Origin of the sequence: Microbacterium luteolum (assembly GCF_039533965.1) — a bacterium.
GTDB classification, from domain to species: domain Bacteria; phylum Actinomycetota; class Actinomycetes; order Actinomycetales; family Microbacteriaceae; genus Microbacterium; species Microbacterium luteolum.
This window is the reverse complement of sequence record NZ_BAAAUN010000001.1, coordinates 2,487,511-2,543,248: the sequence shown is the minus strand read 5'-3', so window position 1 is coordinate 2,543,248 and position 55,738 is coordinate 2,487,511. Positions and strand designations below refer to the sequence as shown.

51 protein-coding genes (2 of these 51 running past the window's edge) are annotated in these 55,738 nt (G+C 69.7%); 28 read left to right on the top strand and 23 right to left on the bottom strand.

Annotated features, from left to right (window positions below):
* Positions 1–1,096 carry the 5' portion of a hypothetical protein gene (locus ABD648_RS12260; protein ID WP_282215241.1) on the bottom strand. It extends 404 nt beyond the left edge of the window, so the window shows 1,096 of its 1,500 coding nt (coding positions 1–1,096); its start codon is at positions 1,094–1,096; the stop codon falls past the left edge of the window.
* A 128-nt stretch (positions 1,097–1,224) separates the two neighbouring features.
* On the opposite strand from ABD648_RS12260, the gene ABD648_RS12255 reads away from it, so the two are divergent.
* The 8 genes from ABD648_RS12255 to ABD648_RS12220 all read left to right on the top strand — a co-directional run bounded on the left by ABD648_RS12255 (position 1,225) and on the right by ABD648_RS12220 (position 8,992).
* Positions 1,225–4,182 carry a Na+/H+ antiporter subunit A gene (locus ABD648_RS12255; protein WP_282215240.1) on the top strand — a complete coding sequence of 986 codons (2,958 nt, stop codon included), beginning with the start codon at positions 1,225–1,227 and terminating at the stop codon, positions 4,180–4,182.
* A complete protein-coding gene (locus ABD648_RS12250) occupies positions 4,182–4,757 on the top strand; it encodes a Na(+)/H(+) antiporter subunit C (protein ID WP_282215239.1) in 576 nt (191 codons plus the stop codon). The genes ABD648_RS12255 and ABD648_RS12250 overlap by 1 nt, the downstream gene beginning before the upstream one ends.
* Entirely contained in the window at positions 4,754–6,304 is a 1,551-nt protein-coding gene (locus ABD648_RS12245) for a Na+/H+ antiporter subunit D (RefSeq protein ID WP_282215238.1), read from the top strand. Before ABD648_RS12250 ends, ABD648_RS12245 begins: the two co-directional genes overlap by 4 nt.
* Positions 6,304–6,900, top strand: coding sequence for a Na+/H+ antiporter subunit E (locus ABD648_RS12240; protein ID WP_282215237.1), 597 nt, complete (start codon positions 6,304–6,306; stop codon positions 6,898–6,900). Before ABD648_RS12245 ends, ABD648_RS12240 begins: the two co-directional genes overlap by 1 nt.
* A complete protein-coding gene (locus ABD648_RS12235; RefSeq protein WP_282215236.1) occupies positions 6,897–7,166 on the top strand; it encodes an MrpF/PhaF family protein in 270 nt (89 codons plus the stop codon). The genes ABD648_RS12240 and ABD648_RS12235 overlap by 4 nt, the downstream gene beginning before the upstream one ends.
* Positions 7,163–7,552 carry a monovalent cation/H(+) antiporter subunit G gene (gene mnhG / locus ABD648_RS12230; protein WP_282215235.1) on the top strand — a complete coding sequence of 130 codons (390 nt, stop codon included), beginning with the start codon at positions 7,163–7,165 and terminating at the stop codon, positions 7,550–7,552. The genes ABD648_RS12235 and mnhG overlap by 4 nt, the downstream gene beginning before the upstream one ends.
* A 240-nt stretch (positions 7,553–7,792) precedes the next feature.
* The gene (locus tag ABD648_RS12225; protein WP_282215234.1) at positions 7,793–8,698 is read left to right on the top strand and encodes a hypothetical protein; all 906 of its coding nucleotides are present in this window, start codon (positions 7,793–7,795) and stop codon (positions 8,696–8,698) included.
* Between the two features lie 117 nt (positions 8,699–8,815).
* On the top strand, positions 8,816–8,992 hold the full coding sequence (locus ABD648_RS12220; protein WP_282215233.1) for a hypothetical protein: 177 nt from the start codon (positions 8,816–8,818) through the stop codon (positions 8,990–8,992).
* Between the two features lies 1 nt (position 8,993).
* On the opposite strand, the gene ABD648_RS12215 is transcribed toward ABD648_RS12220, so the two are convergent.
* The 7 genes from ABD648_RS12215 to ABD648_RS12185 all read right to left on the bottom strand — a co-directional run bounded on the left by ABD648_RS12215 (position 8,994) and on the right by ABD648_RS12185 (position 17,991).
* Positions 8,994–9,755: an alpha/beta fold hydrolase gene (locus ABD648_RS12215; RefSeq protein WP_282215232.1), complete on the bottom strand. Its 762-nt coding sequence runs from the start codon at positions 9,753–9,755 to the stop codon at positions 8,994–8,996.
* Positions 9,756–9,790: 35 nt separating this feature from the next.
* Positions 9,791–12,484 carry a penicillin acylase family protein gene (locus tag ABD648_RS12210; RefSeq protein ID WP_282215231.1) on the bottom strand — a complete coding sequence of 898 codons (2,694 nt, stop codon included), beginning with the start codon at positions 12,482–12,484 and terminating at the stop codon, positions 9,791–9,793.
* 129 nt (positions 12,485–12,613) lie between these two features.
* A complete protein-coding gene (locus ABD648_RS12205; RefSeq protein WP_282215230.1) occupies positions 12,614–14,440 on the bottom strand; it encodes a YhgE/Pip family protein in 1,827 nt (608 codons plus the stop codon).
* The gene (locus ABD648_RS12200) at positions 14,437–15,315 is read right to left on the bottom strand and encodes a hypothetical protein (protein ID WP_282215229.1); all 879 of its coding nucleotides are present in this window, start codon (positions 15,313–15,315) and stop codon (positions 14,437–14,439) included. Before ABD648_RS12200 ends, ABD648_RS12205 begins: the two co-directional genes overlap by 4 nt.
* Positions 15,312–15,944 carry a TetR/AcrR family transcriptional regulator gene (locus tag ABD648_RS12195; protein ID WP_282215228.1) on the bottom strand — a complete coding sequence of 211 codons (633 nt, stop codon included), beginning with the start codon at positions 15,942–15,944 and terminating at the stop codon, positions 15,312–15,314. Before ABD648_RS12195 ends, ABD648_RS12200 begins: the two co-directional genes overlap by 4 nt.
* A gap of 130 nt (positions 15,945–16,074) precedes the next feature.
* On the bottom strand, positions 16,075–17,508 hold the full coding sequence (argG, locus tag ABD648_RS12190) for an argininosuccinate synthase (protein WP_282215227.1): 1,434 nt from the start codon (positions 17,506–17,508) through the stop codon (positions 16,075–16,077).
* A 72-nt stretch (positions 17,509–17,580) separates the two neighbouring features.
* A complete protein-coding gene (locus tag ABD648_RS12185; protein ID WP_282215226.1) occupies positions 17,581–17,991 on the bottom strand; it encodes a winged helix-turn-helix transcriptional regulator in 411 nt (136 codons plus the stop codon).
* A gap of 97 nt (positions 17,992–18,088) precedes the next feature.
* Between ABD648_RS12185 and ABD648_RS12180 the strand changes: the two genes are divergently transcribed.
* Together ABD648_RS12180 and ABD648_RS12175 are read left to right on the top strand one after the other, a co-directional pair.
* Positions 18,089–19,444 carry an MFS transporter gene (locus ABD648_RS12180; RefSeq protein ID WP_282215225.1) on the top strand — a complete coding sequence of 452 codons (1,356 nt, stop codon included), beginning with the start codon at positions 18,089–18,091 and terminating at the stop codon, positions 19,442–19,444.
* Positions 19,441–20,241, top strand: a complete 801-nt coding sequence (locus tag ABD648_RS12175) for an NAD(P)H-dependent oxidoreductase (protein ID WP_282215224.1) — start codon at positions 19,441–19,443, stop codon at positions 20,239–20,241. Before ABD648_RS12180 ends, ABD648_RS12175 begins: the two co-directional genes overlap by 4 nt.
* A gap of 13 nt (positions 20,242–20,254) precedes the next feature.
* Here ABD648_RS12175 and ABD648_RS12170 read toward each other — a convergent pair whose 3' ends face one another.
* Both ABD648_RS12170 and ABD648_RS12165 read right to left on the bottom strand, forming a co-directional pair.
* Entirely contained in the window at positions 20,255–21,502 is a 1,248-nt protein-coding gene (locus tag ABD648_RS12170; RefSeq protein ID WP_282215223.1) for an MFS transporter, read from the bottom strand.
* Between the two features lie 40 nt (positions 21,503–21,542).
* Positions 21,543–21,800, bottom strand: coding sequence for a hypothetical protein (locus ABD648_RS12165; protein WP_282215222.1), 258 nt, complete (start codon positions 21,798–21,800; stop codon positions 21,543–21,545).
* Between the two features lie 337 nt (positions 21,801–22,137).
* Here ABD648_RS12165 and ABD648_RS12160 point away from each other — a divergent pair, with 337 nt between their 5' ends.
* The 3 genes from ABD648_RS12160 to ABD648_RS12150 all read left to right on the top strand — a co-directional run bounded on the left by ABD648_RS12160 (position 22,138) and on the right by ABD648_RS12150 (position 25,060).
* A complete protein-coding gene (locus ABD648_RS12160) occupies positions 22,138–22,845 on the top strand; it encodes a ZIP family metal transporter (protein ID WP_282215221.1) in 708 nt (235 codons plus the stop codon).
* A gap of 185 nt (positions 22,846–23,030) precedes the next feature.
* Positions 23,031–23,999 carry an alpha/beta hydrolase gene (locus ABD648_RS12155; RefSeq protein ID WP_282215220.1) on the top strand — a complete coding sequence of 323 codons (969 nt, stop codon included), beginning with the start codon at positions 23,031–23,033 and terminating at the stop codon, positions 23,997–23,999.
* 65 nt (positions 24,000–24,064) lie between these two features.
* Positions 24,065–25,060, top strand: a complete 996-nt coding sequence (locus ABD648_RS12150; RefSeq protein ID WP_282215219.1) for a helix-turn-helix domain-containing protein — start codon at positions 24,065–24,067, stop codon at positions 25,058–25,060.
* Between the two features lie 133 nt (positions 25,061–25,193).
* Here ABD648_RS12150 and ABD648_RS12145 read toward each other — a convergent pair whose 3' ends face one another.
* From ABD648_RS12145 to ABD648_RS12110, 8 genes are all read right to left on the bottom strand, one after another.
* Complete coding sequence (locus tag ABD648_RS12145; protein WP_282215218.1) at positions 25,194–26,309, bottom strand: hypothetical protein; 1,116 nt, start codon at positions 26,307–26,309, stop codon at positions 25,194–25,196.
* On the bottom strand, positions 26,303–27,052 hold the full coding sequence (locus ABD648_RS12140) for a hypothetical protein (protein ID WP_282215217.1): 750 nt from the start codon (positions 27,050–27,052) through the stop codon (positions 26,303–26,305). The genes ABD648_RS12145 and ABD648_RS12140 overlap by 7 nt, the downstream gene beginning before the upstream one ends.
* Complete coding sequence (locus ABD648_RS12135; RefSeq protein WP_282215216.1) at positions 27,049–28,200, bottom strand: VWA domain-containing protein; 1,152 nt, start codon at positions 28,198–28,200, stop codon at positions 27,049–27,051. The genes ABD648_RS12140 and ABD648_RS12135 overlap by 4 nt, the downstream gene beginning before the upstream one ends.
* Positions 28,197–29,183 (bottom strand): VWA domain-containing protein, encoded by a 987-nt coding sequence (locus ABD648_RS12130; protein WP_282215215.1) that lies wholly within the window; start codon positions 29,181–29,183, stop codon positions 28,197–28,199. The genes ABD648_RS12135 and ABD648_RS12130 overlap by 4 nt, the downstream gene beginning before the upstream one ends.
* The gene (locus ABD648_RS12125) at positions 29,174–29,665 is read right to left on the bottom strand and encodes a hypothetical protein (protein ID WP_282215214.1); all 492 of its coding nucleotides are present in this window, start codon (positions 29,663–29,665) and stop codon (positions 29,174–29,176) included. Before ABD648_RS12125 ends, ABD648_RS12130 begins: the two co-directional genes overlap by 10 nt.
* On the bottom strand, positions 29,652–30,539 hold the full coding sequence (locus ABD648_RS12120) for a DUF58 domain-containing protein (RefSeq protein ID WP_282215213.1): 888 nt from the start codon (positions 30,537–30,539) through the stop codon (positions 29,652–29,654). Before ABD648_RS12120 ends, ABD648_RS12125 begins: the two co-directional genes overlap by 14 nt.
* Positions 30,540–30,545: 6 nt before the next feature.
* Positions 30,546–31,511, bottom strand: coding sequence for an AAA family ATPase (locus tag ABD648_RS12115; protein ID WP_282217544.1), 966 nt, complete (start codon positions 31,509–31,511; stop codon positions 30,546–30,548).
* Positions 31,512–31,770: 259 nt separating this feature from the next.
* Positions 31,771–32,472, bottom strand: a complete 702-nt coding sequence (locus ABD648_RS12110) for a Pr6Pr family membrane protein (RefSeq protein WP_282215212.1) — start codon at positions 32,470–32,472, stop codon at positions 31,771–31,773.
* Between the two features lie 105 nt (positions 32,473–32,577).
* Here ABD648_RS12110 and ABD648_RS12105 point away from each other — a divergent pair, with 105 nt between their 5' ends.
* Together ABD648_RS12105 and ABD648_RS12100 are read left to right on the top strand one after the other, a co-directional pair.
* Positions 32,578–34,740, top strand: a complete 2,163-nt coding sequence (locus ABD648_RS12105) for an adenylate/guanylate cyclase domain-containing protein (protein ID WP_282215211.1) — start codon at positions 32,578–32,580, stop codon at positions 34,738–34,740.
* Positions 34,741–34,742: 2 nt separating this feature from the next.
* The gene (locus ABD648_RS12100) at positions 34,743–36,167 is read left to right on the top strand and encodes a mechanosensitive ion channel domain-containing protein (RefSeq protein WP_282215210.1); all 1,425 of its coding nucleotides are present in this window, start codon (positions 34,743–34,745) and stop codon (positions 36,165–36,167) included.
* Positions 36,168–36,193: 26 nt separating this feature from the next.
* On the opposite strand, the gene ABD648_RS12095 is transcribed toward ABD648_RS12100, so the two are convergent.
* The gene (locus ABD648_RS12095; RefSeq protein WP_282215209.1) at positions 36,194–37,129 is read right to left on the bottom strand and encodes a DMT family transporter; all 936 of its coding nucleotides are present in this window, start codon (positions 37,127–37,129) and stop codon (positions 36,194–36,196) included.
* Between the two features lie 292 nt (positions 37,130–37,421).
* Here ABD648_RS12095 and ABD648_RS12090 point away from each other — a divergent pair, with 292 nt between their 5' ends.
* The 4 genes from ABD648_RS12090 (at position 37,422) to ABD648_RS12075 (ending at position 42,333) form a co-directional block, all read left to right on the top strand.
* Positions 37,422–38,708: an adenylosuccinate synthase gene (locus ABD648_RS12090; protein WP_282215208.1), complete on the top strand. Its 1,287-nt coding sequence runs from the start codon at positions 37,422–37,424 to the stop codon at positions 38,706–38,708.
* Between the two features lie 16 nt (positions 38,709–38,724).
* A complete protein-coding gene (locus ABD648_RS12085; protein WP_282215207.1) occupies positions 38,725–39,837 on the top strand; it encodes a lactonase family protein in 1,113 nt (370 codons plus the stop codon).
* 118 nt (positions 39,838–39,955) lie between these two features.
* The gene (locus tag ABD648_RS12080; RefSeq protein WP_282217543.1) at positions 39,956–41,305 is read left to right on the top strand and encodes an MFS transporter; all 1,350 of its coding nucleotides are present in this window, start codon (positions 39,956–39,958) and stop codon (positions 41,303–41,305) included.
* Positions 41,302–42,333, top strand: a complete 1,032-nt coding sequence (locus tag ABD648_RS12075; RefSeq protein WP_282215206.1) for an alcohol dehydrogenase catalytic domain-containing protein — start codon at positions 41,302–41,304, stop codon at positions 42,331–42,333. Before ABD648_RS12080 ends, ABD648_RS12075 begins: the two co-directional genes overlap by 4 nt.
* A gap of 32 nt (positions 42,334–42,365) precedes the next feature.
* Here the strand turns inward: ABD648_RS12075 and ABD648_RS12070 are convergent, their stop codons facing one another.
* Both ABD648_RS12070 and ABD648_RS12065 read right to left on the bottom strand, forming a co-directional pair.
* Positions 42,366–43,607 (bottom strand): beta-ketoacyl-[acyl-carrier-protein] synthase family protein, encoded by a 1,242-nt coding sequence (locus tag ABD648_RS12070; RefSeq protein WP_282215205.1) that lies wholly within the window; start codon positions 43,605–43,607, stop codon positions 42,366–42,368.
* The gene (locus ABD648_RS12065; protein WP_282217542.1) at positions 43,604–45,022 is read right to left on the bottom strand and encodes an ANL family adenylate-forming protein; all 1,419 of its coding nucleotides are present in this window, start codon (positions 45,020–45,022) and stop codon (positions 43,604–43,606) included. The genes ABD648_RS12070 and ABD648_RS12065 overlap by 4 nt, the downstream gene beginning before the upstream one ends.
* Before the next feature lie 145 nt (positions 45,023–45,167).
* Between ABD648_RS12065 and ABD648_RS12060 the strand changes: the two genes are divergently transcribed.
* The 7 genes from ABD648_RS12060 to ABD648_RS12030 all read left to right on the top strand — a co-directional run bounded on the left by ABD648_RS12060 (position 45,168) and on the right by ABD648_RS12030 (position 51,190).
* Entirely contained in the window at positions 45,168–45,752 is a 585-nt protein-coding gene (locus ABD648_RS12060) for a biotin transporter BioY (protein WP_282215204.1), read from the top strand.
* Between the two features lie 227 nt (positions 45,753–45,979).
* Positions 45,980–47,416: a dihydrolipoyl dehydrogenase family protein gene (locus ABD648_RS12055; RefSeq protein WP_282215203.1), complete on the top strand. Its 1,437-nt coding sequence runs from the start codon at positions 45,980–45,982 to the stop codon at positions 47,414–47,416.
* A gap of 153 nt (positions 47,417–47,569) precedes the next feature.
* A complete protein-coding gene (locus tag ABD648_RS12050; protein WP_282215202.1) occupies positions 47,570–47,872 on the top strand; it encodes a DUF427 domain-containing protein in 303 nt (100 codons plus the stop codon).
* Between the two features lie 65 nt (positions 47,873–47,937).
* Positions 47,938–48,801 (top strand): ABC transporter ATP-binding protein, encoded by an 864-nt coding sequence (locus tag ABD648_RS12045; RefSeq protein ID WP_282215201.1) that lies wholly within the window; start codon positions 47,938–47,940, stop codon positions 48,799–48,801.
* Positions 48,798–49,478: an ABC transporter permease gene (locus tag ABD648_RS12040; protein WP_282215200.1), complete on the top strand. Its 681-nt coding sequence runs from the start codon at positions 48,798–48,800 to the stop codon at positions 49,476–49,478. Before ABD648_RS12045 ends, ABD648_RS12040 begins: the two co-directional genes overlap by 4 nt.
* A complete protein-coding gene (locus ABD648_RS12035) occupies positions 49,475–50,209 on the top strand; it encodes an ABC transporter permease (RefSeq protein WP_282215199.1) in 735 nt (244 codons plus the stop codon). Before ABD648_RS12040 ends, ABD648_RS12035 begins: the two co-directional genes overlap by 4 nt.
* A gap of 57 nt (positions 50,210–50,266) precedes the next feature.
* On the top strand, positions 50,267–51,190 hold the full coding sequence (locus ABD648_RS12030; protein ID WP_282215198.1) for an ABC transporter substrate-binding protein: 924 nt from the start codon (positions 50,267–50,269) through the stop codon (positions 51,188–51,190).
* 74 nt (positions 51,191–51,264) lie between these two features.
* On the opposite strand, the gene ABD648_RS12025 is transcribed toward ABD648_RS12030, so the two are convergent.
* A complete protein-coding gene (locus tag ABD648_RS12025; RefSeq protein WP_282215197.1) occupies positions 51,265–52,449 on the bottom strand; it encodes an AI-2E family transporter in 1,185 nt (394 codons plus the stop codon).
* 62 nt (positions 52,450–52,511) lie between these two features.
* Here ABD648_RS12025 and ABD648_RS12020 point away from each other — a divergent pair, with 62 nt between their 5' ends.
* Positions 52,512–52,811, top strand: a complete 300-nt coding sequence (locus tag ABD648_RS12020) for a chorismate mutase (protein WP_116636254.1) — start codon at positions 52,512–52,514, stop codon at positions 52,809–52,811.
* A 159-nt stretch (positions 52,812–52,970) separates the two neighbouring features.
* Positions 52,971–54,137, top strand: coding sequence for an ROK family protein (locus ABD648_RS12015; protein ID WP_282215196.1), 1,167 nt, complete (start codon positions 52,971–52,973; stop codon positions 54,135–54,137).
* Between the two features lie 119 nt (positions 54,138–54,256).
* Here the strand turns inward: ABD648_RS12015 and ABD648_RS12010 are convergent, their stop codons facing one another.
* Positions 54,257–55,738, bottom strand: partial view of a glycoside hydrolase domain-containing protein gene (locus ABD648_RS12010; protein ID WP_282215195.1) — the end only. The gene runs 1,497 nt beyond the window's last position; the window shows 1,482 of its 2,979 coding nt (coding positions 1,498–2,979); its start codon lies off the right edge, out of view — the gene reads right to left on this strand; the stop codon is at positions 54,257–54,259.

Genomic DNA, 55,738 nt, shown 5'->3' with positions numbered 1-55,738 from the left:
CCGCCGGGCGCGCCGCTCTGCGCGACATCCGCACGGCGCGCGGTACCGCGACGAGCGCGAGCACCGGTGCGAACGCGACCGGCTGGAGGTATCGCGCCGCGTGCGTGCCGAGCGCGATGGCGCCCACCACGACGAGGACGGGCATGAGCCACGCGAGCGTGGCGACGAGACGGGAACCCGGGTCCTCCGCACGTGTCATTCGGAGCACCGCCCACACGAGCAGCGCGAGTGCGAGCAGGCATCCGATGATGCCGAGCGGGGTCGACAAACGGTCGAGCAGCAGGCCGCCGTAGTACGCCGCCGACTGCGGCCACAGGGCGGGTTGCGCGTAGCCGGCCCCGGTATTGGCGACCCATGCCCCGAACGGAATGCGACCGATCAGGCCCAGGACGGTGCCGCCGACGAGCACCGCCAGCAGGATCGGCATCCGCGTCCTCCTCGTCGACATCCGCATCGCGAACAGCAGGTAGACCGTGAGCGGGACGGTCGCCCAGACCGCGTACAGCGGATTCGTCAGCGACGACACCGCCGCGACCGCGCCGAGCGCGACGAGCAGCCCTGAGCCGCCGCGATCGCGGTCGAGCACTCGACGCACCAGACCGATCGACAGCACGACGCCGATCACCGTCGCGGCGTAGTAGGTCGTCGTCAGCTGCAGCGAGGCGAGTTCGAGAGCATCGCGCGACGCCGAGATCTCGGTCGCGGCGAGGAGACCGAAGGCGAGGAGCGCGATCAGCGACCACGCGACCGGCGCCTGCCCCTCGCGCTGACGGCCGGCTACCAGGCGCAGGGATCCGTACAGCGCGAGGAGATTGAGCACCGCGTTGACGGCGAGAAGCGAAGTCGGGTCGAGGGGAAGCAGCGCGTCGAGCCCGGCGAACGCCGAAGCCTCCGGCAGGAACAGCACGCTCGACATCGCCCAGTCCTGTGGACCTCCGGCGAGCACCGACCGCGCGAACATCGCGACGATCAGCGAGTCGCCGTCGCGGAAGAGCAGCTCGGAGCGGGCGGATGCCGCGACCTGACCGGCGATGATCACGCTGACTCCGAGGGCGCCCAGCCACCCCGTCAGCTCCCGCACCCACACCCGCCGCATGCGACCACTCTCGCACGCTCGCAGAAAGCCGCGGTCCTCACGGAGTCCTAACGCCGGTAAACTGGACGGACACCCGCCCGCCTGAGCCGATTCACCCCCGGCCGACGAGCCCCGAGGGAGCCGCGTATATGCTGACGCTCCTCGCCGTGTTCCTCCTCGGGTCTCTGCTCATGCCCGTGCTGGTGCGCTGGCTGGGATCGCAGGCATTCATCATCGCGGCCCTCATTCCCGCCGCGGCATTCATCCACGCGCTGGTGCGGACCCCGGAGGTCCTCGACGGCTCCGCCCCCTTCGTGTCGATCCCCTGGATCCCGCAGCTCGGGCTGAACCTGTCGATGCACATGGACGTCCTGGGGTGGGTCCTGACCCTCATCGTCACCGGCGTCGGGGCCTTGGTGCTGCTCTACTGCCGCTGGTACTTCCTCGACGACTCCGCCGGGATCGGCTCCTTCGCGGGCGTGCTGCTCGGATTCGCCGGCGCCATGTACGGCCTCGTCCTCACCGACGACCTGGTGATGCTCGTGATGTTCTGGGAGGTGACGAGCATCCTCTCGTACCTCCTGATCGGGCACTACCGCCGTCGCGCGGTCAGCCGACGTGCTGCTCTGCAGGCCCTGCTGGTCACCACTCTCGGCGGTCTCGTGATGTTCGTCGGCGTCGTCCTCCTCGTGGTGAGCGCCGGCACGAGCAGCATCCGGGAGATCCTCGAGATCGCGCCGACGGGCCCGATGATCGATGCCGCGATCGTCATGTTGCTGATCGGCGCCATCAGCAAGTCCGCGCTGTTCCCCTTCCACTTCTGGCTTCCCGGCGCGATGGCTGCTCCGACGCCGGTGAGCGCGTATCTGCACGCCGCCGCCATGGTGAAGGCGGGCATCTACCTCATCGCCCGTTTCGCGCCGATCTTCGCGTTCAGCGGCCCATGGCGGCCGATCGTCATCACCCTGGGCATCGTGACCATGCTGCTCGGCGGCATCCAGGCGCTGCGCGAGACCGACCTCAAGCGCATCCTCGCCTTCGGCACGGTCAGCCAGCTCGGGTTCTTCGCCCTCGTCGTGGGATACGGCACGCAGGCGACGGCACTCGCCGGTCTCGCCCTGGTGATCGGTCATGCGCTGTTCAAGTCGGCCCTGTTCCTGATCGTGGGCGTGATCGACCGCCAGCTCTCCACGCGTGACATCACCGAGCTGTCCGGCGTCGGCAGGCAGGCGCCCGTGATGGCGACAGCCGCGTTCATCTCGGTCGCCTCCATGGCAGGCATCGCCCCGACCATCGGCTTCGTCGCCAAGGAGTCCACGCTGACGGCTCTGCTCGATGACGGTCTGCACGGATCCCCGTGGGGTCTCGTCGCGATCATCGGCGTCAGCCTCGGATCCATGCTCACCGCGGCATATGGCATCCGCTTCCTCTGGGGCGCGTTCTGGACGAAGCGCGACGAGCAGGGACAGCGGATGCCCGACACCGCCTGGCCCGACCCGCCGGTCGGCTTCCTCTCGGCGCCGATCATCCTCGCGGGCGTCACGCTCGCCGCGGGCATCGGAGCCCCGGCGCTCGATGTGGCGCTGCAGGGCTACGCGCTCACCGCGACCCCCGGACTCGACGCCGCAGGCGAGGCGGTGGAGGGACCGGGACACCTCGCGCTCTGGCACGGTCTCGAACCGGCGCTCGGCATCTCGATCCTGACGATCCTCCTGGGCTTCGGGATCTTCTGGCTGACGCGTCGCACCGGCTGGGACGCCAAGGCGCGGATGCTGCCCTTCACGGCTGCGGACGCGTACTACCTCGTCATGCGCGGCATCGACCGTCTCTCGGTGCTCAGCACCACGCTCACGCAGCGCGGTTCGCTGCCGGTCTACGTCGGCACGATCTTCGTCGTCTTCGTCGCCGCCGAGGTCACCGCACTGATCGCCAGCGACGTCGATCGCTACAACCTCTCGGCCTGGCACACGCCGGCGCAGATCGCGGTCGCGCCGATCATGGCCGTGGCTGGTGTCTTCGCCGTCCGCGCGCAGAAGCGCTACACCGGCGTGGTCCTGGTGTCGGTGACCGGGCTCGGCATGGTCGCGCTGTTCGCGACCAGCGGCGCACCCGACCTCGCGCTCACCCAGATCCTCGTCGAGACCGTCACGATGGTGACGTTCGCGCTCGTCCTGCGTCGGCTCCCGGCGCGCATGGGCGAGCACAACGCCTCGGTGAGCCGTATCCCCCGGGCGCTGCTGGCGATCGGCGTCGGCGTGACCATGGCGTTCGTCGCCGTGGTCGCCACGCAGTCGCGCGTCGCCGCCCCGATCTCCGAAGCCTTCCCCAAGCTCGCCTACGAGATCGGCCACGGCAAGAACGTCGTCAACGTCGCGCTCGTCGATCTGCGCGGCTGGGACACCATGGGCGAGCTGTCCGTGCTCGTGCTCGCTGCGACCGGCGTGGCATCCCTCGTGTTCGTCACGCACCGAGCCGATCTGCTCGCCGCGACGAAGGGCCTTCCGCGCGCGACGCGCAAGGCGGCGCGCAGCCGTCCTCTCGTCGAGACGACCGAGGGCATCCGCTTCCAGACCGCCGAGAACGAGAACAGCCCGCGCGCCTGGCTCGTCGGCGGTCAGAAGATGAAGCCGGAGAACCGGTCGATCCTGCTCGAGGTGATCGTCCGCATCCTCTTCCACACCATCATCGTGGTGTCGATCTTCCTGCTCTTCGCCGGCCACAACCTCCCCGGCGGCGGTTTCGCCGGCGGCCTGGTGGCGGGGATGGCGCTGGTCATGCGCTACATCGCCGGCGGTCGGTGGGAGCTGGGTGCCGCGGCGCCGACGGATGCCGGACGGCTCCTCGGTGCAGGCCTCATCCTCGCGGTGGGGACCGCCGTCGTCCCGCTGTTCTTCGGCCTCGCACCGCTCACGAGCTCCTTCTGGGAGTGGGAGATTCCGGGCATCGGACACATGGAGTTCGTCACGTCGACGATCTTCGATGTCGGCGTCTACCTCGTCGTGATCGGGCTGGTGCTCGACGTGCTGCGCAGCCTCGGTGCCGAGGTCGACCGCCAGTCAGCCCTCCGCCCGCAGGAGAGCCCCACGCAGAGCGGGGTGCGCAGCTGATGGACGTCTCGCTCACCCTGATCGTCGTGATGGCGGTGCTCTTCGCCTGCGGCGTCTACGCGATGCTCGAGCGCAGCCTCACCCGCGTGCTGATCGGATTCCTGCTGCTCGGCAACGCGACGAACCTGCTCCTGCTGATCGTGATGGGCGTGCCGGGCAATGCGCCGTTCTTCGGCACCGAGGGCGGGATGAGCGACCCGCTCCCGCAGGCCCTCACCCTCACCGCGATCGTGATCACCTTCGCCGTGTCGGCGTTCCTCCTCGCGCTCATCTACCGCTCCTGGCAGCTCGGACAGGCCGACACCGTCGAGGACGACGCGGCCGACATCGCCCTGCGCGAGCGCACCGACGCCGACGAGGACGTCCTGGAGGACGACGCCGATCTCGAGGAGGAGGCGACCACCGACTTCGTCGGCGTGCAGACCGCCCCGATCACGGTGCTGCACATGCGCGACCACCCCTCGATCCACGACGACGCCCCGTTCGATGCCGCCGACGCTCGCCCCGCTGAGCGTCCTGAGGACGGGGAGCGCCGTCCTGAGCGAGCGCAGCGAGACGAAGGGGATCGGACATGACCGCGCTCGTCCCGCTCCTCGTCGCCCTGCCGCTGCTCGGCGCGGCCGTCACGCTCGTGTTCGGGCGGAACGCCCGCCTGCAGGTGTTCGTCACGGTCGCCACCCTCGCGATCGTCTCGGTCATCGCCGCCGTCCTGCTGGTGGTGGTGGATGCCGGAGCGCCGCTCGCCGTCTCCGTCGGCGGCTGGCCCGTGCCGTTCGGCATCGTGCTCTACGTCGACCGGCTCTCGGCGCTGCTCGTGCTCGTGTCGAGCATCGTGCTGCTCGCCGTCCTCCTCTTCTCGATCGGCCAGGGCGTCGCCGACGGCGCGGACGAGACGCCGATCTCGATCTTCAACCCCTCGTACCTGATCCTCGCCGCGGGCATCTTCAACGCGTTCATCGCGGGCGACCTGTTCAACCTCTACGTCGGCTTCGAGATCCTGCTCGTGGCCTCGTACGTGCTGATCACCCTCGGCAGCACCGAGTCCCGCATCCGCACCGGTGCCGTGTACATCGTGGTGTCGCTGGTGTCGTCGATCCTGTTCCTCGCTTCGATCGCGATGATCTACGGCGCGCTCGGCACCGTGAACATGGCCCAGATCGCCGAGCGGATGTCAGAGCTCCCGCAGGAGACGCAGCTGGTGCTGCACCTCATGCTGGTGATCGCGTTCGGCATCAAGGCCGCGATCTTCCCGGTGTCGTTCTGGCTGCCGGACTCCTACCCGACCGCGCCGGCCCCGGTGACCGCGGTCTTCGCCGGATTGCTGACCAAGGTCGGCGTCTACGCGCTGATCCGCACCGAGACCCAGCTCTTCGCGTCGAACAGCATCGACACGCTGCTGCTGATCATCGCCCTGGCGACCATGATCATCGGCGTGCTCGGCGCCGTCGCGCAGGCGGAGCTGAAACGAATCCTGTCGTTCACTCTCGTGAGCCACGTCGGGTACATGATCTTCGGCCTGGCGATCGCGACCCCGGCCGCGATCGGCGCCACGGTGTACTACATCGTCCACCACATCGTCGTGCAGACGACCCTGTTCCTCGCCGTCGGCCTCGTGGAGCGCCGAGCCGGCAGCACCTCGATCCTGCGGGTGAAGGGGCTGCTCAAGGTCGCGCCGGTGATCGCCGTGCTCTACTTCGTGCCGGCCATCAACCTCGGCGGACTGCCACCCTTCTCGGGGTTCATCGGCAAATTCGCGCTGTTCGAGGCCGCGGCATCCGTCGGCACCCCGCTCATGATCGTGCTCATCATCGGCGGCATCGTCACCTCGCTGCTGACCTTGTACGCGCTGATGCGCGCCTGGAACCTGGCGTTCTGGCGCGAGGAGGAGGACTCCACCGAGACCGAGGGCCGCATCTCGTACCTCGGCAACGCGCCCGCCGCCGACGATCAGCAGGAGCGCCGCCGCATCCCGAAGATCATGACGCTCGCGACGGGCGGGATGGTCGCGGTGACCATCGCGCTGACGATCTTCGCCGGGCCCCTCTACGCCCTCTGCGACCGCATCGGCGCCGCACTCCTGCAGCCCGTGAGCCTCGTGCAGCTGGAAGACGAGGTGGGCTGATGGCGCGCGAGACCCGACGTCACCTCTGGCGCGACATCCGCGTGCAGCTGCCGTTCCTGGCCTGGCTCGTCGTGCTCTGGATGCTGCTGTGGGCGCAGTTCACCGTGCTGTCGTTCCTGACCGGTCTCGTCGTCGCGGTCTTCGTCACCCGCGTGTTCCGCCTGCCGACGGTCGCCCTGTCGGGGCGGATCAACGTCTGGTACGCGGCGCTGTTCGTGGTGCAGTTCCTCTTCGCCGTGCTGCGCGGGGCGCTGTCGGTGACGCGGCAGGTCTTCGACTTCCGCCGCCAGCCGGGAGCCGCGATCATCGCGGTACCGCTGCGCTACGCCGACGACCTCGTGATGACCCACGTCGCGGTCACGTCGTCGCTGATCCCCGGCTCGCTCATCGTCGAAGCCGACCGCGACCGGCGCATCCTCTACCTGCATGTGATCGGCGTGCGGGACACGGCCGACGTCGAGAAGCAGCGGGCGGGCGTGCTCCTCTGGGAGCGGCGGATCGTGCGTGCGCTGGGCGACCCGGAGCAGTACCGTGCTCTCAAGGCCGACGAGCGCGCCGGTGCCGTGGGCGGCCCGGCGAAGGGCGGTGCGCGATGAACATCCTCCTGCTGGTGATCATGGTGGTGTTCGGCCTCGCCGCGATCCTCGCCGTGATCCGGATCGTGCGCGGGCCGTCGATCCTCGACCGCGCCGTCGCCTCCGACGTGCTGCTCACCGAGGTGATGTGCGTGCTCGGTGCCGAGATGGCGATCAACGGGCACACCCGCAGCATTCCGGTGCTGCTGATCATCGCCGCGATCGGGGTGTTCGGCTCGATCGCCGTCGCCCGCTTCGTCGCGAGAAGGGACAACACGACGCAATGAACGTGCTCGGTCTCCTGATCCCCGACGCCGTGATCGATGTGGCGGTGCTCGTGCTGATCCTGCTCGGTGCCCTGCTCTGCCTCTCGGCCGCGGTCGGCCTGCTGCACTTCCGCGACGTGCCGTCCCGCCTGCATGCGGCCACGAAGCCGCAGGTGCTCGGCCTCGTGCTCATCTGCGGTGCGGTCGCACTGTCGCAGCGCTCCGTCGGCGGCATCCTGATCGGGCTCGTCCTGGTGGCTCCGATCGTGCTGATGCAGTTCGCCACGGCACCGCTGTCGGCGCACATGGTCGGCCGTCAGGCGTATCGCAACGGCACGACGGATCAGCGGGGGCTCGTGGTCGACGAGCTCGCCGAGTCGAAGCAGACCCCTCCCGGGGCGGGGTAGCGCTCTTCTCAGTCCGTGTTTGAACCTCGAGGTCGACGGACTCCGCCGAGCATAATTCAGCAAGAACTCGGTCCCTCGGCCGACTTTGGCCACAGGTAGCCGATTTCGCGAGAGTCTTTCTGAATTGTGACCGTCGACTGGCCGCGACACTGATTCTGCACCGACCAAGCACGACCGGAACCCATCCACAATCTCCCGATCCGTGGCCCATGCTGACGCGGTTGTTCGCACACTTCTCTGATGACCGAAGCGAACCAGACCGTCCCGCAGCGTGCAGCCGCCGCCTATTCGCGTCTCGCCTTCACTCGCGCAGATCTGCTCGACCAGGGACTGTCGCGCCGCGGGATCACACTCGCCGTCCAGCATGGGCATCTTCAGCACGTCCGACGCGATCGCTACCTCCTGGCCGCAGTTGATCCGGACGTCGTGGAAGCCGTCCGGATCGGAGGGCGGTTGACGTGTCTGTCACTGTTCGCGGTGATGGGCGTCTTCGTCCACCGGCGCCGGGGCCTGCACGTGTTCGTCACGCGCGGCAGCTCTCGGCTGCGTCCGCCGAAGGTTCCGCAGGTCACGTATCACTGGAACCGTTCGTCGGCCCTGCCCGAGCTCCTGCACGTCGCGCCCTTGATCGACGCAGCTCGGCATGCGGTGCGGTGTCAGGAGCCGCGCGCTGCGGTAGCAACCCTGGACAGCCTCGTGCACCACGGCCTGCTGACGAGCTCTCAGCTGGACGAGGTCTTCGCGGGGCTGCCGTCCCGGCTGCGACCGACGCGTACGCTCGTCGACGGCTCCGCCGAGTCGGGCCCGGAGACGTTCGTGCGCCTGATGCTGCGGACGATCGGGGTCCGTTTCGAGACCCAGGTGTTCATCCCCGGTGTCGGCCGGGTGGACTTCGTCGTGGAGGGGTGGTTGATCATCGAATGCGACAGCAAGGAATTCCACGAGGGGTGGCAGAAGCAGCAGGAGGACCGGCGACGCGACCTCGCGGCCGCCCGTCGCGGATATGTGACCATCCGCCCTCTGGCCACCGACGCCCTCGGCGCGTGGCAGGCCGTGCAAGCGGCGCTGCGGGAGGTCATCGAGACGCTCGGCCCGTCGTTCATCGGCAGTCGGCGCGCACAATTCAGCAAGAACTCCGGGCGGTGACTCGAAACGGCCGGATGGCGGGCGTTTAAGCCAGTTCTGGCTGAATTATGCACGTGAGCGGGGCGCACCATCCGGCGAATCCTGGACGTCATGGCCCCGCCGCGCTAGCGTGCTGCCATGGAGACCCTGCTGATCGTCCTCGGCGTGCTCGCTGCGGCATGGTTCGCGATGCTGATGCGAAAGCCGCGGTCGTCGCGCCGTGCCGACCCGGACGGGTTCGCGGTGGACCCGGCGCTGTCGAAAGCGCTCGACGACTCGGCATCCGACAGCGTCAGGTTCCGGGGCTACCCCTGATTCACCGCTTATCGGCGAAGCGCTGGATCAGCCGGGCGGCCGGCTCCGAGTCGGTGATCAGGGTGCCGTGACCGTGGTCGGGGATGACCGCGAGATCGGCGCCGGGGATCGAGTCGATGATCGCCTGGCACCAGCTCATCGGCGCGAGCGGATCGTCCTCGCCCCGCAGCACCAGCACGGGGCAGTCGATGCGGGCGAAGGCGTCCTCGGGCTCGTGCACGATCGTGGCGCGGATCTTGCGGATCAGGTGCGGCCCGCCGCGGAGGTACTCGCGTGCGCCGCGCCAGATCACGAGCGGACGCTCGCCCAGCAGGTCGATCAGCAGGTACCGCGCCTGGGAGGCGACGTTGCGCGCCGCCTTGTCGACGGTCGGTCCTGCGAGGATCACCTTCGCGACGAGCGACGGATGCCGTGCGGCGAGCTCGGCCGCGATCTGACTCCCCATCGAGTGGCCGATGACGATCACCGGATCCTCGCCGGTGTGACGGAGGTAGGCCGCGACCAGGTCGGCATGCCGTTCCATCGTGAGGTTCCGGGTGGGCTCGGGCGCCTCGCCGAAGCCGGGCAGGTCGAGCGCGATGACACGCCCCTCGAGACGGCGCACCACGTCGAGATAGACGCTGCGGCCCATCCCGATGCCGTGCAGCAGCAGGAACGTGTGCTCACCCTCGCCGAAGGTCTCGGCGATGAGGGTCGCCCCGCCGTACTCGTATTCGAGCAGGGTGACGGGTGTTCCCTTCGGGGCGAGGTAGCTGGTCGGCACCCGTCAAAGGTAGTCGACGTGGCTGGACGCGTCCCTCAGCCGGCGGGCGTCAGGACCAGGGTATGCACGGCCGCCGCCTCCACGGCCTTCGCGGAGAACGCCCATGGCCGCTGGATGCCGGTGGCCCAGTCTGCGGTCTGATCGGTGTAGTGCTCGTCGAACGCGTGGCCGGAGGCGCCGGTGAGGTGGATCCACGTCGAGGCGTCGAAGTCGGACAGGTCGACCACCATGCGCATCGACGGCACGGTGGTGGTCTCGTAGGAGGTGCCGAGCTCCCACCCGGTCGCGTTCACGACCGATGCTCCACCGCCGACCCGGAAGGGCCCGCGGTTGAAGAGGGCCTCGATGGGCGCGATCCCCGAGGCGCCGAGGGTGTCGCTCCGGAGGGTGATCGCGTGCAGGTCGCCCCAGTTCCAGAGGGTGACAGCGGTGCCCTGGAGCCCGGAGAGCTCGTCGTAGGCGTCTTCCGCCGACAGCGCGAGCATCTCGTCCATCCCGTCCACATCGAGCTCGGCGTTGGTCCAGAGCGGATCGGACGGGTCCTCCAGCATGCTCGCGACGACCGTGAACAACCGGGCCTGGCCGTCGATCGGAAGCGGCTGCTCGCGTCGGCCGAAGATGTTCTGCACGAGGTTCGACCACAGGACGTTCGCGTACGCCGCGGCCGCGGAGGATGCCGTGTTCTGCGCATCCCAGGCGTGGAGCAGTGCGACCGCCTCGCGCGGGCCCGTCCCGGAGACCTCGACGTCGGAGAGAGCGGCGGCGAGCTGCTTGCCGATCCACATCTCGCTGTCCATCTGGATCTCGCGCATGTCCTGCGCCGTGAGAGGACCGGCCGCAGCGCGGCGCTCGATCAGGTGAGCGATGCGGGCGGCGCGGTACCCGTAGTCCCAGTCGCGGGAGAGGAAGTACTCGTAGTCGTCGGTGACGATCGCGTTGTTCGCGGTGACGATGTAGCCCGAGGTGGGGTTGTACGACACCGGCAACTCCTCGAAGGGGATGAACCCGGTCCAGTCGTAGCTGCTGTCCCACCCGGGCTGCGGCATCCATCCGTCGCCGGCGCCGCGGATCGGCAGGCGTCCTGGTGTCTGGTAGCCGATGTTGCCGTCGGTGTCGGCGTAGATGAGGTTCTGCGCGGGGACGTCGAAGAGCGAGGCGGCGTAGCGGAAGTCGTCGAAGTCCTGCGCGGTCGAGAGCGCGAAGATCGCGGTCGCGGCGGTGCCGGGGTCGAGCGCTGTCCAGCGCAGGCTGACCGCGTACTCGGGTTCTTCCTTCGGTTCGGGCAGGGTTCCGCCGGAGAACAGGTCGGGGCCTCCGGGGATGCCGGCCTCGACCGCGGGCAGAGGATCGTCGGCGATCGCCGTGAAGTCGTCAGTGAGCCCGGAGATGATCGGGCCGTGGACCGTGGAGCGGATCGTCAGCTCGATGTCGTCGCCACCGGCGACCTTGATCGTCTCGGTGCTCTCCTCGAGGGGGACGAGGACGCCGTCGCGCCAGTACTCGTCGCCCTGCACGCGCTCGATGTACAGGTCGGTGACGTCGGTGGTCAGGTTCGTGAAGCCCCACGCGACCTTCTGGTTGTGGCCGATCACGATCCCGGGCAGGCCGGAGAAGGAGAAGCCGCCGACGTCGAACGGGCACGCCTTGTTCACGGTCGAGCACTTCAGCTGCACCTGGTACCAGACCGAGGGAAGGGATGCTCCGAGGTGCGGGTCGTTGGCGAGCAGCGGCATCCCGGTATCGGTGAGGTCGCCGGAAACGACCCAGGAGTTCGAGCCGATGCCCTCGCCGGCGTCGCCCACGAGCAGGCTCGCCGCCGCGACGACGTTCGCGGTCTCCTCCCACTCCACCGTCGTGACGGCCTGCTGCACGTCGGCGTCCGTGTCGCGCGAGGAGAACGCAGCGGGCTCGGCGTCGGTCTCGAGTGCGGGAACCGTCGAGATCTTCGGGACGATCACCGGGTTCTCGTCGAAGGGATAGTCGGGATAGAGCCGCTCGAGCATCGCGCTCGTGTCGTCTGCGGCATCCGTGGCGTCAGCATCCTCCGTGGCGCCGGCATCGAGCTCCGCGGCCAGCAGCGCGCGCTCGGTCTCGTCCTCGACGTTGCCGCGCAGATCCCAGGCCATGGCCTTGAGCCAGGCGACCGAGTCGGCGGGCTCCCAGGGCTCGGGCGCGTAGTCCGGGTTCTGCATGCCGAGCACGGCATATTCCAGCGACAGCTCGGCGCCGGAGCGCGAGGCGAGGTAGGCGTTGACCCCGGCGGCATAGGCCTCGTAGTAGCCCAGGGTCACGTCGTCCATCGCAGCGACCTCCGCCTCGGCGACCTTGCGCCAGCCGAGCGTGCGGAGGAAGGCGTCGGTTCCGGCCTGCGAGGCGCCGAACATCTCGGCGACGCGACCCGCTGTCACGTGGCGGCGGAAGTCCATCTCGAAGAACCGGTCCTGCGCGTGCACGAATCCCTGCGCATAGAAGAGGTCGTCCGTCGAGTCGGCGGTGATCGTCGGGACGCCGCTGGCATCGCGCTCCACCGTGACCTCGGACGCGAGCCCAGTCACCTCGATCGCGCCCCCGGTCTGCGGAAACGACCGCTGGATCGTCCACGTGACGAAGAAGGCCGCCGCGACGGCGATCACGACGATCACGGCGACGACGAGGAACGCGATGCGCCCGATCCGGACGCCCAGCGAACGGCGGGAGGGGACGGCAGTCGCCGGCGAATCAGTCGTCATCGTTGAGCGCTCTTCTCGGGATAGCAGGTGGGACTCAGTCCCACCGAGCCCCAGTGCGCGTGTCAGGGTCGCGCCTTCGCATCATATCCGCCGGAGCGCCCGGGCGCAGGGGCGATCCGGCGGACCCGCTCAGCCGATCAGGCTCGGCTGCAGATCGCGCAGCGTGCGGCGATGCGTCATGCGCGTGACCCCGATCATCGCGAGCGCCAGGGCGCCGACGAGCCAGAGCGCCAGGACGGCCAGATCCCAGCCTGCACGGGCGAGGTTCCCGCCGTACATGAGCTGTCGCATCGCGTCCACGACATATCCCAGCGGCAGCACATGATGCAGGGCTGCAAGTGGCGCCGGCAGGGTCTGCCAGGGGAAGGTGCCTCCGGCGGTGACGAGCTGCAGCACCATCAGCACCAGGCCGAGGAACTGGCCGACCGATCCCAGCCAGACGTTGAGCGTGAGGATGATCGCCGCGAACGTCGCCGAGGCGAGCACCATCACCCCGAGCGTGCCGATCGGATTGTCGAACGTGAACCCGAGCGTGATCGCGAGGATGCCCATCAGTCCGACCATCTGCACCGCGCCCAGCATGGCGGGGGTCAGCCATCCGGCGAGCGTGATGCGGATCGGAGAATGCAGGGCCGTGACCGCGCGCCGCGAGATCGGCTTGACGATGAGGAACAGCGCGTAGATGCCGATCCATGCGGAGAGCGCCGCGAAGAACGGCGCGAGCCCTGCGCCGTAGTCCTCGGCGGAGGCGACCTTGTCACTCGAGACCTTCACCGGGTCGGCGATCGTGTCGGCCTGCAGCGTGCGCAGTTCGGGCGTCGACGCCGGGATCTGGCCGACCCCGTCGGACAGCCCGTCGCGCAGTTCCGCGGTGCCCGCCGCGAGCGTGCTCAGCCCGTCGCGCAGCTGGGCGGCTCCGGCGTTTGCGGAGGAGGCGCCGGTGGCGACGGTGCCCGCACCGGTCGCGAGCTCGGACGCCCCGGAGGCGAGGGATGCTGCGCCGGCGGCGAGCTGGTCGACCTGACCGACCGCGGATTGGACCTTGCCGTTGCCGTCCTGCAGCCGCGTCGCAAGGGGGTCGAGGGCCGCGAGGACCTGATCGATCTCTTCCTGGGTCAGGCCCTGGTCGACCAGGGCGTTCGCGATGTCGGTCCGCACCTGCGGCAGCGCGTCGGCGGCCTGCTGCACGGCGGCGCCCGCACGATCCGCGACATCGGCGAGCTGGCGGTTCCCGGCGCTCACCTGCTGCGCACCGCTCGCGAGCGTCTGCGCGCCAGCGGCGAGCTGCGCGGTTCCATCGGCGAGCTGCGCCGTGCCGTCGGCGAGGGTGGAGCTTCCGGATGCCGCGGTGTTCGCGCCATCCGTCAGCTGGGACGCTCCGTCTGCGGCAGTGATCAGGCTGTCGCGCACGTCGCTCAGGCCTGTCAGCAGGCGCTCGGCGGCCTCGCTGCCGACCATCTCGGCCACGGAGCTGCGGATCTTCTCGACCGCCTGCGTGCCCATCGAGGACGCGAGGTAGTTGTTGGCGTCGTTCGTCTCCAGGTCGATGCGCGCCTGGTGCGGGGAATCGCCCGCCGCCGAGGTGAGCGCCGAGGAGAAGTCGGCGGGGATCGTGACGGTGAAGTCGACGGTGCCTTCGCGCAGCGCGTCGGCGGCCTCCTCCGCTGTCATCCGCTGCCAGTCGAACGCATTGCCCTCGATGAGGTTGTCCGCGACGTCCGCGCCGTAGTTCACGGTGTCGGCGCCGGCCTCTTGGTCGGTCGCCGGGGCGCCCTCGTCGTCGACGACCAGCGCCACCGGGACCTCGGGGAACTTCGCGTAGGGGTCCTGATTGGCCCACAGGTAGAGGCCGCCGTAGAGGATCGGCACGCAGATCAGCGCGATGAGGGCGATGATGCCCATCTTGCTGGCGGTGAGGCGTCGCAGCTCGGCGGCGATCATGGAAGGAACCTTCATCGCACGCCTCCGTTCTCGGTCGGGGTTTCGTTATCGGTGTCGGACGCTTCGACAGGCTCAGCGACCCAGGCGGGCGCGTCGTCCGAGAGGGGTCCCTGAGCTCGTCGAAGGGCCGGTTCGTCGGCATCCGGTTCGTCGGCATCCGGTTCGTCGGACGACACGCCAGATGTCGGACGTCCTGGGTCTACCGGTCCGACATCTGGCGTGTCGGCCCCCGAAGTGGTGCCGGATTCCTCGAGCACGAGGGGCTCGATCGGCCCGGAGGCGTTGATCGCGTCGAACTCCTGCATCCGCTCGAGGGCGACGGCAGCCGATCCGCCGATGATCACGAGCATCGCGTAACCGCGGTCGGCGAACTCGCCGGCGATGCGCCACCAGCCGTCGGGGCTGCCGCCGTGCCGGTCGGGGGCGACGAGCACGATGCCCTCGACTCCGTCGCGCAGCACCGCGAGCTCGCACATGATCCGCACGCGGGCGGCGGGGTCGACGGTGCCGATCGGGACGGATGCCAGTTCGGCGAACCCGAGCTGAGCCAGCCACCGGCGCGCGTGCACGGGTGTCGCGCCGACGCCGGCGAACATGAGCTCCTCGCCCACGACTCCGGCGAGCGTGATGTCGGCGTGCGGGTCACTGGCGTCGGGTGCATCGACCAGGGCCACGCGGCGCCGCAGCTCCTTCGCGTTCTCGGCGCCGTCGAGGGTGACTCGGCCGGAGTCCGGCCGCATCCGGCCGCTCGCGATCAGACCGAGCACGGTCGGCCGCTGCTCGGTCTCAGCGAGGGCGAAGCGCACGGCCCCGGTGTGGAACTCGAGGTTCGTCAGCGGCAGCGCCTGTCCGCCGCGGCCCTTGCTCACGTCGTGCAGGGTGATCCTCATGCGTCCGCCTCCTGGTCGATCTCCGTGGCGATGATGTCGGGGTGTGCGGTGAGGAGCTCATCGGCTTCGCGCCAAGACAGGCCCGCGATGCTCAGCACGGTGCGCACCGCGACGTTCGCGGCGCCCGTGCTGGCGGCATCCGTCCGCGACACGACCGTGCGCGCCATCTCCTCGATCAACCGGGCGAGGGTGGGTGCGGCGAGGTCGGTGCGGAAGCTTCCGTCCTCCTGCCCGCGACGGGCGAGCGCGGCGACGGTGCGGCGCAGTGGTGCGAGGGCCGCGGCCGTGTGCTCGACGTGCGACTCGTCGAGGGCGAGGGCGGCGGCGACCTGCACGTGCGCGGCCTCCTGCCAAAGGCGAGCGGCCAGGCGGGCGAGGGCGATGCGGCTGTCGGGGTCGTCGACCGAGGTGGCGATGGCGTTGAAGCGCTGCGCTCCGCTCGAGATGAGTTCGCGGATCAGCGCGTCGCGGTCGTCGAAGTGCCCGTACAGGGTGCGGCGCGAGAGCCCGGCCGAGCGCGCGATGACGTCGACGGAGGCGTGCGGATCGTTCGCGAGGGTCGCACGGGCGGCGTCGAGGATGCCGGCGCGGTTCTCCACGGAATCTCGACGGGGTGCACGGGTGGTCATGTCCCCATGGTACTTATAGTGCACACTACTGTGCAAGATAACTCGGAGGACTCACAGCATCCCGAATGAGAGAAGGGGGCGGATGCCGCAGCATCCGCCCCCTTCCGAGAGGTCCTATCCCGACGAAGGGTCAGTCGGTGCCTGAGTCGAAGGCTGCACCCTCGGAGGCGACGTCCACGGCATCCGCCAGGTTCTCGTCGACCTCTTCGACCGAGCCGGTGATCTCACCCGACTCACCCGCGGTCACGCGACCGACGAGCTCGCCGGTCGCGCCGCCGATGAGTCCCAGACCCGCGTACTGCTCGAGGCGCGAACGCGAATCGGCGATGTCGAGGTTGCGCATCGTGAGCTGGCCGATGCGGTCGACCGGGCCGAAGGCGGCATCGCCGACGCGCTCCATCGACAGCTTCTCCGGACCGTACGACAGGTTCGGCGAGACGGTGTCGAGGATGGTCCAGTCATCGCCGCGACGCAGACGGATCGTGACCGAGCCCGAGATCGTGAGACCGACCCAGCGCTGGATCGACTCACGCAGCATGAGCGACTGCGGCTCGAGCCAGCGTCCCTCGTACATGAGGCGGCCGAGGCGGCGGCCCTGCTCGTGGTACGTCGCGAGGGTGTCCTCGTTCAGGATGCCGTTGACGAGGCGCTCGTAGGCGATGAATAGCAGCGACATGGCCGGGGCCTCGTAGATGCCGCGCGACTTCGCCTCGATGATGCGGTTCTCGATCTGGTCGCTCATGCCGAGGCCGTGGCGTCCGCCGATCGTGTTGGCCTCCATGACCAGGGCGACCGGGTCGCTGTACTCGACGCCGTTGATGGCGACCGGGCGGCCGGCCTCGAACGTGACGGTGACGTCTTCGGTCTCGATCGCGACCGACGGGTCCCAGAACTTCACGCCCATGATCGGGTCGACGGTCTCGAGGGACACGTCGAGGTGCTCGAGCGTCTTCGCTTCGTGGGTGGCGCCCCAGATGTTCGCGTCCGTCGAGTACGCCTTCTCGGCGGAGTCGCGGTACGGGAACTCGTGGGCGACGAGCCAGTCGCTCATCTCCTTGCGGCCGCCGAGCTCGGTGACGAAGTCGGCGTCGAGCCACGGCTTGTAGATGCGCAGGCGCGGGTTGGCGAGCAGGCCGTAGCGGTAGAACCGCTCGATGTCGTTGCCCTTGTAGGTGGAGCCGTCGCCCCAGATGTCGACGCCGTCCTCCTTCATCGCGCGCACCAGCAGCGTGCCGGTGACCGCACGACCGAGGGGAGTCGTGTTGAAGTAGGTCTTGCCGCCGGAGCGGATGTGGAAGGCGCCGCAGGAGAGAGCAACGAGGCCCTCTTCGACCAGAGCCGTCTTGCAGTCGATCAGGCGCGATGCCTCGGCGCCGTACTCGAGCGCGCGGCCCGGGATCGACGCGATGTCGTCTTCGTCGTACTGTCCGAGGTCGCCGGTGTACGTGAAGGGAATCGCGCCCTTGTCGCGCATCCATGCGACGGCGACGGAGGTGTCGAGTCCTCCGGAGAAGGCGATGCCGACGCGCTCGCCGACGGGCAGGGACTGGAGGACCTTGGACATGCTTTCCAGTCTATCCGCGGGCGGCGTGTCGCCCTGTGCCGCATGACGACCCCGCGTGCAGGAGATGCCGGCCTACTGCGGGACCGACTCCTTCTGACGCTCGTCATCGCCGACGGATGCCGGTGCGGCCAGCATCCGTCTCTGATGCGCGGCGTACTCGCCGCCCCACCGGGTGAGGGTGTCGACCAGGGGCTGGGCGCCTCTCCCGAGGTCGCTCAGTCGGTACTCGACCTTGGGCGGCACCTGCCGGTACACCTCGCGGGTGATCAGGCCGTCGTCCTCGAGCTCCCGCAGCTGTCGCGTGAGCACGCGGGCCGTGGGTTCGAGCAGAAGGCGGCTCAGCTCGCCGAAGCGGAGCACGTCGTGCTCGCCGAGGAGGGAGAGGATGCTGGGCTTCCAGGCGCCGCCGAGCACGGCGATCGACACCTCTGCGTCGCAGGCATCCGTCCATTCCCGGACGATGCGCTCCGTCTTCTCTCTCATGGGCTCGCCTCTCGCGCTTCCATAGTATCCAATTGGTCACTATCTGACCGGAATGACAGTACTTGCCGGTTCAGTACCATCACACCAGACTGAGACGGTGACGTCCAGTACCCCCACGACCATCTCCCCGACTCGTCCCCTCCGCCACCCCTGGCTGGCGATGATCCCGCTGCAGCTCGGCATCCTGATCGGGGCGCTCGCGATCAGCAGCGTCTCGACCGCTCTGCCGGCCATCCGCGGTGACCTCGCGCTCACCGACAGCGGAGCCCTGTGGCTGGTCGACATCTACTCGCTCGCGCTCGCGGCCACCCTCATCCTCGCTGCGCGCATCGGCGATGCCTTCGGTCGCAAACGCATCGTGCTGATCGGCCTCGCGGGATTCGCCGTCCTCAACGCCGTGGGCGGGTTCGCCGACAACGGGCTCGTGCTGATCGCCATCCGGGCGCTGCTCGGTGTCGCGGAGGCGTTCGTGGTCGCGGGTGTGGTCGCCACGATCGGCGCCCACTACCAGGCACGCGAGCGCGTGCTCGCCTACGGGCTCTGGACGGCCACGTTCGGCGCCGGGAGCGCGCTCGGCCCGGTGCTCGGCGGGATCGTCACGGAAGGGCCGGGATGGCGATGGCTGCTGCTGGGCAGCGTGCCCCTGGCCGTCCTCGCCGGTGCTCTCGCCATCTGGCTCGTCCCCGACTCCCGCAGCTCCCGCCCGGCGTCGTGGGACGTGCTCAGCATCCTCTCCTCGATCGTCGCACTCGGGGCCCTGGTCTTCGCCCTGCACGAGGTGCTCGCGGCGCCGGTTCCCGCGGCCGTGGCCGGTGTCGTCGCCGTCGCGGTCCTGATCTTCTTCATCCGCCGACAGCGCGTGCTCCGCGATCCGCTCATCGACATGCGGTTGTTCGGAGTGCCGGGCTTCAGCCCCGCGATCGTGCGCATCCTCGCGAGCAGCGGGGTGGCATCGGCATCCGTCGTCCTCGTGAGTCTTCATCTGCAGGATGCGCGCGGCCACAGCGCGGCCGAAGCGGGGATCGCGATCCTCCCGCAGGCGGTGGCCATCGCGCTGGGCGGTGTGCTGGCACCCGTCTTCCTGCGGATGCTGAGCGCGAACGCGCTGACGGTGCTGGCGCTCACGGTGCAGGGCGTCGGACTGGCCTGGCTCGCCCTCGATCCGGACCTGGTCGCGCTCCCCCTGCTGCTCGTCGGCCTGGGGTTCGGAATCGGGGCGACCCTCGCCGCGACCGCGCTGTTCGACGTCACTACGGAGGACGACGCCGGCCAGGTGGGTGCCATCCAGGAGGTCGGCTTCTCGCTCGGCGGCGGACTCGGGATCGCGGTGCTCGGCACGATCGGCTCGATCCTCGCGGCGCGCGGATTCACCGTCGCCCTGGTCATCGCCGCGGTGGTCGTCGTCGCCGCTGCCGTGCTGCCGCTCGCCCGCACCAGGAAGGCGACATCGTGACCGCCACGCGCCCGACAGCGCACTGGATCCTCGCGCACCCGCAGTCGAGCTCGTTCAACGCGCGACTCTTCCATGAGGGATCCCGGAAGCTCGCGGCCGACTACGACGTGGTCACCTCCGACCTCTACGCGCAGAGCTTCGATCCGGTGCTGTCGGCGAAGGATCTCGGCGAGCCCTTCGGCCGTGCGGGCAACGTGGTCGACCTCATGGGCGAGGCCCAGGCTGCAGGGCAGCTGGCCGACGACGTGGTCGAGGAGCAGCGCAAGGTCGCTGCAGCCGAACTCCTCGTGTTCCAGTTCCCCCTGTGGTGGTACGGGGTGCCCGCCATCCTGAAGGGCTGGTTCGATCGCGTGCTCACGAACGGGTTCGCTTACGGCACTCTCGACCCCGAGACCGGGGTGCCGCTTCGCTACGGTGCCGGACCGCTCGCGGGCCGGCGGGCTCTGGTGATCGTCACCGCCGGTGAGGACGAGCGGTCGATCGGCCCGCGTGGCATCAGCGGAGACATCGACTCCCTGCTCTTCCCGGTGACGCACGGCACACTCTGGTACACCGGCATCGAACCGCTCGACCTGCACGTCGTGCACGACGCCGACGGACTCGACGCGACGGGTATCGATGCGGAACTCGACCGCCTCGGTCAGCGCCTCGCAGGCATCCGCACGGAGACGCAGCTCCGGCCCTACCGACGCCTGCAGGATGGCGACTATCGCGGCACGAGAGCTCTCCGCGCCGACATCCTGGCAGATCGCACCGATCTCGGCATCCATCGCACGGGCGTCGACTCGGCTCGGTGAGCCCGGCCCGGCTTCAGAGGTCTTCGTGCCGCGCGGTGCGCAGTGGTGAGAAGAGAACGATGAGCGCCGCGACCACGAAGATCACCACGCTCACACCGATCGTGACGCGGAACCCGAAGGCGGTGGCGAGTCCGCCGGCGATCAGCGCGCCGATGAGGAACATGACCCGGTTGACCGTGCGGATCGAGGCGTTCAACCGGCCCTGCATCTCGTCGGGCGCGACAGCTTGGCGATAGCCCATCTCGTTCGGGTCCTCGAGGCCCATGCCCAGCCCGAACAGGAACTGGCCGATGCCGAGAGGGATCGCCACGATCGCGATGTTCTCGGATGCCGGGAGGATCAGCACGGCGAGCCAGGCCAACGCCGAGAGCACGCGTCCGGCCAGGACGGCACCGCCGACCCCGAAGCGTCGGCCCGCCATCGGCGCGAGCACCGCACCGAGGAATCCACCGACGCCACCGAGCGCGAGCACGAGGCCGAACACCAGAGCGCCGAGGTCGAGCTCGCGCAGGGCGTACGGAGCGAACGCGGTCAGCGCGATGCTGTTGCCGAGGAACCAGACGTTCACCGACGCGGCCATCGGGGCGAGGGTGCGATGCGAATATGTCCACCGCAGACCCTCGACGATGTCGTGACCGAGGTGGCGTCCGTCGGTGCGGGGCTCGGCTTTCGGCTCGTCGACCTTGATCCGGCTGAGCATCACCGCGCTGACGAGGTAGGCGACGGCGTCGATGAGGATCGCGACCGGAGCACTGAGCCAGCTCACGAGCGCTCCGCCGAGAGCCGGGCCGGTGGTCTGCGCGACGGTGCCCGCCTGCCCGAGCCTGGCGTTCGCGGAGACGAGCTGGTTCCGCGGGACGAGTCGGGGAAGCATCGGCTGCGCGGCCGAGTCGGCGATCAGCGTGAGGGCGCCGAAGATCAGGAACAGGGCGCCGAACGTCCAGACGGTCAGGGTCCCGGTGACCCACAGCACGGGGATCGCGCCGAGGACGAGTGCGCGGCCGACGCTCGCGAGCACCATCGCGGGCTTGCGGCGCCACCGGTCCATCAGCGCCCCGACGATCAGGCCGAAGAGCAGGTAGGGCACCACGTTCGCCGCGTTCAGCAGGCCGATCTCGAAGGCGGAGGCGCCCAGTGTCGTGACGATGAGCACTTGGAATGCGACAGCGCTCACGGCTCCGGTGAACGCCCCGAGGGTCGACGACGACCAGAACAGTGCGAACGCGGGAAGGCGCAGCACCTCGCCCGGTCTGTCACTCATCCGACGCGCCGGTCAGCCATATCCGCCTCGGGTTCGGTGGTCATTTCGTGGTTCCGTATTTGCGGAACGCGTTCTGCTTCGAGGTGCGCAGCGCGAGGCCGATCATCGTCCAGGAGTCGCCGGCCGCTCGCGCAGCTGCGACGGCAGCGGTGAGTCGTTGGTCGGCGGCATCACGTGCTGCGCGCGCGGCGGCGATGTCGCGCAGCCGGGATGCGTCGCGCATCGTTTCGGGACGGATGCTGTCGATGAACGCCTCGACGTCCCGATCGCGATCGTCTCGGACGGCTGTTCTGGTCATGCATCCTCCCTCAGAGGTAGTGGTATCGACTGGGTCGGAGTCGATCCGCGTGAATGATGAGTGAAGGGCTCTGAGCCGGCACGAGCACGAGTTCGAGGAGTCGTCCGACGCGATCCGCTTGCGGTCAGCGTAGCGGTCGTGCATGCGGGGCGTCAATGATATGTTGACGACTGCTTCTGGTCATGACTCCAGGGAATCCGTCCGAAGGTCCGCCTCGCTCGCCGTTTGACTCGCCTGGCCGACGGTTGGCGAAAGTCATCCGAAACTGACCACTGTGCAGGAGTAGCCTCCACCTCAACCCGCTCTCACCGTGGGAGAGTGTGCACGGAGGCGGAACATGGGCGAAGCGGTGCTGTGGGGTGTGGTCGCGGCATCCCCGCTGTTCGTCGGCGCGGTGCTCGCGATGCTGCGTGCCTGGCCGCCCCGCTGGCTCGGCATCGTCCTCGGCTTCGGCGCGGGCGCGCTGATGGCCTCGATCGCCTTCGAGCTCTGGGAGGAGGGACTCCAGCGCGGCGGCGCGATCCCCCTCGTGGCAGGGGTCGCCGCCGGCGCCCTCGCGTACTACATCGCCGCGCGCATCCTCGACGCCAGGGCCGCCAAGAAGAAGAGCGAAGCGGGCGGCGGACAGCTCGCGGTCGGGGCTCTGCTCGACGGCATCCCCGAGCAGCTCGTGCTGGGAATCGGACTGGCGTCCGGCGAACCGGTCAGCATGGCTCTCGTCGTCGCGATCCTCGTCTCGAACCTGCCGGAGTCCATCGGCTCGGCCACCGACCTGCTCCAGGGCGGCATGGCGAAGAGTCGCGTGCTGCTGCTCTGGGCGGGGGTGGCCGTGATCTGCGCGCTCGCCACCGTCGCGGGCTTCGGGCTTGCCACGGTCACCGGTGAGGCCTTCCGCACGACGGCGAGCGGATTCGCCGCCGGAGCCCTGCTCGTCATGCTCGTCGACTCGATGGTCCCCGAAGCCCAGTCGAAGGCCAAGGAGTCCACGGGTCTTGCGACCGTGCTCGGGTTCGCGCTCGCCGCGGGTCTGTCGTTCGCCGGCTGACGCTTCGCGTGGCAGTCCGGCAGGGTCACGGGCCGGAACACCGTGCTCTTCTGCCACGGGAACGCCCCGCCGGATGGCGGCATCCGCACGTCAGATCGGGTGCGGGCGGCGGGTTACGCTCGGGGAGGACGTGAAGGATGCTGGCGGGACGCCGCCACGCAGACGGCGAGGACAAAGGAGTTCTGATGACCGACACACTGGCTCGCCCGCCCTTCGACCCCGAGCTCGAAGCCGCTCTCGCCCTGGTCGCCGACCAGATGCCGACGACACTCACCTCGGAGATGATCCCGATCATGCGGCAGTCGCCGGTCAGCGGAGAAGACGAGATCTTCGTGCTCCTCGACGAGCGCGGATTCACCCGCCGCGATGTGACGATCGCCGGTCACGGAGGCGATGAGATCACCGTCTCGGTGATCGAGAAGGAGGGTCGCACGGGAACGGGCCCCGGCTTCTTCCACACGCACGGCGGCGGCATGATCCTCGGCAACCGGTGGCTCGGCGTCGTCGGATTCCTCGACTGGGCGGAGCGCTTCAACGGCGTGATCGTGACCGTCGAGTACCGGCTCGCGCCCGAGTTCCCCGATCCGTACCCGGTCGAGGACTGCTACGCCGCGCTCGTGTGGACGGCGGACCACGCGGAAGACCTCGGCATCGACCTGTCGCGTCTGCTGATCGGCGGCGGCAGCGCCGGGGGCGGACTGGCCGCCGGCACGACCCTCCTCGCCCGCGACCGTCGGGGTCCGGCGCTCATCGGTCAGCTGCTCATCTACCCCATGCTCGACGACCGCGACGAGACGGTCTCGACGCAGCAGATCGACGGCATCGGCGTGTGGGACCGCGGGTCCAACATCACCGGCTGGACCGCTCTGCTCGGCGATCGCAAGGGTGGCGCCGACGTCTCGATCTACGCCGCCCCTGCACGCGCGACCGACCTCGCCGGTCTCCCGCCGGCGTTCATCGACTGCGGCAGCGCCGAGGTCTTCCGCGACGAGGACGTCGCCTACGCCACGCGCCTCTGGGAGGCGGGGGTCCAGGCCGAGCTGCACGTCTGGGCCGGCGGATTCCACGGATTCGACATGTTCGCGCCGCACGCGGCCGTGGCGCAGGCGATGCTCGCCGCCCGCGACAACTGGGTGAACCGCCTGCTCGCCTGACGCCATCACCCTACGGGGTCCTCGCCGGACCCCGTAGGGTGGAACTCCCGCGCGATGGAGCCGACATGCAAGATCTGCTGGGGCGTCTCACCGCCCTCGACCCGGACGCCAGCGAGACGCTCAAAGTCGTCACGTACTTCGACGCCCTCGTCGAGCGATCCGTCGGCGTCGAGAGCATGCTCCGCGGAGCTGCGGTGCTGAGCGGTGCGACCGTCGGGCAGCGCGACGGCCGCCAGATCATGCGCGTGCGCGCCGACGGCGTCCGTATCGATCCGACCGATCCCCGAGACGTCTGGATGAGGCGCGACAGCGGACCCGATGCCGTCGTCTGGATCGAACGCGAGGGCCAGGAGCACACCAACGACGCGATGATCCTCGAACGGCTCGCTCTCGCGCTCGGCATCATCCGTGCGCGCCGATCCGTGGGCACGGCGAGCGCGGTCGAACTCGCGATCAGCTCCTACGCGGGCGTCGATGAGCGGATGACCGCGCTGTCGCGTCTCCGGCTGCCGCCCGGCCCGCTGTGCGTGGTGGCCTCGCCGCCCGACCCGGCGCCCCAGGCGCAGCATCCGTCCGCCGTCATCGCCACCCGGCACGGGCTGACCAGGGCGACGATCCTCCCGGCGGAGCGGGCAGCGGCAGAGGCCTGGGATCCGGCTGACGACGCGCGGCGGGGTATCGGCATGCCCGGGCTGGAGGGGCAGCTTCCCGCCTCGTGGTCGTCCGCGCTCATCGCGGTGCGACTGACCACCCCCGCAGAACCCGTGCTCGCCGCCGCCGACCTGGGCGCACTGCTGCTGGTCGCCGAGAAGGCCGACTCCGGCGCCCTCCATCCGGATGCCGCGACCCTCGCCGGCCTGGATGCCCGCAGCCTCGAACTCCTCGATGCCGTGGTCGACGAGCAGAGCGTGCGGGCCGCGGCCGTGCGCCTAGGACGGCATCATTCGAGCGTGCAGGATCGCCTCTCGGTGCTCACCGAGACGCTCGGGTACGACCCGCGCACCTCTCGGGGGCACGCCCGCTTCGTCGTCGCGCGGATGCTGCTCCGCCTCGCCGACTGAGGCGTTTCGTCTCGTCGCTGCGCTCCTCGCTCAACGACCGGGCTGTGGGTGCTGACGCGTTTCGTCTCGTCGCTCGACGACCGGGCTGTTCGTTGAGCGAGCGCAGCGAGACGAAACGCCGAACGCGGGGGACTCACCCGAACCCGGGGTACTCCTCGAGCTTCTTCTCGAACTCCGCGCGGTCGGCCTCGCTGAGCACGCCGCTGGCGATCACGACGAGCTGCAGCCCCTCGAGCGGCTCCCCGGTGCGCGCGTTCTGCGCCTGGCGGGCGGCCAGGAAACCGCCGTCGGAGTCCTTCGACAGGTCGTAGATGTTCGCGTAGAACCGCAGCGGATCGGGGTAGTTCTCGGTGTAGTACTCCCAGGTGTTCTGGGTGCGCGGATCATCGCTGCCGTACAGCTTCGCGATCATCGACGGGTCGATGCCCGAGTTGGTCGGGTCGTTGAACGAGTAGAGGTCCCACAGGCCGTGCTCGAGCACGACGTCGTCGATCGCGGCCATCACGTCGAGCTTCTGCGCGTAGTCCTGGATCGGCTCGTTCGTCGCCCAGCCCGTGGACGTGAACTCGACGAGCATCGACTCGCCGCCGTAGCCGTTGCGCTCGGGGCGCAGGTCCTCGTCGCCGACCGGCACCCACGTGAACCCGAACTCGGCGGTCAGCCTGTCGCGGATGTCGGCGAACAGTGCGTCGGACTGGGCGCGCACCTCTTCGAGCGACTGCTGGCTCAGCGTCTGCTGCGGGTCGGTGCCCTTGATCGCCGGGTACGCCTCCTCGTGCTTCTGCTCGTCGCTCTTGACGCCCTCGTAGTTGCCGGAGGCGGAGGTCTGCAGGGCGCTCATGCCGCCGACCGTCGCGACGTTGAACAGGATCGTCACGATGAGCGCGATCGCGCCCAGCATCCGTCCTCGCGCGGAGAACAGCGCGGCGATGATCACCGCGACGACCACGAGCTGCAGGGCCAGCATCGTGACGCCGTAGAGGATGTCGGTGCCGCCCGCGACCAGCGTGCCGAGCAGGATCAGCGCGAACAGGACGGATGCCGCCAGCGCGATCCATCCGAGCGTGTTGGCGGGCTTCTTCTCCACGTCGAGCGTCGCGGTGGCTCCGGGCGTCGGCGGCAGCGGAGCCCCGGCCACCGGTGCCTGCTGGCGTCGCGCGCCGCGGTAGCCTCCGGGCGGAGGCACGGGCGGCGCCCCCTCGGTGCCGGCGATGTAGCGCGCCCGCTGCTTCTCGTGATCCATCACCATGGCTTGTCCGTTCCCGAGCTGCCGGGGTCGTCGTTCTGCTGCTGGTCGCGCTCCTGCGTGCCCTGCTCGAGCTTGTCCTGCAGGTCCTCCAGCTTGTCCTCGGACGGCTGCGGCTCCTCGTCCTCGGGCTGCGGCTCCTGCGGCTGCGGCTCCTGCTCCTGTTCCTGCTGCTTCTGCTTGAGCCGCTCCTCGGTGCCCTCGAGCGAGTCCGACATGTCGCGCTCCGGATCCGAGGACTGCTCCTGCGCCTCGTCGCTCTTGCACTCCTCGGGCGTCTCGACCGTGATCGTCAGCGCCTCGCCGTACAGCTGCGCCGCGGTCGCGCCGTCGCCGCCGGCCCGGGCGGCATCGCCCATGCGCTCCACGACGAGGGCGAGGTTGATCCGGACGCCGCACACCTCGAGGCCGTGCGCGAGCTCCAGGGCCTCCTCGAGCTTCGCCCGCGCCTCGGGCAGCTTCTCGGCCGCGCCGAGCGCCGTGCCGATGTTGAAGGGCGCCTTGTACGGCTCGAACCAGTTCAGGAACTCCTGCCCGCGGGCCGAGGCCTCGGAGCCGGCGTAGTCGTCGACCACGTAGGCGGTCACCGCCTGATGCGCGAACGCGTACATGCTCAGCAGCTTGCCGACGAAGAACAGCGCGGCGAGCGTGAGAGGGAGGGTTCCGATCGCGACCCAGCGGCGGATGCTGCGCCGTCGGCGGTTCGACCGCAGCAGCGCCGCGGCCGCCTCGTCCTGAGGTGTCATGACGCACCTCCTTCGCCGGTCGATGCGGGCGTTTCGTCTCGTCGCTGCGCTCGCTCAGGAACCGCGGAACGAGCGCCCTTCGTCTCGCTGCGCTCGCTCAGGGACCGATTGGTACGGGGCGACCGCAGCTGACGGAGTCGCGCGATGAGCAGCGTCGCGCGCGTGAGCTCGACGCCGAGGAGCGCGATGATCACCAGCGCGGCGATCCAGTACAGCTCGGTGACGTTGCCGACCTCGCCGGACTCCGCGTAGCTCGTCGTGGTCGAGGGGGCGTCCGGCAGGGTCGGCGCGGCATCCGCCGTTCGGTGCTGGTACTCGACGCCGAGCTGCTCGGCGAGCGCCTCGAGGTTCTGCTCGTCGATGACCGAGAGCGCATCCTCTCCCTGGTACTCGATGTATCCCTCGTCGTCGTCCACGCCTCCGCCCGTGATGCGCATGGGGCCGCCCTCGGCCGTGCCGTAGCCGAAAACGCCGCCGGCGTCGGTGTACTTCGCGCTGCCGCTGAACGGCTCGGGCGGCGTGTCGACGGTCTGCTCGCCGTCGCCGAAGTAGAACACCATGCGCGAGCGATCAGGGGAGGACTCGGCGGCCGAGGCGAGCGTCTCGGACACCAGCGGCGCGGAGATGCCGATCGAGCTGCCGCGCGACTGGCTGGTCACCTCGGGTCGCAGCACCTCGAGCGAACCCATCAGCGCCGTGGTGTCGGTGGTCAGCGGCATTCGCAGCTCGGCCGCGGCATCGGACGTGATGAGGGCGAACCGTGCGCCCGGGTACTCCTCGACGATGGCCCGCACGTCCTCGCGGACGCCGTCGATGCGGGGCTGCCCGTCGCCCCAGTCCTCCGCCACGATGCTCGCGGTGGTGTCGACCACGAGCACGATGTCGGTATCGGTGGCGAGCGTCTGCGTCGCTCCGCCGGGGATGCCGGGACGCAGCAGCATCACGAAGCAGGCGAGCAGAAGGAGAACGCGCAGCGCCCACAGAGCGCGGGTGCCGGACTTCGCTCCCGCGGTGCCGGAGCCCGCTCCCTGGGTCCCTGAGCTCGTCGAAGGGCCGCCCCCGCGCACGGTCAGCCAGACGGCGAGGGCGATCACGGGCACGAACAGCAGGACGAGCAGCAGCGGATGCAGGACGGGCTGGAAGATCACAGTCTCACCCTCCACAGCACGACGGCGAACGAGAGCAGTGCGACCGACAGCACCACGATCCAGAGGTTCGGGGTGTCGGTCCAGACGACCTGCGCCTCGCCGCGGAGTTCGGTGGCCTCCTGCTCCTGCACCTCGGTCACGATGTCGGACACGGTCGTCGTGTCGCGCAGGCCGTAGGCGGCGCCCCCGGTCGTCTCGGCCGCGGCGGCGAGCTCGGCGCTGACCTCGGCGTCCTTGCCCTGCACCGGATTGAGCGCGAACACGCGCACGCCCTTGGACTTGGCGTAGCCGGCGGCCTCCTCGAGCGTCACGATCGAGGCGCCGTTGATCTCGTTGTCGGTGGCGAAGATCACCGAGCGCGACCGCTCGTCGTCGGGGCGGTCGAAGCCCATGGTGCACGCGGCGAGTCCGTCGCCGATCAGCGAGGCGCCCTCGCCGTTGAGCGTGCCGACCCAGTGCTCGGGGATCTGATCGACGTAGTCGAAGCTCTCCTTGATGCTCGCGAGGTGCTCGCGGATGAAGTCGTAGTCGTCGGTCAGCGGGAAGATCTGCACGGGCGAGCTGTTGAAGATCGTCAGACCGATCCGCTCGCCCTCGAAGTCCTCCAGCAGCTCCTCGAACACGCTCAGCACTTCGACGTCGACTTCGGTCATCGAGCCGGACACGTCGAGGCACAGCATGATGTCGCGGCTGGTGTTCACCGGCTGGATGGTCTGCGACGACATCGGCCGGGCGGCCACCACACCGGCCGCCACGGTCGCCACGGTACCGAGGACGAGGATGCCGGACAGCGCGAGCACCCGCCGCGTCAGCGCCTGGCGGAACGACGGCAGCGCGCGCAGACGCTCTGCGCGGGCGACCCGCGCCCGCTCGCCGGCCTCGCCGCGTCCGGCGCGGCGGAGGCCCAGCGCGAGGCCGATGCCGAGCGCGATCAGCACGACCGCGAGCGCGACGATGATCATCCAGAAGTTGGCTAGTGCCATGTGCGCACCACCGTCCGCGCCGCCTCGGCGCCGGCGATCGGGTCGATCGCCGGTCCCTGGCGGAAGATGCTCGGGTAGTAGTGCCGGCCCATCGCGTCGATGAGCGCGGGGTGCACGCCGCGGGCCTTGAGGTCGTCGAGCGCGAGCACCGGCGCCTCCAGGCCGCTGTACTCGTTCACGAACGTGCGCACGACCCGGCTCAGCTCGAAGTTCGCGTTCCTCGCCGAGAGCTTCCGCTCCCGGTAGTCCGTCTCGACCATCCGGATGCGCTCGAGGTACTCGGTGCGCAGTTGCGAGAGCACGTCGACCGTGAGCAGCGTGGGCCCCTGCGCTTCTCCGGCGGTCGAGAGGGCGCGCCGCGGACGGGTGAGCACGATCAGCAGCCATGCGCCGAGCACCAGCAGGGCGAGGATGCCGATGGCGAGCAGCATCCATCCCCAGCCGTATTGCGCCGGCGGGTAGAGCTCGTCAGATCCCGGCATGAGACCTCCGGTTGAGCAGCTGCAGCAGCTGGGAGACGGCGTCGTCCTGCCCGTCGAGCGCGGCGTGGCTGATCTCCATTCGCTTCAGGGTCTCGGCGAGACGGGCGGCGTCCGCCTCGGTCTGCGCCGTGAGCTCGCGGACGATGCCGAGGTCGCCCTGCACGAAGTCCGGAACGTCCCACCGGCTGTCGACGTCGCTGCGGATGGTGCGCGTGGTGTGGTCGAGCACCGGGTCGGCGTCGCGCACCGTGAGCCACAGTACGTCGTGCTGCACGCGCAGGCGGCGCAGCATCCGCTCCGTCTCGTCGGTGATCGGCGCCTCATCGGTGATCACGACGACGATCATGCGCCGCGAGATGGTGCGCGTGACGTAGGACAGCAGGGCGTCGCGATCGCTCGATGCGGTGCTCTCGTCGATGGCCTTGTCGATCGTGCGCAGGGCGTGCTCGAGCGCGCCCTCGCTGCGTCCTGGCGCGCGCCGACGCACACGCTCCGCGTCGCCGTAGACCATCGTGAAGTCGTCGCCGTGGCGCAGGGCGAGCACCCCGAGAACGCCGGTCGCGAGGATCGCCAGATCCTTCTTGGACTTCTCGTCGTGAGCGAGCGCGGCCATCGAGCGCCCGGTGTCGACCACGAACATGATCGTGTGCATGCGCATCGCGCGATGGCGCTTCACCAGCGGAGCACCCAGTCGCGCGGTCGCCCGCCAGTCGATGTCGCGGACCTGATCACCGTACTCGTACTTGCGCAGGTCCTCGAAGTCGAGGCTGCGCCCGTGCAGCAGCGACGCGTAGGCGCCGTCGAGCGCGTGCAGCGACTTGCGCGACGAGTGGATGAAGAGCTTGCTCTTCACCTGCGTGATCAGGCTGGGCATGGCGGGTCAGGGAGTCGGCACGGCGGCGAAGATCTCGTCGATGATCTCCTCGCTGCGGATGCCCTCGGCGTCGGCCTCGAACGTGAGGAGCAGACGGTGGCGCAGCACCAGGTGGCGGAGCGCCCGGATGTCCTCGGGCAGCACGTGCGCGCGGCCGTTCAGCAGCGCGAGAGCCCGCGAGGCCTGAAGGAAGGCGATGCTCGCGCGCGGGCTCGCCCCGTACTTGATGAGGCGTGCGCGCTCCTCGCCGATGTACGGCGCGGGGTTCCGGGTCACATAGGCGATCGACACGATGTAGTTGCGGATCGCGGGGTCGACGTAGACCCGGCTCGCGACATCCTGCAGCAGGTGCACGTCGTCGAGGGTGACCGCGCTCGTCACGTGACGGTCGGGGTCGAGCACGCCCGAGTCGATGCGGCTGAGGATCTCGAACTCCTCGGCCGGGCTCGGGTACTCGACGATCTCCTTGAGCAGGAAGCGGTCCATCTGCGCCTCGGGCAGCTCGTACGTGCCCTCCTGCTCGATGGGGTTCTGCGTCGCGATCACGAGGAACGGCTTCGGGAGGTGATGGATCTCGCCGCCGATCGTGGTCTGGTGCTCCTGCATCGCCTCGAGCATGGCGCTCTGCGTCTTCGCGCTCGAGCGGTTGATCTCGTCGAGCAGCACGAAGTTCGCGTGCACCGGGCCGAGGACCGTGCGGAACGTGCCGGTCGCCGACTCGTAGATCTGGCTGCCGGTGATGTCGCTCGGGAGCAGGTCGGGCGTGCACTGGATGCGCTTGAACTGCGCCTTCACGGTGTCGGCGAGAGTGCTGGCCGCCGTCGTCTTGGCGAGACCGGGCACGCTCTCGAGCAGGATGTGGCCGCCGGCGATGAGCGACACGAGCAGGCTCATCCGCAGGCGGTCCTGACCGACCATCTTCGCGGAGTAGGAGTCCGAGATGACCGTGAGGACGGCGGCTGCGCGGGACATCTCGGCGTCGGTGGGGGCGCCCTGGTTCTTCGACCCGGACACGCCCGCCGTCGTGCTTGCGCCCTGGGTCCCTGAGCCTGTCGAAGGGGCGGGAGGAGGCGGCGGGGGCGGCGGCGCAGAGCTCGCCTGCGGGTCCTGCGTGTAGGGCTCGTTCATGTGGTGGCTCCCTCAGTCACACGGGGACCACGCGTCACGGCCATCCCCCGCGCACCAGCGTAATCGCATCCGGGCCGGAGTCCGGCGGGCAGGGGTGCCCGGGTCAGGCGGAGACGGCGGGGCGGGTGCCGCGCTTGCGGCCGACCCAGACCACGAGGGCAGCGGCGCCGATGATGATCGCAGCGATCAGGAGTACGTAGAGGCTGACGGCGCCGTAGCCGCCCGGCTGGTGCGGGTCGAGGAACGGGTAGGGGTACCAGTACGGGTTCCCGGTCGCCGGGGCGATGATCAGATTCGCGCGGACCAGCGTGTAGACGACCCACACGATCGGGAAGATCGCGGCGAGGAAGATCGTGTTCCAGCCGAGCGCGCGCCGCCGCGGCGCGAACAGCACGTCGAGCAGCAGCAGCAGCGGGATGACGACGTGCAGCACCTCGTTGGACCAGGGGACCGTGACGCCCTGAGGCAGCGGCACGCCCCTCAGGAGCGTGTTGTAGACGATGCCCGTCACGATCATGTACGTGCTCGCGCAGACGAGGAGGATCGCGAGCCAGCGCGGTTCGGGATCGGTGTTGTCGCGGTTGCGGAGCGCCCAGATCGCGGCGATGGCGAGCACGATCGCGGCCAGGAGGTTCGACTCGATCGTGAAGAAGCTGAGGAAGTTCGCGGCGACCGTGGGAATGTGGCTGCCCCACTCGGTGGTCGCCGCGAGCCCGTTCTCGATGGAACGGCTCAGCTGCGCGATGATCGCGGCCAGGGCGAGTGCGGATGCCGCGAGTCGTGCAAAGGGCCACCAGGTCGTCATTGTTCGCCTCCGCCGGTCACTGTAGCGGAACCCGTGTGTAGACCGTCGTACCGGTATATCGATAGTGTTCCAGCGGGGACGCGCACGATGCACGGCGGAGGGCGCATGAGCGAGAGCGGGACCGGTAACAGCAGCGCAGAGGCTGCGACGCGAACGCGCCGATTCCGCGGAGGCGGGCTCAGCATCCAGTCGAAGCTGCTGATCATGCTCCTCGCGGTGAGCCTGGTCTCCTCGGTCGTCGTGGGAGCGATCGGGTTCATCAACGGCCGGCAGTCCTTGCACGACGCGGCCGTCGATCAACTCATCACGATCCGCTCGATGAGAGCGGTCGAGATCACCGAGGCGATCGATGACGTCAAGCGCGAAGCCTCCCTGCAGTCGCGGAACCTCAGCGCGCAGACGCTCTCGAACACGATGAACGCCGCGTGGGACGAACTGCAGCAGCAGGTGGTCACCGACGAGCAGTCCGCGCAGCTCGAGGCCTACTACGCCGACACCTTCATCCCGACGCTCGAGGCGCGCGCCGGAGAGGAGTACGGCACCGAGGCGTTCATCCCCGAGTCGAACGCCGGTCGCTACCTGCAGCTGCAGTACACGACGAAGAACGAGGACTTCGACGCCGACTTCGACGAGCTGCTCGTGACCAACGACAGCGGCGACGGCACGAGCTACGCGGCTGGGGCCGAACGATACGGCGACTACTTCACACGGCTGGTGCAGCAGGCCGGTTACGAAGATGCGCTGCTGCTCAACCTCGACGGTGACGTCGTCTTCTCCGCCTACAAGGGCATCGAACTGGGCACGAACGTGAACACCGGTCCGTATCGCGACACCGTCTTCGCGCAGACGTACCGCGACACGATCGCGACCAACTCGGTCGACTCCATCGGGCTGACCGACTTCGAGCGCTGGATCCCCTCGCTGAACATCCCCACGATGTGGGTCATCTCCCCGGTCGGCAACGACAGCGGCATCACGGGCGCCATGGCGCTCCAGGTGCCGGTCGACACGATCAACGCCGTGATGACCGGCAGTGAGGGATGGAAGGCGCAGGGCCTCGGCGACACGGGCGAGGTGTACCTGGTAGGTCGCGACGACCTCATGCGCAGCACCTCCCGACGTCTGGTCGAAGATCCCGAGGACTACGTCAAGCGGCTCATCAGCGGAGGGATCGCTCCGACGATCGCCAACCGCATCGGCGAGGTCAAGGGGACCGTGCTCTTGCAGCCCGTCGACACCTTCGCGGTGTCCGAGGCGCAGGCCGGACGCAGCGGCACGGTCATCGGCCGCGACTACATCGGCGGCGACAGTGTCACCGCCTACGCGCCCCTGGAGATCGACGGGCTCGACTGGGTCATCGTCGCGCGCATCGACACCGCAGAGGCGTTCGAGCCGGTCAACGACTTCACGCGCAACGTGCTGCTGTCGCTGCTCGGCATCATGCTCGGCGTCTCTCTGCTCTCGCTGCTCCTCGCCCAGGTGTTCACCCGTCCGATCCATCGGCTCGTCGGTGCCGTGCACCGCGTCGCGGAGGGCGACCTCGACGTGCAGGTCCCGCAGGGCTCGCGCGACGAGTTCGGCGACCTCGGCAGCGCGTTCAACGACATGGCGTCGAGCCTGCGGATCAAGCAGGACCTCATCGACGAGCAGCAGAAGGAGAACGAGAAGCTGCTCCACACGCTGATGCCGGAGAGCGTCGCGACGAAGTACAAGCAGGGCGACGAGGCCATCACCGAGGCGCACGAGAACGTGTCGGTCGTCTTCGCCGAGCTGGTCGGATTCGACGATGCCGTCCGCGGCAAGAGTGCGGAAGAGGAGATCGGACTCCTCAACACGCTCATGCGGGGCTTCGACGAGGCAGCCGAGAAGGCCGGGGTCGAGAAGGTGCGCACGCTGCGCGGCGGGTACCTCGCGTCGTCGGGACTGATCGTGCCGCGCGTGGACAACATCCGCCGCAGCGTCGAGTTCGCCCGCAACCTGCTGGGCGTGCTCGAGCGCTTCAACTCCCAGCACGGGACCCAGATCGGGTTGCGCGCGGGCGTCGACGCCGGCACCGTGACCAGCGGCCTCGTCGCGCGCACGAGCCTCGCCTACGACCTGTGGGGCGATGCCGTGAACCTGGCCTACCGGGTGCGCTCGGTCACCGGCGAGCCCGGGATCTACGTGAGCCAGAACGTGCGCGACCGCACGCAGGAGCTGGTCACCTACGTCGAGGCGGGGACGGTGGAGACCCAGGGCCGGACCGAGACCGTCTGGAAGGTGGTCTGACCGTGGCCGACGCGTTCGAGGACGGCTGGGCCTGGTGGGTGATCGGGCTCGCCGTCGGCGTGCCCGTGATCCTCGTCGTGCTGACCGAGATCATCGGAACGCTCACGCGTCGAGGCAATCCGGTCGCCAAGCCGCTGCGGATGCTGCGTAACGGCGTCGTGCCGGTCGGCGCGCTGTTCGGGCTCCTGGCGTTCGCGATCCAGTCGCCGGCCGATCAGGTGTGGACGCGCGTCGTCGCGACCGTGTTCGGCTTCCTCGTCATCCTGCTCGTGCTCTCCGCCTTCAACGTCGCACTGTTCGCCAACGCGGAGAAGGATTCCTGGCGCGGGCGCATCCCCACGATCTTCGTCGAGATCGCGCGGCTGATCCTCGTGGGCGTCGGGCTCGCGCTCCTGTTCTCCTGGGTGTGGGATGCCGATGTCGGCGGCCTCTTCACCGCTCTCGGCGTCGGGTCGATCGTGATCGGCCTCGCGCTGCAGAACGCCGTGGGCGGCGTGATCTCGGGGCTCCTGCTTCTCTTCGAGCAGCCGTTCAAGATCGGCGACTGGCTCGACGCAGCGGGCGTGAAGGGCCGGGTCGTCGAGGTCAACTGGCGTGCCGTGCACATCGAGACCGGCGGCGGCATCCAGATCGTCCCGAACTCGTCGCTGTCCGGAGCCTCGTTCACGAACATGAGCGAGCCCGAAGGGCCGTACTCCGCCGAGACGCCGGTGAAGTTCTCTACCGATGATCCGCCGCACGAGGTCATGTCGCTGCTGGTCGCGATCGCGGATGCCCTGCCGATGAAGCTTCCGCGCGAGCGCGCCACCGTGCACTACTCGGGTGCCGGTGCGTATGCCGTCTCGATCCCGGTCGCCGGGCCTGCCGACGCGTCCCGTGCGCTCTCGATGTACCTCTCCTGGCTCTGGTACGCCGCGCGTCGCCGCGGATTCGCGCTCGACGGGGATGCGACCGACCCGCTCGCCGAACCTCAGCGTCTGGTCGAGGCGATGGCCGCGATCGCGCCGACGCTGCATCTTCGCGATGACGACATCGAGGCCGTGACCGCGGGTGCGCGCCTCGAGCGCTACGGCGTCGGCGAGACGGTGCTCGGCAGCGGCATCGTCCCCGACGAGGTGCGCGTGGTCGTCTCAGGCCGGGCCGTGCTCGCGATCGAGGCCGACGGCGGCCGCATCGAGTTCGCCAGCGCCGAGAAGGGCGACATCGTCGGGCACACCGCCCTCACCCGCGAGCGTACCCAGGCGGTCACGATCGCCGGCGAGGTCCTCACGGTCGTGGTGCTGCCGCTGTCGACGGTGGATGCACTGATCCAGAGCCGTCCACGCCTGGCGGGCGAGATCGGCGAGGCGCTCGAGCTCAAGCGCACGCTGGCCGCCGCGCGGCTCGCCGAGCTCGGCATCGCGCGGAACGTCATCGGCGAGCGCTGAGCGCAGCACCGTCGGTCTGCTTCCGGTCACGCGTCCCGGCGCCGCCAGCGCATGCGGGTGACGAGGACGCCGAGCAGGCACAGCGCGCCGCCGAGGAACATCAGCGGTGTCGGCACCTCGCCCAGGATCGCCCACGACATGAGGATCGCGATCGCCGGCACCACGTAGGTGGTCGCCGAGGTCTGTCCCGCGGTGCTGCGCTGCAGCACATACGCCCAGGTGGTGAAGGCGATCGCCGTCGGGAAGATGCCGAGGTAGACGACCCACAGCGTCGCGTCGAGCGGTGCGGTCTGCAGGGCGCCGATGAGGCTGCCCGTCCACGGCAGCAGTGCGATCGTTCCGGCCGCGGCACCGAGCCAGGTCAGCGTCGTCGCGTCGGTCCCGGCGGTGAGGAGGCGCTTCTGCAGGAGCGTGCATCCGGCGTACATCACCGCAGCCAGGAGCGCGAGCAGCAGCCCGGTGATGTCGGGTCCTTCGCTCGTGGACGAGTTCATGCCGATGAGCACGACGCCGAGGAAGGCGATCGGGGCCCCGATCACGAGGGGCTTCGGGAAGCCCTCGCGCAGGAACAGTCCGCTGAAGACGACGACCATGAGCGGCGCGAGGTTCACGACCATCGCGGCGGTGCCGGCATCGAGGGTGCGCTCGGCGGCGTTCAGCGCCAGGTTGTAGACGCAGAACCATCCGACGCCCCAGACCGCGATCAACCACCAGTGGCGGCGCTCCGGGAGACGGATGCCGTGGCGCACGGCGAGGATCGTCAGCACGACCGTGCCGACGGCCATGCGCAGGAGGGCGAGCGCACCGGGGTCGTAGTGCGGTCCGGCACCCCGGATGCCGATGAACGCGGACGCCCAGAGGACGACGGTCACGAGGGCTGCGAGGAGGACGAGCGGACCCTGCTTCTTGGATGCGTCGGCGCTCGCGCGAACGCCGGCGTCGCCGGATGCTGCTTGTGGCATCCCCCGATCCTGACAGGGGCCTCCGACATTCGTCGATCGGCCGGACCGACAGCATCCGTCGCTTTCCCGCCACGTCCCGCCGAGGCCGTCCTGGTCGCAGATTCGGTCGCTCGCAAGCGGCCGAGGCGGCGCATACTGCGACCGGAGCCGCGCCCACCGGCACGAACTGCGACCGGAGTGCGACGCGAACGCCCCGAAACAGCCCCGAAACCCCCTCCCGATAGGATGGGACCGCCCGAAGAGGGCCAGCTCATCGGCCGGTGCAAACCCGGCGAAAGCAGGGGGGACACCCATGCCAGGAATCGTGATCGTCGGCGTGCAGTGGGGCGACGAAGGAAAGGGCAAGGCCACCGATCTTCTCGGTGAGCGCACCGATTGGGTGGTGAAGTTCAACGGCGGCAACAACGCCGGGCACACCGTCGTCGTCGGCGACGAGAAGTACGCGCTGCACCTCCTGCCGTCCGGCATCCTGTCTCCCGGCGTGACGCCGGTGATCGGCAACGGGGTCGTCGTCGACCTCGAGGTGCTGTTCTTCGAGCTCGAGGCGCTCGCCGCCCGCGGCATCGACGTCTCCCGACTGAAGGTGAGCGCGAACGCGCACATCATCACGCAGTACCACCGCACGCTCGACAAGGTCACCGAGCGCTTCCTCGGCAAGCGGATGATCGGCACCACCGGCCGCGGCATCGGCCCGGCCTACGCCGACAAGATCAACCGCGTCGGCATCCGCGTGCAGGACATCTTCGACGAGAACATCCTGCGGCAGAAGGTCGAGGGCGCCCTCGACCAGAAGAACCACCTGCTGGTCAAGATCTTCAACCGTCGCGCGATCACCGCCGACGAGGTCGTCGAGGACCTGCTCTCCTACGCCGACCGCCTGCGCCCGATGGTCGCCGACACCGGCTACCTGATCGCCGAGGCTCTCGGACGCGGCGAGGTCGTCGTCTTCGAGGGAGGCCAGGCCACGATGCTCGACATCGACCACGGCACCTACCCGTTCGTGACCTCGTCGTCGGCGACCGCGGGCGGTGCTGCGACCGGCTCCGGCGTCGGCCCCGGGGCCCTCGACCGCATCGTCGGCATCGTCAAGGCCTACACGACCCGCGTCGGCTCGGGCCCGTTCCCGACCGAGCTGTTCGACGAGCAGGGCGAGTGGCTGCGCAAGCAGGGCTTCGAGTTCGGCACCACCACTGGCCGCCCGCGCCGGGTGGGCTGGTACGACGCGCCGATCACCCGCTACGCCACGCGCATCAACGGCATCACCGACCTCGTGCTGACCAAGCTCGACATCCTCACCGGTCTCGAGCAGGTCCCGGTCTGCGTCGCCTACGACGTCGACGGCGAGCACTTCGACGAGGTGCCGGTGAACCAGACCGACTTCCACCACGCGAAGCCGGTGCTGGAGTACTTCCCGGGCTGGAGCGAGGACATCTCGACCGCGCGCACCTTCGAGGATCTGCCGCAGAACGCCCAGGACTACGTGCTGGCGCTCGAGAAGATGAGCAACACGCGCATCTCCGTGATCGGCGTCGGCCCCGAGCGCGACCAGGTCATCGTGCGCCACGACCTGCTCGACTGATCCCGGGAGCGACCGCATGACACGGTTCTGGCTCGGCGGCTACGGCCCCGCGATGGACGGGCAGGCCGACGGCATCGGCCTGCTCGCCGGCGACGAAGGGCGCGAGGCCACCACGCTCGCCTACCGCGGCGCGGTCGCCGAGACGCCGTCGCCGTCGTGGCTGGCGCAGCATCCGTCTCTCGACGTCGTCTACGCGGCGCTGGAGGCGGACGCCCAGGTGCAGGCCTTCGCACGCACCGGCGAAGCAGCGCTCTCCCCGCTCGGCGACCCTGTCGCGGTCGGCGAGAACGTCTGCCACCTGGCCGTCGCCCCGAACGGCGCTTTCCTGATCGCGAGCTGCTACGGCGACGGACGCGTGGTGCGGATCGGTCTGGACGCGGCCGGCCGCCTCGTCCCGGCGCACGGGAAGGCGGATGCCGCGGCGGCGCTGCGCGCAGCCCTGTTCGGCGATGAGGACCCGGACGCACCGGCGGCGACCCCTCCGGGCGACGGCGTCGCCGCATCCGACCCGCACGCGGCCGGCGCCGACCGGGTATCGCACGCGCACGCCGCGGCGTTCCTGCCCGACGGCCGCATCGCCACCACCGACCTCGGGTTCGACCTCGTGCGGTTCTGGAAGCAGAGTGCGAACGGGTTGATCCTCGATCATGAGGTGGTCCTGCCGCTCGGCACCGGGCCTCGCCACATGGTCGTGCACCCCAGCGGACACCTGCATGTCGTGACCGAGTACTCGTGCGAGGTGTTCACCCTCGCCGCGGGTGTCGATGGCACCTGGCGCGTCGTGTCGTCGACCCTGTCGAGCCCGATCGCCGAGATCGGCACCGACTTCCCGGCCGAGCTCGCGCGCTCCCGCGACGGGCAGTTCCTCTACACCGCGCTCCGCGGCAGCAACACGATCGCGACCCTGCGGGTGCGCGGCGGCGGCGAGGCCCTCGAGTCGGTCGCGCTCGCCGACTCCGGCGTCGACTGGCCGCGCCACCATCTCGTGCACGAGGGCAAGATGCTCGTCGCCGGGCAGCGCTCCGACACCGTCACGCTGCTCGACCTCGACGAGCGCACGGGCGCGGCGCTCGGCATCCGCCACGAGGCCCAGGTGCCGGCGCCGACGCACTTCCTTCCCGTGCGCTGATCCCACGGACTTGACCTCAACCTTTGTTGAGGTCTTATCGTCAGGTCTCATGACCACGGAAACAGGAGCGGTGCCGACGACGCGCACCGACGCGCCGAACCCCGCCCCGCCGCGCATCATGAGCAGCGAGTACCTCTGGATCACGATCGGCGCGTGCGCGCTCGTGTTCCTCGGGGCCTTCGAGTCGCTGGCCGTGACGACCGTGATGCCCACGGTCAGCGCCGACCTCGACGGCGAGCGGCTGTACGCGCTCGCCTTCGCCGGGCCCTTGGCCACCAGCGTGATCGGCATGGTGATCGCGGGCAACTGGTCGGATCGCCGGGGTCCCGTCGCGCCGCTGTACACGTCGGTCGCCATGTTCGTCGTCGGGCTGCTCATCGCGGGCCTCGCGCCGAGCATGGAGATCCTCGTCGCCGGGCGCTTCGCCCAGGGGTTGGGCAGCGGAGGGCTGATGGTGGCCCTGTACGTGGTCGTCGCCCGGGTGTACCCGCAGGCGCTGCATCCCGCCGTCTTCGCCGGGTTCGCCGCGGCCTGGGTCATCCCGTCGCTCATCGGCCCGACGGTGGCGGGCGCCGTGACGGAACTCTGGAGCTGGCACTGGGTCTTCCTTGGCGTGGTCATCCTGGTGCTCGTCGCCCTGTTCATGGTGATCCCCGCACTGCGCGGGCTCTCGAACGACGGAGATGCGACGACGCCGTGGGCGTTCGGGCGGCTCGGCTGGTCGGTGCTGGCAGCCGTGGCGGTGCTCGCCCTGAACCTGGTCGGGGACATCCCCGGAGTCGGCACGGCGCTCGCGGCCGTCGCGGTCGTGGTCGCGCTCATCGCCGTGCGGCCGCTCGTGCCCCGCGGCACGCTTCGAGCTCGTCGAGGGCTGCCCTCTGTCATCCTCGTCCGCGGGCTCGCCGCTGCCGCCTTCTTCGGTGCGCAGGTCTACCTGCCGTACCTGTTGACCGACCGCTACGACCTCACCCCGACGCTCGCCGGGCTCTCCCTGACCGGCGGGGCGCTCGCCTGGTCGGCCGCCGCGACAGTGCAGGGGCGGATGGGCACGCGGCTGTCGAGCATCACCGCGGTGCGGGTGGGGACGATCCTCGTCCTGATCGGCATCGCCCTGACCGTCGCGACCGCCGGCTTCGGCTGGGATGCCGCGATGATCGCCGTCGCCTGGGTCGTCGCGGGAGTGGGGATGGGACTGATGAGCCCCCGCACCAGCGCGTTGACGCTCTCGATGTCGACGCCCGAGAACCAGGGCTTCAACAGCGGCGCGATGACGGTCGCCGACTCGTTCGGCAGCGCGCTGGCGTTGGCCGTGACCGGGACGCTCTTCACCGCCGTCGCCGCGGTCGCGGATCCGTTCACCGCTGTCTTCGCCCTCGCGGCCGTCGTGGCTGTCGCCGCGGCTGTGCTGGCGCCACGGATGAGGACGCGGGCCGGAGCGGATGAGACGCACGAGGAGGTCGGCGCATGAGCGCGGATGCTGTGACGGAAGTCGAGTCGCGGACCATGCGGGCGGTCGTGCAGCGGACGTTCGGGGGGAGTGAGGTGCTGCAGGTCGAAGAGGTGCCGCTGCCCGAACCCGCGGAGGGGGAGGTGCGTGTGCGCATCGCCGCCGCCGGTGTGCACGCGGTCGACACCGCCATCCGTCGCGACGCCGGTCCGCCGTCGATGCCGAGACCTGTGCTTCCGATGACGCCGGGGCGCGAAGTTGCCGGTGTCGTGGATGCCGTGGGGCCGGGCGTCGACGCGGCTATCGTCGGATCGCGGGTCGTCGCCCACGTGGGCTTCCGCAGCGGCGGATACGCAGAGTTCGCGCTGGCACCGGTCGAGTCCCTCCACCCCGTCCCCGACGGCGTGACCTTCCCGCAGGCCGTCGCCACGATCGGCACCGGACGCACGGCTCAGCTCGTGCTGGATTCCGTGGAGATCGGGCCGGAAGACGTCGTCGTCATCCCCGGGGCATCGGGCGGCCTCGGAAGCCAGCTCGCGCAGCTCGCCCTGTCGGTCGGGGCCACGGTCGTCGCACTGCACGGCGGCGAGGCGAAGCGCGCCGTGGTCGAGCAGCTCGCACGCGGCGAGAGGCTCGCCGGAGGCCGACTGCTGCCGCTGGACGCGACCGATGAGTCGTGGCCGGCGCGGATGGCCGAGCTCCTCGGCGAGCAGCAGCCCTCGGTCCTGCTCGACGGCGTCGGCGGCGCGACGGGTCGAGCAGCGCTCGAGACACTCGGCCGCGGGGCCCGCGTCGTGATCATCGGCTGGTCGAGCGGCGAGGTTCTGCGCCTCGACTCCGACGACATCGTCGAGCGCTCCCTCACCGTCACCGTTCCGCTCGGACGAGCTCTGCCGGACCTGCGGCTGCTCGAGACCCGAGCGCTCGCCGCGGTGGCGGAAGGGCGTACCGTTCCGCCCGTCGACGAGTATCGACTCGAGGATGCCGCGGCGGCGCATGACGCCATCGAGCAGCGTCGGCAGCGCGGGAAGGTCGTGCTGGTGCCGTAGTGTGCTGGCTCTTCCGCGGTGTGCGGGCTCAGTCAGGGGCCGGTGAGCAGGAGGGCCGCGTTGTGACCGCCGAAGCCGAACGAGGTCGACAGGATCGCGTCGACCGGATGCGATCGCTCGGTGTCGCGGACGAAGTCCCAGCCGTCCGCGGGATCGGACAGGTTGATCGTCGGTGGGAGCAGCTGGTCGCGCAGGCTCATCGCGGCGATGACGGCCTCGACGACGCCGGCCGCGCCGAGCAGGTGTCCGGTGGTGGACTTGGTCGCCGTGAGCGGGACGGCCGGCGCACGACGGCCGAGCGCATTCCGCAGCGCGACGAGCTCGGCGTCGTCGCCGAGGACCGTGCCCGTGCCGTGCGTGTTCACGTGATCGATCTCGGATGCGGCGACACCGGCATCCGAGAGGCAGGCTTCGATCGCCCTGGTCGCGCCGGCGGCCACAGGGTCCGGGGCCGTGGCGTGATGCGCATCGCCGGTCGCGCCGAACCCGGCCACCGTCGCGACCGGTCGCGCACCGCGCCGCCTCGCGAGGTCTCCGGCCTCGAGCAGCACCGCGGCCGCGCCCTGCGACATGACGAAGCCGCGGCGTGCGCGGTCGAAGGGCCGGGAGGCCGATGCCGGTTCGTCGGCGAAGCCCGTGACCACGGAACGGAGGTTCGCGTGCGCCGCGAGATGCAGCGGACCGAGGCAGTCGTCCATCCCGACGACCAGCACGGCATCCGCGTATCCGTGACGGATCCGCCGGAGACCCTCCCCGATCGCGACGGCACCGCTCGCGCAGGCCGCGGTGACGGCGTGGGTCTGGCCGAGGATTCCGTATCGACGGCTGAGGACGCCGGCGACGGCATCCGCCGTTCCGTAGACCGTGAGTCCCGGCGGCACCGCGCGGGGGCCGCGTTCGCGCAGGGTCGCGTCCGCGCGCAGCACCGCGTCGACCGGTCCGGAGCCCGTGGCGACGACCACCTGCACCTCAGGCGGGCTCCACGGAAGGCCGAGGCCCGGCGTCGCGCCCGCGGTCGTCATGGCCTCGTTGGCCGCGGTGATCGCCCACTGCTGCATCGGCGTGAGGTGGCGGACGAGCGGTGCCGGAAGTTCGACGGGAGCCGCGAAACCGCGGACGACTCCGCCGACCTGCACCGATCCGGAGAGCTCCGGCGGCAGGCGGGTGATGCCGCTGCGTCCGGCCCGCACGGACGCCCACAGCGCCGGTGCCGTCTGGCCACTGGGGGTCACGGCGCCGACGCCCGTCACGACGGCGGACCTCCGGGCGCTCATCGTCGCCCCTGTCCACGGACGATGAGCTCGGCGACGGCGGCGCGGCGGACCTTGCCGCCGGAGGTCCGCGGAAGCTCCGGCAGGGCGTACCAGCGGCGAGGAACGGATGCCGGGGCCAGCCGGTCGCCCGCCCAGGCGCGCAACTCCGCCCGGGGCGGCGCCTCTCCCTCGACGACCAGCGCGATGCGCACGCCGAGAGCAGGCTGAGCCTCGGCGATCGCGCACACGACGCCGAGCTGGGGCATGCCGTCGAACGCACGCTCCACCTCGTCGAGCGCGACCGTGTGCCCACCCGTGGTGACGACGTCGCCGCGTCTGCCGACGAAGGTGAAGTCCCGGCCCCGCAGGTGACCTTGATCGTGCACGCTCGCCCAGCCGTCGGCATCCGTCAGCGATGACGTCGTCGTGCCGGGGAGGTATCCGGTCGAGCAGGAGCGCGAGCGCACCCAGAGAGTGCCGAACGCGCCGAGCGGCAGCACCGCACCGTGATCGTCGCGCACCTGCGCCTCCACCTGCGGATAGAGACGGATCATCTTTCCCCCCGCACGATCGTCGCCGATGAAGCCGAGCTCGCCGGTGCCGAAATAGCCGGTGGCGTCGGCGCCCGGGAGTGCTTCGGCGATCCGGGCGCGGGCGTGCGATGAGAGCGCCGCGCCGCCGGTGATGATCCGTTCGATGCCGTCGTATCGTCGGGGTTTGCGGGTCGCGGCGTCGGCGAGTGCGTGCAGTGCCGCGGGTACCGTGACCAGGCGCGTGATGCCCTCGTCGCGCACGCGGGAGGTGAGCCACAGCTCCTCGAGGCGGTCGGCGACGTGCAGCCGGCCGCCGGTCGCGAGGACCTCGAACAGCGTGTACAGGGTCAGGCTGTACGACATGGGTCCGGGCGCGAAGGTGGCGATGTCGTCCATCGCACCCAAGTGACGGAGGGAGACGTCGATGTTCGCCGCGTACTGTGCCCGCGTCTTCAGGAAGGCCTTGGGCGCCCCGGTCGTCCCCGAGGAGGTCAGCAGGAGGAACGGGGCGTCGTCGGCGCTCGGCGTCGGGTCGGCCGGCAGCCGGTCGGTCCGCATCAGCTCGGGGAGGCCGAGGATCAGCCCGGGCCAGTCGTCGGCGCGCAGCGCATCCCGCAGGGCGGGCGAATCCGTGATGACGACGGTCGCCCCGGTCGTGGCGAGCTGCTGCCTCTGCAGCGAGACGGGCCCGTGCGCGTCGATCACGGTGACGATGCGGTCGCCGGCCTCCGCCGCCACGACGAGGCGGGCGGTGTCGAACGCGGTGGTCAGGCAGACGGCGACGATCGGCGGCAGGGCGGTGCCGACCGCGGTGCCCCGGAGCAGGTGGTCGAGGGCCGTCGAGATCCGCTGCGACTCCGCGTAGAGCTCGCCGTACGTCAGGCGGGCGTCCTTCGCGACGATCGCGGATCGGGCGGGGTCTTCGACGGCGAGACGACGCAGCGTCGGGGTGATGGACGTGATCGCTCCTCGGGCGGGTTTGCAGGACTTCGATGACGCCCCCTACTCTAGTGAACACCGTTCAGGTGAACAGTGTTCAGGAGGATTCATGTCGACATCCCACCCCGCCCGCTCCAGCGCCGTGCTCGGTCGCATCGCGGTCTTCTCCGCGCTGATCGTCGTGCTCGGCACCGTCATCGTGCCGCTGCCCGGAGGCGTGCCGATCACCGCGCAGACACTGGGGGTCATGCTTGCCGGACTCGTGCTGGGCCCCCGGGTCGCGCCCCTCGCTGTCCTCCTCGTCCTCGCGCTCGCCGCGATCGGGCTCCCCGTGCTGGCCGGCGGCCGCGGCGGACTCGGCGTGTTCGTCGGCCCCAGTGCCGGCTACCTCCTCGGCTGGGTCGCCGGCGTCGTGGTGATCGGACTCCTCATGCGCACGGGCCGTTTCACGTGGTGGCGCGCGGCGACGGCATCCCTGCTCGGCGGTGTGCTCGTCGTCTACGCCGTCGGCATCCCGGTGCAGGCGCTCGTGACGGGCGTTCCCCTGGATCTCACGGCCCTGTCGAGCCTGGCGTTCCTGCCCGGAGACCTCATCAAGGTGGCGGCGGCCACGCTGGTCGTCGTCGCGCTGAAGCGCGCCTATCCGCGGGCGTTCCCCGCCCATCGCACGCCGCCGGAGCCCGTCGCGGCCTGAGGCGTCGACATCGGGGGGATCCGCTGCGGCCGCCGTCGATCCGGTCCCTCGGGTACATCCGTAGGTTCGGATCACGAGTGCAGGACGACACGCCGCGGTACGCACCTGCATCCGTGATCTCGACCTGCGGATGCAGGCCCGGACGACGCCGCAAACGCCCGACAGGGAACAACACACCCGTGACTCTGCGTTGCTCTTGAGCGAGACTGGCGACGGAGAGGTGCGACATGACTGCTGCCGAGAAGACCGACGAGTACGACCTGATCGTCCTGGGCGGAGGTGCCGTGGGCGAGAACGTCGCCGATCGCGCCGTGCAGGGCGGGCTCACCGCGATCATCGTGGAGAGCGAGCTCGTCGGAGGCGAGTGCTCGTACTGGGCGTGCATGCCCTCGAAGGCGCTGCTGCGTCCGGCCCAGGCTCTGCGCGCCGCGCAGCACGTGGGCGGCGCATCGCAGGCGGTGACCGGGACGCTCGACGTGCGGGCCGTCTTCGACCGTCGCGATTCGTTCACGAGCAACTGGTCGGACGACGGCCAGGTGAAGTGGCTCGACTCGGCCGGCATCGACCTCGCCCGCGGCTTCGGCCGGCTCACCGGTGAGCGCGAGGTCACCGTGACGGATGCCGACGGCGGAACGCGCGTGCTGCGCGCCCGTCACGCGGTCGCGATCAGCACCGGGTCGGAAGCCGTCATCCCGCCGATCGACGGGCTGCGCGAAGCCGCGCCGTGGACCAGTCGGGAGGCGACGAGCGCCGAGGAGCTGCCGAAGAGCCTCGCCGTCATCGGCGGTGGTGTCGTGGCCGTCGAGATGGCCACGGTCTACGCATCGCTCGGCTCGACCGTGACGCTCATCGCCCGGGGCGAGCTGCTCTCGTCGATGGAGCCCTTCGCCGGTGAGCGCGTGGCCGCCGGTCTGAAGGAGCTGGGCGTCGACGTGCGCACCTCGACCGGCACGACCTCCGTCCGCCGCGGCGATGACGGCGTCACGATCACGCTGGAGGGCGGCGAGGAGATCACCGCGAGCGAGGTGCTCGCCGCGACCGGTCGCTCCGCGCACAACCGCGACATCGGTCTGGAGACGGTCGGCCTCGAGCCCGGGAAGTGGATCGAGACGGATGACACGCTGCGCGTGCCAGGGAGCGACTGGCTGTACGCGGTGGGCGACGTGACGGGCCGCGTGCTCCTGACGCATCAGGGCAAGTACCAGGCGCGGGCGGCCGGAGACGTCATCGCCGCGCGCGCCAAGGGCGAGGAGGTCGACGACGCCCCGTGGGGTCGGCATGTCGCCACCGCCGATCACGCGGCGGTTCCGCAGGTCACCTTCTCGTTCCCCGAGGTCGCCTCCGCCGGTCTCACCGAGGCCGCTGCCCGCGAGGCGGGGCACGAGGTCGCGGTCGTCGACTACGACCTGGGCTGGGTCGCCGGCGCCAGCGTGTACGAGGACGGGTTCGAGGGCCAGGCGCGGCTCGTGATCGACACCGCCCGCGACGTCGTGATCGGGGCGACCTTCGTCGGCCCCGAGGTGGCCGAGCTCATCCAGGCCGCCACGGTCGCGATCGTGGGAGAGGTGCCGATCGCACGGCTCTGGCACGCGGTGCCGGCATACCCGACGATCAGCGAGATCTGGCTCCGTCTGCTGGAGGGCTACGGCCGCCAGTCCGCGTGAGAGGCGGATGCCGACGGGATCATGCAATCCGTTGACGCCTCGGCACCGAACAGGTCCAGGAATGTTTCTCACATTGACGGCATCCCGCGCAACCCCGACCCGGATGTCGCAGCCGTCTTATACGCTCGAACCCACATCCGAGGAGGCAGGACCATGAAGGCTGTACTCGCAGGAACCGTCATCGCCGAAGCCGACGAGAGCGATCTCGTCCGCATCGAGGGCAACTGGTACTTCCCGCCGGCATCCATCGCGCAGGGCGCCCTCGTCGAGAGCCCCACGCCGTACACCTGTCCGTGGAAGGGCGCGGCCCAGTACTTCTCGGTGCAGACCGGAGACGAGCTGCACACCGACTACGCCTGGTCGTACCCGAACCCGTACCCGACCGCGTTCGACCGCGTCGGCAAGGACTTCTCCGGCTACGTGGCCTTCGATCCGCGCGTGCAGATCTCCGAATGACCTCCGTATGCCGGCGCCGGGGCGCTGATGTCCGCCTCGTCGATCGACCGACTGGAAAGTGACCCATGATCGAGTTCCGCAACGTCACGAAGCAGTTCCCCGACGGCACCGTCGCCGTCGATGACTTCAGCCTGGTCCTGCCGTCGCGCAAGACCACGGTCTTCGTCGGCTCCTCCGGGTGCGGCAAGACCACCCTGCTGCGCATGATCAACCGCATGGTCGAGCCGACCTCAGGCGACATCGAGATCGACGGGGAGAACGTGCTCGTCGGTGATCCGGTGCAGCTGCGCCGCCGCATCGGCTACGTCATGCAGAACTCGGGCCTGATGCCGCACTTCTCGGTGATCGACAACGTCGCCACCGTGCTGCGGCTGACCGGTGTGAAGAAGCCCGAGGCGCACAAGCGGGCACGTGCCCTGCTCGACACGGTCGGCCTCGATCAGGCGCTCGCCGAGCGGTATCCGAGCCAGCTGTCCGGCGGGCAGCAGCAGCGCGTCGGCGTCGCCCGAGGCCTCGCCGCCGACCCGAACATTCTGCTGATGGACGAGCCGTTCGGTGCCGTCGACCCGATCGTCCGCGCCGACCTGCAGCAGGAGACCCTGCGACTGCAGCACGAGCTCGACAAGACGGTGGTCTTCGTCACGCACGACATCGACGAGGCGTTCCTGCTTGGCGACCAGGTGGTCATCCTCGACAAGGGCGCGCGCATCGTGCAGGTGGGCAGCCCGAGCGAGATCATCGAGAACCCGGCGGATGACTTCGTCGCCGCGTTCATCGGCGCCGACCGCGGACGCCGCGCGCTGCACCTCAAGGAGACGCCGCACGGCACCGTCGTCGTCGACTCCGAGGGGCGCACGCAGGGAGCGATCGTGGCAGAGGCCGAGACGGATGCCGTCGCCACGACCGCCGGGCAGGACGGACTGTCGTGAACTGGGTCACCGACAACCTCGGCCTGATCCTCGAGCTGACGCTGGTGCACCTGCGGCAGAGCATCGCGCCGATCGTGCTCGGCTTCGTGCTGTCGCTCCCGCTCGGCTGGGTCGCGTGGCGCTACCGGCTCGTGCGCGGTCCGATCATCGTGCTCACGGGGTTGCTCTACACGATCCCCTCGCTGGCCCTGCTGATCCTGCTGCCGGCCACGCTCGGCTATTCCGCGATCAGCGAGACCAACCTCGTGATCGCCCTGACGATCTACGCGGTAGCGATCCTGGTCCGCGCGGTCGCCGACGGCCTCGACTCGGTCGACGACGGCGTCCGCCAGGCGGCGACCGCCACCGGCTTCGCACCGTTCCGCCGCTTCTGGGCCGTCGAGTTCCCGCTCGCGGGCCCCGTGATCCTCGCGGGACTTCGAGTCGCCGCCGTCAGCACGATCTCGCTCGCGACCGTCGGCATCCTGATCGGCGTCACCAACCTCGGCTACCTCTTCACGAACGGGCTCGAGCGCCGCATCATCGCCGAGGTGTTCGCCGGCGTCGTCGCTGTCGTGATCATCGCGCTCGTGATCGACCTGATCCTGCTGCTGATCGGACGCGCGCTGATGCCGTGGACGACGGCCACGAGTCGTGTCTCCGCGAGCCGCGCCGTTCCGGTGAGGGCAGCCGCATGAATCTCTTCGCAGACGCCATCGCGTGGATGCTCGCCCCGGCGCAGTGGACGGGGAACTACGCGCTGCCCAAGCTCCTCGGCGAGCACCTCGCCCTCACCGCGATCTCGGTGCTGATCGCCGCGATCATCGCCCTGCCGCTCGGCTGGCTGATCGGTCACACCGGCCGCGGCCGCGAGATCGCCGTCGCGGTCTCGGGCGCAGCGCGGGCCATCCCCGCCTTCGGTCTCATGGTGCTGCTGGTCCTCCTTCTCGGAGTGCTCCGAGTTCCCGAGGCGGCCATCGCCACCTTCGTGCTCCTCGCGATCCCCTCGCTCCTCGCCGGCGCCTACACGGGCCTCGAGGCGATCGACCGCCGCGTGATCGATGCGGCGCGGGCCATGGGCATGACCGAGTGGCAGATCTTCTGGAAGGTCGAAGTGCGCCTCGGCCTGCCCCTGCTCGTCGGCGGTATCCGCTCCGCGCTCCTGCAGGTCATCGCGACCGTCACGATCGCCGCCTACGTCAACCTCGGCGGACTCGGCTGGCCGATCATCCAGGGCATCCCGTTGCGTCGATTCGATCAGGTTCTCGGCGGCGCGCTCATCGTCGCGGTGCTCGCGCTGCTCGTCGACCTGCTCCTCGCCGCCGCACAACACGCTGCGGTTCCGCGCGGGCTCCGCACCGGTCGCCCGGCACGCCGGCGCACCCGTCCGCTCACCCCGGCTCCCGCGCCGGCGGCATCCACCGCCTGATCTCTCCGTCCCGCACTCACAGCACCAGAAGAAGTCCCAGAGAAGAAGAGGAAGTCCATGTTCACAGCACGAGGCAAGCGCTCCGTCCTCGCCGTCGGCCTGGTGGCCGCGGCGACACTCGCCCTGTCCGCCTGCGGCGGCAACCCGCTCGACGAGCCGTCGAGCGACGCCGGATCCGGATCGGGCGACTCCGAGACGATCGTCGTCGGCTCGCAGGGGTACTACTCCAACGAGATCATCGCCGAGATCTACGCCCAGGCGCTCGAGGGTGCCGGCTTCACGGTCGAGACGAAGCTCAACATCGGTCAGCGCGACGCGTACATGCCCGAGGTCGAGTCCGGTGAGATCGACGTCTTCCCCGAGTACACCGGCAGCCTGCTGGAGTACCTCTCGGACGACGAGATCGATGTCACCTCGCCGGAAGACGTCTACACGGCCCTCACCGAGGCGCTGCCCGAGGGCCTGACCGCCCTCGACTACGCCGAGGCGTCCGACCAGGACACCTACACGGTGCTCAAGAGCTTCGCCGAGGCCAACAACCTCAAGACGATCGAAGACCTCAAGAACGTCACCTCGACCGTCACGATCGGCGCCCCGCCGGAGTTCGAGCAGCGTCCGTACAACCCGGCCGCCGCCAAGGAGGTCTACGGCGTCGACCTGGCGTTCTCGGCCACCGGCCCGACGACGCTCGAGTCGCTGCTCGCCGGTGAGATCCAGGTCGCGGACATCTACACCGCAGACCCTGCCTTCGAGACCGAGGACATCGTCGCGCTCGAAGACCCGAAGAACCTGATCATCTCGTCGAACGTCGTGCCGATCGTCTCGAGCGACATCGCCGACAAGGTGTCGGATGTGCTCAACGCCATCAGCGCGAAGCTGACGGCCGAGGAGCTCGTGTCGCTGAACGTGCTGAGCACGGTCGACCAGCAGTCGTCGGCCGACATCGCGAAGAAGTGGCTCGAGGACAACGACCTCGTCTGAGTCTCTCGTTCAAGAAGTGCCCGGACCTGTTGCTGATTCCTGCAGCGGTCCGGGCACTTCTGCGTTTTCGGGTGCTAGATCCGGGCGTCCTGGCGCGGGACCCAGACCTGCTTGATGATGATGAGGATGGATGCCGTGACCGGCACGGCCACGAGCGCGCCGAGCAGCCCGAGCAGAGTGCCGCCGGCGAGGGCGCCGATGACCACGAGCGAGCCGGGGATCGAGATCGCGCGGTTCATGACGCGCGGCGTGATGACGTAGGCCTCGATCTGCATGTAGATCAGGTAGACGATCGCGAAGACCAGCGCGCCGATCGGGTTGGTGAAGAGCGCGATGCCGGTGCCGATGATCCAGAACATCACGGAGCCGACGAGCGGGATCAGCGTGATGCAGAAGGCGACGGTCGCCATCAGCGGGGGGAACGGCAGGCCGAGGAAGAAGTAGAGCAGGAAGGCGAGCAGCGCGTTGAAGAACGCGAGCACCACCATCCCCATGACATAGCCGCCGACCGAGTCGGTGATCTGGTCGGTGATGTCACCGGCGCGGGCGCGGTCGCGGGCCGGCGCGAGACGCAGCAGGCTGGCCTTGATCCCGGAGAGGCTCGCGAGGAAGTAGAGCGTCAGCACGATCACGATGATCGTGCCAGAGATCCCGGTGGCGATCGATGCGCCGACCTTCAGCGCACCGCCGCCGATGGTGGCGAGGTTGCCGAAGTCCGAGAGGAACTTCTGCACCTCCGCGACCAGATCCTGGAACTGCTCGCCGAACTGCCTCTCCAGGGTGGCGTAGAGATCGCTCCGGGTGAACTCCTGGACCATGCCGGGCACCGAGCGGACGAAGCTCGAGATCTGGTCGACGACGATCGGGATGACCATCCACAGCAGGAGGGCGAACACCACGATGAGGCCGAGGGTCACGACGAGGACCGCGATGGCCCGGGACAGGCCGCGACGCTCGAGCAGGCGAACCGCGGGGTCGAGACCGAGAGCCGCGAAGAGGGCGAGGGCGATGTAGATGAGGACCGTCGAGAGGCTCGTGAGGGCCAGGCCCAGCACGACCGCGCCGAGGCCGCCGAGTGTCACGAGGAAGCCGAAGACGAAGGGGCGATCGATGCGGGTCCAGAACGATCCACGCGGTGCCATGGGCTCGACGACGGGACGCGGAACAGTCTCGGTCGTCGGTCCGCCGGGGGCATCGGTCGGGGTCTCGGATGCCACGCCGTCGGTGGGTGCGGAGGCCGGCGACTCTTCGTTGCTCATGTGCTCACGATAGCGGTGGGCGTCGTCGGAACACGGGCGTTCGGCGGCTCTAGAGTAGGGGAATGACAGCCGCTGAGGACCCGAAGGCCGAACTGCTCCGACTTCGCGCCAGCATCGACAACATCGACGCCGCGCTGATCTTCATGCTGGCCGAGCGCTTCCGCGCCACCCAGCAGGTCGGGCATCTGAAGGCCGAGCACGAGATGCCCGCATCCGATCCGAATCGGGAGGAGCAGCAGGTCGCGCGCCTCCGTGCGCTCGCGGAAGAGGCGCATCTCGATCCGGAGTTCGCGGAGAAGTGGTTCAACTTCGTGGTGGCCGAGGTCATCCGCCACCACACCGAGGCGGCTGAGGGCCGCTGAGAAGAAGTGCCGGACGGGCGACGGTGTGTGCAGCACTCGCCCGTCCGGAGCTGGGGGAGGCCTTTCGGCCAACTAAGTTCAATGAATAAACTTACGGAGAGACTACGGATCGTAGCTCGATCTGTCAACAGCTCGCTCGCGAGAGCCTGAACGGAACCCATGCTCAACTCGGATGACGCCCTCGACACCCAGGCCTCGGTGCGGCGCGCCAACCTGCGGCGGGCGCTGCAGCTGGTCTTCCGCAATCCCGGCGTGCAGACCAGGGCCGGGATCGCACGGTCGACGGGGCTGACCGCGGCCACCGCGTCGTCGCTGGTCGCCGAGCTGCTCGAGAACCGCCTCATCGTCGAGGGGGAACAGGCGGCGAGCACCGGCGGAAAGCGGGCGACGACCCTCAGCATCGACGCGAGTCACCATCTCATCCTCGTCATCGTGATCCAGCCCCGCCATGCGCACATCGCGCTCGTCGCCCTCGACGGCACCGAGGTCGATGTCCGGCGCGTGACCTACTCGGCGGAGGACCGCGACCGCGTGCTCGATGCCGCGGTCGCGGCCGTGGCCGTCGAGTTCGGCGACCGCCTGCTCGCCGCCGGAGTGCAGCTCCCCGGCACCACGGACGGCCGTTCGGTGCTCGAGAGCGTGCAGCTGAAGTGGCAGGACCTGCCCCTGGCCGAGCGATTCGAACGCGTCCTGAAGGCACCGGTCCTGTTGGTCAACGACGTCGATGCCGAGGCCATCGCCGAGGCGGGGCGGGAGGAGTCCCCCGCGGGCTACCGGCTCTTCATCCACATCGGCGGCGGGATCGGCGCCGCGGTGACCCTCGACGGCGAGCTTGCCCCGGGGCCGCGCGACCGGGCCGGGGAGATCGGCCACGTGCAGGTGGTGTTCGGTGAGGCGGCGCGGGACTGCAGTTGCGGACGGCGCGGGTGCCTCGAATCGGCATCCGCCATGGGCGCCATGCTCGGCGAGGGCTTCTCCGACGCGATGGATGCTGCGGAGATCGCGGTGCTCGCCGCTCGTGCCGACCCGCGGCAGCTGGACGACGGCGCCCGCGCGCTCGCCCGCGCCGTCAAGCTCATCAGCGCGCTCCTCGATCCGACGGAGGTCGTCATCGGGGGTCCGGCCACCGTACTCGGGCCCCGCTTCCTCGAGCGCGTGCGCAGCGAGACGGACTATTCGTCGCGGGGTACAGCGCAGGTGCCCATCCGCTACGCCGACCCGCGCGTCGCGCTCTCCGCCGGTGCCGCCCAGGCCGCGCTGACGTCGGCGCTCGGCGTGCGATGGAGCCCGGAGCAGCTGCTCGCGGCATCCGCTCCTCGCCCCTGACGCGAGCGGGGTCGCGTCCTGCGGCTCTTGCCTCTGTGACCGTTCGACGCGCGTGAGCGCGAAGAAGGGCCGTCACCGCCGCTGAGGGGGAGGCGGTGACGGCCCATGGGGAAGCCCGATCAGGCGCGGGGGGAACGCCTGCGTCGGACGGCGACGGCGCCTCCTGCGAGGAGAAGCACTGCCAGGAGGATGGCCGTCGTGATCAGTGCAGGGTCCTGGCCGGTGGTGGCCAGAGCACTGCCGTTCGATGAGCCGGAGCCGGAGCCCGCGCCGGACCCGGACCCGGTGGAGCCGTCGCCGCCTCCGCCGGGGTTCGGCGCCGCACGCACCGTGACGGCGACCGAGATGCTGCCGGGTGTGCCCGCCGCGTCGCGTGCGCTCACCACCAGGGCATGCGCACCGACCGGCACCGTCGGCACCGTGAAGGCGAGGCGGGCCGTGCCATCGGCATCCGCCGTGGCTGTGCCGAGCAGCACCGGGTCGGAGTGCAGCTCGAACGTCGCGGTCGTCCCCGGCTCGAGCCCGGTCACCGTCGCGGTGGCCGGAGTCTCGACCGTGAGCGCGGTGTCCGAGATCGACACGTCGAAGGCCGCTTCCCGGTCGGCGAGATACGTCCGCGTCGCCGCGTCGAGCGCCGCCTGCAGCCGGTCGACCTCGGCGGGGATGTCGACGTCACCCGGGTCGATGACGCCGCCGAAGGGATCCTTCTTGAAGCCGGGGTTCGCCATCTCCGCCATGGCGGCGTTCAGTGTGGCTGCGGCATCCGTCGATCTGGCGGAGAGCCACCGGACCTTCTCGGCGTCTCGGATCCCCTCGTTCATGTGCTCCCAGCGGACCGATGAGATGTCGTGCGGGTACACCTGCGCCGCGTCTCCCGATTCCCAGGTCTTGAAGTCGACGGTGGTGAACGGATCCTCGACGAAGCTGTCGTACGCCCAGCGGAGGTAGCCGTCGGATGCCGTCGCCGTCGTCTTCCACTGCCCCCAGACCGCCTCGGCGAGGTTCGATCGCACGAAGGTGTTCGGGTAGATGCCGACGCAGTAGTAGATGCTCGTGATCAGTCCGAGCTCGCGGCGGTGCGCGGCGACGGTCTCGAACTCCTCGTCGCCGATGAGCACGTTGTCCGCCGAGACCGAGATCTTGTCGATCCGGTCGAGGCGCGGATCATGCAGGCTGTTGTAGTTCATCGCGGCGCCGACCTTGAGGCCGGGTGCTGCCTCGTCGATGAGATCGACCGCCTGGAGGATGTCGTCCAGTGCGCGCTCGTCCATCGCCATGTAGGTGATGTCGAACCAGCCCTTCTCCTCGAGGTGCGGGCCGAACTTCTCCAGGAACGCGGTCCACATCTCACGCCAGATGGGAGTGCCGACCGACACCGATGCGGTGATCCGGCGGTCCTGCGCGACGTCGAAGTACTCGACCTTGCTCGCCCAGTTGACCATGGAGTACGCATCGATCTGGCCGTCGATCCCGACGTCGTCCATCATGAACTCGACCCATCGGTCGAAGACGCTGAAGTCGAAGGACCAGGTGCCGTCGGCGTTCTTCGTCCACTCGACCATCGACTCGTACGGGTCGTAGGTCTGTGACGCCCAGGGGTC

What these genes read in the sequence shown, in the direction of transcription:
- ABD648_RS12155 (WP_282215220.1), top strand. Translation starts at nt 23,031, where the DNA reads ATGACCGACACACTGGCTCGCCCGCCCTTCGACCCCGAGCTCGAAGCC.
- ABD648_RS12245 (WP_282215238.1), top strand. Translation starts at nt 4,754, where the DNA reads ATGACCGCGCTCGTCCCGCTCCTCGTCGCCCTGCCGCTGCTCGGCGCG.
- ABD648_RS12095 (WP_282215209.1), bottom strand. Translation starts at nt 37,129, where the DNA reads ATGCCACAAGCAGCATCCGGCGACGCCGGCGTTCGCGCGAGCGCCGAC.
- ABD648_RS12030 (WP_282215198.1), top strand. Translation starts at nt 50,267, where the DNA reads ATGTTCACAGCACGAGGCAAGCGCTCCGTCCTCGCCGTCGGCCTGGTG.
- ABD648_RS12220 (WP_282215233.1), top strand. Translation starts at nt 8,816, where the DNA reads ATGGAGACCCTGCTGATCGTCCTCGGCGTGCTCGCTGCGGCATGGTTC.
- ABD648_RS12185 (WP_282215226.1), bottom strand. Translation starts at nt 17,991, where the DNA reads ATGAGAGAGAAGACGGAGCGCATCGTCCGGGAATGGACGGATGCCTGC.
- ABD648_RS12090 (WP_282215208.1), top strand. Translation starts at nt 37,422, where the DNA reads ATGCCAGGAATCGTGATCGTCGGCGTGCAGTGGGGCGACGAAGGAAAG.
- ABD648_RS12145 (WP_282215218.1), bottom strand. Translation starts at nt 26,309, where the DNA reads ATGGTGATGGATCACGAGAAGCAGCGGGCGCGCTACATCGCCGGCACC.
- ABD648_RS12055 (WP_282215203.1), top strand. Translation starts at nt 45,980, where the DNA reads ATGACTGCTGCCGAGAAGACCGACGAGTACGACCTGATCGTCCTGGGC.
- ABD648_RS12120 (WP_282215213.1), bottom strand. Translation starts at nt 30,539, where the DNA reads ATGCCCAGCCTGATCACGCAGGTGAAGAGCAAGCTCTTCATCCACTCG.
- ABD648_RS12170 (WP_282215223.1), bottom strand. Translation starts at nt 21,502, where the DNA reads ATGAGTGACAGACCGGGCGAGGTGCTGCGCCTTCCCGCGTTCGCACTG.
- ABD648_RS12225 (WP_282215234.1), top strand. Translation starts at nt 7,793, where the DNA reads ATGACCGAAGCGAACCAGACCGTCCCGCAGCGTGCAGCCGCCGCCTAT.
- ABD648_RS12060 (WP_282215204.1), top strand. Translation starts at nt 45,168, where the DNA reads ATGTCGACATCCCACCCCGCCCGCTCCAGCGCCGTGCTCGGTCGCATC.
- ABD648_RS12240 (WP_282215237.1), top strand. Translation starts at nt 6,304, where the DNA reads ATGGCGCGCGAGACCCGACGTCACCTCTGGCGCGACATCCGCGTGCAG.
- ABD648_RS12015 (WP_282215196.1), top strand. Translation starts at nt 52,971, where the DNA reads ATGCTCAACTCGGATGACGCCCTCGACACCCAGGCCTCGGTGCGGCGC.
- ABD648_RS12125 (WP_282215214.1), bottom strand. Translation starts at nt 29,665, where the DNA reads ATGCCGGGATCTGACGAGCTCTACCCGCCGGCGCAATACGGCTGGGGA.
- mnhG (WP_282215235.1), top strand. Translation starts at nt 7,163, where the DNA reads ATGAACGTGCTCGGTCTCCTGATCCCCGACGCCGTGATCGATGTGGCG.
- ABD648_RS12035 (WP_282215199.1), top strand. Translation starts at nt 49,475, where the DNA reads ATGAATCTCTTCGCAGACGCCATCGCGTGGATGCTCGCCCCGGCGCAG.
- ABD648_RS12110 (WP_282215212.1), bottom strand. Translation starts at nt 32,472, where the DNA reads ATGACGACCTGGTGGCCCTTTGCACGACTCGCGGCATCCGCACTCGCC.
- ABD648_RS12050 (WP_282215202.1), top strand. Translation starts at nt 47,570, where the DNA reads ATGAAGGCTGTACTCGCAGGAACCGTCATCGCCGAAGCCGACGAGAGC.
- ABD648_RS12130 (WP_282215215.1), bottom strand. Translation starts at nt 29,183, where the DNA reads ATGGCACTAGCCAACTTCTGGATGATCATCGTCGCGCTCGCGGTCGTG.
- ABD648_RS12205 (WP_282215230.1), bottom strand. Translation starts at nt 14,440, where the DNA reads ATGAAGGTTCCTTCCATGATCGCCGCCGAGCTGCGACGCCTCACCGCC.
- ABD648_RS12195 (WP_282215228.1), bottom strand. Translation starts at nt 15,944, where the DNA reads ATGACCACCCGTGCACCCCGTCGAGATTCCGTGGAGAACCGCGCCGGC.
- ABD648_RS12080 (WP_282217543.1), top strand. Translation starts at nt 39,956, where the DNA reads ATGAGCAGCGAGTACCTCTGGATCACGATCGGCGCGTGCGCGCTCGTG.
- ABD648_RS12115 (WP_282217544.1), bottom strand. Translation starts at nt 31,511, where the DNA reads ATGTCCCGCGCAGCCGCCGTCCTCACGGTCATCTCGGACTCCTACTCC.
- argG (WP_282215227.1), bottom strand. Translation starts at nt 17,508, where the DNA reads ATGTCCAAGGTCCTCCAGTCCCTGCCCGTCGGCGAGCGCGTCGGCATC.
- ABD648_RS12160 (WP_282215221.1), top strand. Translation starts at nt 22,138, where the DNA reads ATGGGCGAAGCGGTGCTGTGGGGTGTGGTCGCGGCATCCCCGCTGTTC.
- ABD648_RS12210 (WP_282215231.1), bottom strand. Translation starts at nt 12,484, where the DNA reads ATGACGACTGATTCGCCGGCGACTGCCGTCCCCTCCCGCCGTTCGCTG.
- ABD648_RS12140 (WP_282215217.1), bottom strand. Translation starts at nt 27,052, where the DNA reads ATGACACCTCAGGACGAGGCGGCCGCGGCGCTGCTGCGGTCGAACCGC.
- ABD648_RS12255 (WP_282215240.1), top strand. Translation starts at nt 1,225, where the DNA reads ATGCTGACGCTCCTCGCCGTGTTCCTCCTCGGGTCTCTGCTCATGCCC.
- ABD648_RS12105 (WP_282215211.1), top strand. Translation starts at nt 32,578, where the DNA reads ATGAGCGAGAGCGGGACCGGTAACAGCAGCGCAGAGGCTGCGACGCGA.
- ABD648_RS12235 (WP_282215236.1), top strand. Translation starts at nt 6,897, where the DNA reads ATGAACATCCTCCTGCTGGTGATCATGGTGGTGTTCGGCCTCGCCGCG.
- ABD648_RS12070 (WP_282215205.1), bottom strand. Translation starts at nt 43,607, where the DNA reads ATGAGCGCCCGGAGGTCCGCCGTCGTGACGGGCGTCGGCGCCGTGACC.
- ABD648_RS12020 (WP_116636254.1), top strand. Translation starts at nt 52,512, where the DNA reads ATGACAGCCGCTGAGGACCCGAAGGCCGAACTGCTCCGACTTCGCGCC.
- ABD648_RS12250 (WP_282215239.1), top strand. Translation starts at nt 4,182, where the DNA reads ATGGACGTCTCGCTCACCCTGATCGTCGTGATGGCGGTGCTCTTCGCC.
- ABD648_RS12075 (WP_282215206.1), top strand. Translation starts at nt 41,302, where the DNA reads ATGAGCGCGGATGCTGTGACGGAAGTCGAGTCGCGGACCATGCGGGCG.
- ABD648_RS12085 (WP_282215207.1), top strand. Translation starts at nt 38,725, where the DNA reads ATGACACGGTTCTGGCTCGGCGGCTACGGCCCCGCGATGGACGGGCAG.
- ABD648_RS12150 (WP_282215219.1), top strand. Translation starts at nt 24,065, where the DNA reads ATGCAAGATCTGCTGGGGCGTCTCACCGCCCTCGACCCGGACGCCAGC.
- ABD648_RS12045 (WP_282215201.1), top strand. Translation starts at nt 47,938, where the DNA reads ATGATCGAGTTCCGCAACGTCACGAAGCAGTTCCCCGACGGCACCGTC.
- ABD648_RS12200 (WP_282215229.1), bottom strand. Translation starts at nt 15,315, where the DNA reads ATGAGGATCACCCTGCACGACGTGAGCAAGGGCCGCGGCGGACAGGCG.
- ABD648_RS12165 (WP_282215222.1), bottom strand. Translation starts at nt 21,800, where the DNA reads ATGACCAGAACAGCCGTCCGAGACGATCGCGATCGGGACGTCGAGGCG.
- ABD648_RS12025 (WP_282215197.1), bottom strand. Translation starts at nt 52,449, where the DNA reads ATGAGCAACGAAGAGTCGCCGGCCTCCGCACCCACCGACGGCGTGGCA.